A 57,671-nucleotide genomic window follows, 5' to 3' on the forward strand; every position below is an offset into this window, starting at 1 on the left:
GCCGCAGGCTGCGATGGGTTGCGCAGCGACCCCGCTTTTGAATAAAAGCGAAGGTCCTGCGGCCCTTATCGCAGCCTGCGGCAGCGGCTACAGAAGGTCTGTCACTTAGTTATCGTAGCCGAGGTTAGGCGCCAGCCAGCGTTCGGTCACGTTGAGGTCCTGACCTTTACGCGCGGTGTAGCTGTCGATCTGGTCCTTGTCGACCTTGCCGACGGCAAAATACTGCGCTTGCGGGTGCGCGAAGTACCAGCCGCTCACCGCTGCTGCCGGGAACATTGCATAGTGCTCGGTCAGGAACACGCCGCTCTGGCCTGCACGCATTTCTTGTGCTTCAGGGTCCAGCAAGGCAAACAACGTCGCTTTTTCAGTGTGGTCCGGGCACGCCGGGTAGCCAGGAGCAGGGCGGATGCCGCTGTACTGCTCTTTGATCAATGCCTCGTTGTCCAGGTGCTCATCCTTGGCATAACCCCAGTAGTTTGTCCGCACTTGTTGGTGCAGCCACTCGGCGCAAGCCTCGGCCAAACGGTCGGCGAGGGCCTTGACCATGATTGAGTTGTAGTCGTCGCCAGCATCCTGGTAGGCCTTGGCCACTTCTTCGGCGCCTATCCCCGCGGTGGTGATAAAGCCGCCCACGTAGTCGGTCACGCCGCTGTCTTTTGGCGCGACAAAGTCGGCCAGCGAGAAGTTTGGTTTGCCATCGGTCTTGATGATTTGTTGGCGCAGGTGATGCAGCTTGGCCAAAGGTTTGCCGTCGTCACCGTAGAGCTCCAGATCGTCATCGTTAACCTGGTTGGCAGGCCAGAAACCAAAGACCGCCCGCGCACTGATCAGCTTTTCATCAATCAGTTTTTTCAGCATCTCTTGCGCGTCGGCGTACAACGCTCTTGCCGCTTCGCCGACCACTTCGTCGTCAAGGATGCGCGGGAACTTGCCGGCCAGATCCCAAGAAATAAAGAACGGCGTCCAGTCGATGTACTCTGCCAGTACTTTGAGGTCGATATTGTCCAGCACCTTGGCGCCCGTGAACGTCGGTTTCACCGGCTGGTAGGTGGCCCAGTCGAACTGCGGCTTCTTGGCAATCGATGCGGCATAGCTCAAGCGTTCAGTGCGGGCGCTGCGGTTTGCCGTACGTTCGCGCACCTCAACGTATTCTTCGCGGGTTTTCTCGACAAAACCGGCCTTGAGTTCCTTGGACAGCAGTTGGGTAGCCACGCCCACGGCCCGTGAGGCGTCGGTGACGTAAACCACGGCATCATTTTGATACTTGGGTTCGATCTTGACCGCAGTGTGCGCCTTGGAGGTCGTGGCGCCGCCGATCATCAGCGGCAGATGGAAGTCCTGGCGCTGCATTTCACGGGCCACGTGCACCATTTCATCCAGCGATGGGGTAATCAAGCCGGACAAGCCGATGATGTCGCATTTCTGTTCTTTGGCCACTTGCAGGATTTTTTCCGCAGGCACCATAACGCCCAGGTCAACGATGTCGTAGCCGTTACAACCCAGCACCACACCCACGATGTTCTTGCCGATGTCATGCACATCGCCTTTCACCGTGGCCATGAGGATCTTGCCCTTGGCTTCTGGCTTGTCGCCTTTTTCCAGTTCGATAAACGGAATCAGGTGGGCCACCGCCTGTTTCATCACGCGGGCGGACTTCACCACCTGTGGGAGGAACATTTTGCCCGCGCCAAACAGGTCGCCGACGATGTTCATGCCCGACATCAGCGGGCCCTCAATCACTTCAATCGGGCGGCTGAACGACAAGCGCGACTCTTCGGTGTCTTCGACGATGTGGGTGGTGATGCCCTTGACCAGTGCGTGCTCCAGACGCTTGTTGACGTCCCAGCTGCGCCATTCCTCGGTCTCGGCCTCTTTGACGCTGCCATCGCCCTTGTACTTGTCGGCAATCGCCAACAGGTTGTCCGTGGCATCCGGGGTGCGGTTGAGCACCACGTCTTCAACGGCATCGCGCAGTTCAACCGGGATCTGGTCGTAGATTTCCAGCTGCCCGGCGTTAACGATACCCATGGTCAGGCCGCTGCGAATGGCGTACAGCAGGAACACCGAGTGAATCGCCTCACGCACCGGGTTGTTGCCGCGGAACGAGAACGACACGTTGGACACACCGCCCGAAGTCAGGGCATACGGCAGTTCATCGCGGATGTAGGCGCAGGCGTTGATGAAGTCCACCGCATAGTTGTTGTGCTCTTCAATACCGGTGGCCACGGCGAAGATGTTCGGGTCGAAGATGATGTCTTGCGGCGGGAAACCGACTTCATTGACCAGAATGTCGTAGGAGCGTTTGCAGATCTCTTTTTTGCGTGCTTCGGTGTCAGCCTGGCCCGCTTCGTCAAATGCCATCACCACCACGGCAGCGCCGTAGCGCTTGCACAGTTTGGCGTGGTGGATGAACTGCTCGACGCCTTCTTTCATGCTGATCGAGTTGACGATGCCTTTGCCCTGAATGCACTTGAGGCCCGCTTCAATCACGTCCCACTTGGAGGAGTCGATCATGATCGGCACGCGGGAGATATCCGGTTCGCCGGCAATCAGGTTGAGGAAGGTGATCATCGCCTTCTTCGAATCCAGCATGCCTTCGTCCATGTTGATGTCGATGATCTGCGCACCGGCTTCAACTTGTTGCAGGGCCACTTCGAGGGCTTCGGTGTAGTTGTCTTCACGGATCAGGCGGGCAAAGCGCGCAGAACCGGTGATGTTGGTACGTTCGCCGACGTTGACGAACAACGAACTGCGATCAATGGTGAACGGCTCAAGGCCTGACAGGCGGCAAGCCTTCGGGATGTCCGGGATCTGGCGCGGCGCGTAACCGGCCACAGCATTGGCGATGGCCTGGATGTGGCCCGGCGTGGTACCGCAGCAGCCGCCGACAATGTTCAAAAAGCCGCTTTGCGCGAACTCTTCAATCACCTTGGCGGTTTGTGCAGGCAGTTCATCGTACTCGCCGAACTCGTTTGGCAAACCCGCGTTGGGGTGAGCCGAGACGTGGGTGTCGGCCTTGTTCGACAACTCTTCGAGGTACGGGCGCAGTTCGCTGGCGCCCAGTGCGCAGTTCAAACCCACCGAAATCGGCTTGGCATGGCTCACAGAGTTCCAGAACGCTTCGGTGGTCTGGCCCGACAGCGTGCGACCGGAGGCGTCGGTGATGGTGCCGGAGATCATGATCGGCAACTCAAAGCCCAGCTCTTCGAACACGCCTTGCACGGCGAAGATCGCGGCCTTGGCATTCAAGGTATCGAAAATGGTTTCGATCAGGATCAGGTCGGCACCGCCTTCGATCAGGCCCTTGGTGGCCTCGGTGTAGTTTTCCACCAGTTCATCAAAGGTGACGTTGCGATAGCCGGGGTTGTTGACGTCTGGCGATAGCGAGCAGGTGCGGCTGGTCGGGCCGAGCACGCCCGCAACGAAACGCGGTTTGTCCGGGGTTTCGAGGGTCTTGGCGTCGGCCACCTTGCGCGCAAGCCGGGCACCTTCTACGTTTAGTTCGTAGGCGAGGGCCTGCATGCCGTAGTCGGCTTGGGAAACCTGAGTGGCGTTAAAGGTGTTGGTTTCGAGAATGTCGGCACCGGCATCCAGGTAGGCTTTTTCAATCGAGCCAATGACATCCGGGCGAGTGATGACCAAAAGGTCGTTGTTGCCTTTGACGTCGCTCGGCCAATCGGCAAAACGCGTGCCACGATAGTCGTGTTCCTCAAGGCGGTAGCTTTGGATCATAGTACCCATGCCGCCATCGAGAATCAGAATGCGCTCTTTGAGGGCTTGCTGAAGTGCTTGGATACGAGCGCTGCGGTCAGACATAGGACTACCTGTTAGAGCCATGCAAAAGATGGCAAATCATAACAAACCTGCGCCTAATTTGAGCGCCGGAAGATTTGCATGAATTCAGCTCATGTTGAAAGACGTGTAGCACGGGTAGAATCGCGACATTTCAATATCAGGACAATGGCACATGTTTTTTCGCCTACTCACCGGCGCCGTGACGCTGGTGGTGTGTAGTACAGCGCTGGGACAAGCCCCGCTGGCGAGTCCGGCTATATCCTACACACGGGACATACAGCCGATCCTTACCGAAAAATGCGTTGCCTGCCATGCGTGCAACGACGCAGCCTGCCAGCTCAACTTGGGCAGTGCCGAGGGCGCAACCCGTGGCGCCAGTAAAGTACCTGTCTATAAAGGTGACCGCACGACACCGGTTGCACCCACGCGGATTTTCTACGATGCCAGCGGCCCGGATGAGTGGCGCCGCAAAGGTTTTTACTCGGTGCTCGATGCGCAAGGCGCGCAAGCGGCCTTGATGGAGCGGATGCTTGAGCTGGGCCATAACACCCCGCTGACGCCCAATGCCAAGTTGCCAGAAGAAATCGTCCTTGGGCTGAACCGAGATAACTCATGCCCCGCGCCGGGCGAGTTCGATGCCTACGCCCAAAAACACCCTAAAGAAGGCATGCCCCTGGCCGTCACCGGCCTCACCGACAAGCAATACCAAACCGTGCAGACCTGGCTCAAGCAAGGCGCACCGGTTGACCAGCACGCTATCAAGCCAAGCGCAGGTGAAGCGGCGCAGATTGCCGAATGGGAAGCGCTGCTCAATCGTCCGGGCTCAACAGAGGCGTTGGTCGGGCGCTGGCTGTTCGAACACTTGTTCCTCGCCCATACGTATTTTGACAACGGCGTGCCAGGGCATTTCTTCCAGTGGGTGCGTTCGCGCACGCCGAGCGGCCAACCGATTGACCTGATCGCCACCCGCCGTCCAAATGATGATCCGGGCACCACGTTCTATTACCGGTTAATGCCGGTACAAGGCGTGATCGTGCACAAAACCCACATCACTTACCCGATGGGCAAGCAAAAACTTGAGCGGGTCAAGCAGCTGTTTTATAGCGGCGACTGGCATGCCACTTCGCTGCCGGGTTACGGGCCGCGCAGCCGCGCCAACCCGTTTGAAACCTTTGAAGCGATCCCGGCCGTGGCGCGTTATCAGTTCATGCTCGATAACGCCGAGTATTTTGTACGCACCTTTATTCGCGGGCCGGTGTGCCGCGGGCAAATTGCCACGGACGTGATCCGGGACAACTTCTGGGCGCTGTTCCAGGAACCTGCCCATGACCGCTATATCACGGATGCCGCTTATCGTGGCGAAGCAACGCCGTTGTTGGCGATGCCGGGGCAGAACGATGACGTCGGCAGTGTCCTCTCGCTGTGGCACAGCTTCCGTGACAAGCGCAATGAATACGTAAAGCTGCGTCAAGATGCATACGCCGACATGCCGCCTCCCAGCTGGGCAACCCTGTGGGCGGGCAATGACAATGCGTTGCTGACGATCTTCCGTCACTTTGACAGCGCCAGTGTCACCAAGGGCTTGATCGGTGAAGTGCCGCAGACACTGTGGTTGTTCGACTTCCCGTTGCTCGAGCGCACCTACTATCAATTGGCGGTCAATTTCGATGTGTTCGGCAACGTTTCGCACCAGGCGCAGACGCGTTTGTACTTTGACTTGATCCGTAACGGCGCTGAGGCCAACTTTTTGCGCCTGATGCCGGCAGACTCGCGCGCCAGCATCCTCAGTGACTGGTACCAGAACAGCGGCAAGATCAAGATGTGGCTGGATTACGAAAAAATCGACACCAGCACGCCTACCGGGATGGTCCTCGACCCGGTTGACCCCAAACGTGACTTTGCCCTCAAATTGATTGATCGCGCCGGCACGTTGAATGCCAACCCGGATCCGATCAACCGTTGCACCGGCGCTTATTGCTCGCGACCTGATATTGCACAGGAGTTCCAGTTCGCCGAGCAATCACTCAGCCGTCTGACTGCGCGTCCGGCAGCGGGGCTGGCGGTCATCAATCAATTGCCAGAAGCGACCATGCTGCGCATTGAAGGCAACAACGGTGACCGCGAGATGTACAGCATGTTGCGCAACCGTGCCCACAGCAACGTGGCCTTTATGCTCGGCGAGGCCTACCGCCTGCAACCCGGGCTGGACACGTTAACTATTTTTCCGGGCGTGCTCAGCAGTTACCCGAACTTCATGTTCAACATTCCGGCCGCTGATGTTGAGGCGTTTGTCGAAGCGATGGAGCAATCCAAAGATCAGAAAAGCTTCGAGGCTATCGTCGAGCGGTGGGGCGTTCGCCGCAGCAACCCTCAGTTTTGGCAGTACTTCCATGATATTGGTGAGTACATCAATGAGACCGATCCGGTTGAAGCGGGTGTTTTGGACATGAATCGCTACGAAAACCTGTAATGCGGCCGGTAATAATTTAACAAGAGAGGGCAGATTGCCTGACAAAAACACTAGGACTTTGTCAGGCGCGCCGATTGGCGTAAACTGCCCCCCATGTCTGCGAGGAGATTCCATGAGCGCCATAACGATTACCGACGCCGCCCACGATTACCTGGCTGATCTGCTGTCCAAGCAGAACACCCCGGGTATCGGCATCCGCGTCTTTATCACCCAGCCGGGCACCCAGTACGCCGAAACCTGCATAGCCTACTGCAAGCCCAATGAAGTGAAGCCTGAAGATACTGCCATTGGCCTTAAGAGTTTCACGGCCTGGATCGATTCGTTCAGCGAAGCGTTCCTCGAAGATGCGGTGGTGGATTACGCCACAGACCGCATGGGTGGCCAACTGACCATCAAGGCGCCGAACGCCAAAGTACCAATGGTTAGCGCTGATAGCCCGATCAACGAGCGTATCAACTACTACCTGCAAACCGAGATCAATCCCGGTTTGGCGAGCCACGGTGGTCAGGTCAGCCTGATCGAAGTGGTTGAAGACGGAATTGCCGTGCTCAAGTTCGGCGGTGGCTGCCAGGGCTGCGGCCAGGCAGACGTAACCCTGCGCGAAGGCATTGAGCGCACCTTGCTTGAGCGTGTGCCCGAACTCAAGGGTGTACGTGACGTGACCGACCACTCGCAGAAAGAAAACGCCTACTACTGAGTGATCAGTAACAGGGTGTTCGCTGCGACGTGAATAAAAAAAACGGTGCCCCGTGAGCACCGTTTTTTTATGCCTTGTATTTGTAGGAGCGAGCTTGCCTCGCGATCTTTCAAGATCAAAAGATCGCGAGTTCAAGCTCGCTCCTATAGAACAAAATTTATCTTGTTGATTTAAAAGATAAATTACTGGCGACTTATCGGTATGTTCTCTGCGCGACAGCGCGGCGTCGAAGACGGGGCGGCCCCTCTTATCAAACATAAAATAAGCGATTGATTTTAAAGGCTTTGAAGGAGCGAGCTTGCTCGCGATCTTTTGATCTTGATCTTAAAGGCCCCATTAAACCACGCTGGCCGAACGCAGGTTTTGCGCAGTGGGTAACCCGGCAGGACGCCGGGTTAGCCGCGACACGGCCAGGGATGGCCGATCGCGGCGGGCCCACGGAGCAAGGCCTGTGGTGAGGGCATGCCGAGCCAAAGCGAGGCACCGAGGGGTAGGGGCAAAAGCGTTTTGGTTACTTTGCCGCTTTTGCAAAGTGACGCGGCGTAAGGCCGGAACCCTAAGTGGCCGTTGCCGCAGTAACGGATATGTACTCAAGTCAAGAGCCCCCTCACCCTAGCCCTCTCCCGAAGGAGAGGGAACCGATTGGGGGATGCTGAAGATACTCGCTGTCCTGTTTGCTGCGCGACAGCGCGGCGTCGAAGACGGGGCGGCAGCTCCTACAGTTGTGTGGCGCTTACAAAACCCGTAGCAGTTGTCGAGCTTGGCGAGGCTACGTCCGGGGGGCGTAGTTAACCCTCAAGGTCGATACAAATGCGCATGCCCGGCCCGGTACAGCGAGGACTCGGCAAAACTGTCACTGGCCAGTACCCTGCCGACCAAAATCAACGCAGTGCGCCTGAATCCCTTGGCCTGTACTTTGGCCTGAATGTCTTCAAGGGTGCCTTGTACCCAATCCTGGTCCGGCCAACTGGCGCGGTGAATCACTGCTATCGGGCAGTCGCTGCCGTAATGCGGTTGCAGTTCGCGAACGATGCTTTCAAGGTTTTTAACCCCCAAGTGAATCGCCATGGTCGCGCCGTGCTGCGCCAGGCTGGCGAGTTCTTCTCCAGGCGGCATTACGGTTTTTTCCGCGTAACGGGTCAGAATCACGGTTTGCGAGATGTCTGGCAGCGTCAGCTCAGCGCCTAGAATGGCCGCGCACGCTGCGGTAGCAGTCACGCCCGGAATGATTTCAAAGGCGATGCCCAACTCACGCAGGCAGCGAATTTGTTCGCCAATGGCGCCATACAGGCTCGGATCACCCGAGTGCACACGGGCCACGTCCTGACCTTTGGCGTCGGCGCCTTTAATCAGCTCGATGATTTGCTCAAGGTGCAGTTCAGCGCTGTTGATAATCTGCTCGGCGCGATTACCGTCCAGTACGGCCGTGGGCACCAGTGAGCCGGCATAAATAATCACCGGGCAGGTACGGATCAAACGCTGGCCTTTGACGGTAATCAGCTCTGGGTCGCCGGGCCCGGCACCGATGAAGTAAACAGTCATGGCAGTCTCTGAAAAGGTCGAATTAGAGCCGCTCGTGAAGAACGCTCATAGTGAGGCGGGGGATTATCGCGTTATTTGCCCTGTGCAGGCCAATGCAAAGGTTGCCACTGAGGACGCCTGGCGTGTCACAAGCAGTGTTGCGCCTGCGCCACCCAGCTGTTCGGCCAGTGCCAACGCGGCACTTTCGGCTACACCCCAGCACCCGGTTTGTTCGAAAATAACCTTGGAGCGCTGGCTGAGCTGTGGGGCATAGGGGGCAAGCTGATCGGCGCTGAACACATTAAAAGGCAGGTTCAGCCGCCTGCAGAGTTCGATAAGACCCGGTTCTTCTCGCTTGAGGTCGATGCTGGCAATGCCCTGAACAGCGCTTAATGTGAGCCCGGTCTTGTCGAGAGATTGCTCAACCAATGCCAATAAATCCTCGCAAGTGCACCCCTGGCGGCATCCCAGGCCAATAATCGCGCAAGCGGTGTGTGTGGCAGGCGGCATCACTGTTCCAGAGCCAAAACGAGGTGCGCAGTGTTGTTGAGGTGCGTTTAGCCTGTCAACTTTGCGTCTGGACCAACATGCTCTTTACCTTGACGCGTAACTGATCAATAGAGAAGGGCTTGCCAATGACGGCCATACCCTCAGGCACAGTGAGGGTCTCGGCGTAGCCGCTGGCAAACAGAATCGGCAGTTGCTGGTACAGTTCACGGGCTTTGCAAGCCAGTGCATGGCCGTCCATGCCGGGTAGCCCGACATCGGTCATCATCAAGTCAATGCGCTGGCCTTTGTCTTCAAGAAACGCCATTGCGCACTCGCTGCCATCGGCTTCAAGCACGTTGAACTCCAACTCTTCAAGCACGTCAACGATCAGCATACGAACAATGGCGTCGTCTTCGACTACAAGAATGGTGGAGGGCGTTGCGGACATATTCATGATCTCGATAAAAATTTAAATCCAGGACCCTTCACACTGGCATCTGGCCGGTAAGAATAGCCTTGAGCACCAGCAAAGTACGGTTTTTTGTAAGAAAAATCCTACTAAGGTGCAAGAAAGCTGAACTATTTCGCGGTATTCCTTCAAACTCTCACTAATTTTTACGTCCACAGGCCAGACAAATGAACTCACCTGCATCCATTGACGAGCAAAGTTTTCGCAAACTGTTGAGTCGTAACGTTGGTTTGCCTTTGGCAGTCGGTGTGATGAGTGCAGTGCTGTTCGTGGTGATGATCAGCTATTTGCTGTCAGTCCTTAAATGGGTCGAGCACAGCGATCGTGTCATCAGCAACACTAATGAAGCGATCAGGCTGACAGTTGATCTGGAAACCGGCATGCGCGGGTTTCTGATTACCGGCGATGAGCATTTTCTTGACCCTTACGCGGTGGCCAAACCGCAAGTACTTGCGCAGATCCAGGGGTTGCAAGAACTGGTCAGTGATAACCCCCAGCAAGTTGATCGTCTCAAGCGCATCGCGGCGCTGCAGAACGAATGGGCCTCTTATGCCCAGTCCATGGTCGATTTGCGCCGTCAGAGTGGCGATTATCGTGCAGCGGTGCAGTCTGGCAGGGGCAAAAGCCTGACTGACCAGATCCGTCAGGAATATGACGATTTCATCCAGCTGGAGCAACAGTTGAGGGTGGCTCGCAATAACGAAGCCAGTACGACTACCTTCGTCTGCGTCGGGCTTTATTTGCTGTTCGTGTTGGGCCTGAGCGGCTTTTTGGCATATGTCGGCCGAAGAGATTTACTCAATCTTTCAGAGAGTTACCAAAACAACTTCGAGTTGCAGGTTAAGGCTGCTGAGCGTCTTGAACGACAAGCCTGGCTGCGTAACGGGCAGACCGAACTGGCCGAGCAGGTGCTTGGCCGCCTCACGCTGAACATGCTGGGCCGCAATATCCTGCAGTTCTGCGCGCAGTACCTGGGCACGGTCGTTGCCGCAGTGTATGTGCGTGAAGATCACGGCGGCTTGCGCCGCATCGCCAGCTATGGATTCTCTCGTGAGCAAGAAGCGCGCAACGAGGTGATTCACAATGACGAAGGGATTGTCGGGCAAGCCGCGTTCCAGGATCAGTTGATCCGTCTGGACGATGTGCCGTCGGACTACTGCTTCAAAGTCAGCTCCGGGCTGGGCGAGGGTGCGCCTCGCAGTGTGCTGGTGGTGCCGACCAGCGACGATGATCGGGTTAACGGGGTGATTGAGCTGGGCTTTCTTCGCCCGCTGGATGACCGTGACATTGAACTGTTCGATTTGATCGCAGACAACATCGGCACCTCGATTGAGGCCGCGCGTTACCGTCAGCGCCTGCAAGAAGTGCTGGCTGAGACCCAGCAGCTCAATGAAGAACTGCAGGTGCAGCAAGAAGAGCTCAAGACCGCCAACGAAGAGCTGGAAGAGCAGTCGCGCATTCTTAAAGAGTCGCAGACCAGCCTTGAGGCACAGCAAGCAGAGCTCGAACAGACCAACGAAGCCCTGGCAGAACAGCGTGATGCCATGGACCGCAAGAATACCGAGCTGAATCAGGCTCAGGAGCAACTCGAAGAGCGTGCCGATGAGTTGATGCGATCGAGCAAGTACAAGTCGGAATTCCTCGCCAACATGTCCCACGAGCTGCGCACACCGCTTAACAGCTCGTTGATTCTGGCCAAACTGTTGTCCGAAAACCCGCAGCAGAACCTCACGGGTGAGCAAGTCAAATTTGCCGAGTCGATCTACTCGGCAGGCAACGATTTGCTCAATCTGATCAACGATATTCTGGATATATCCAAGGTCGAAGCCGGCAAGCTCGAGGTGCGCCCCGAAAACACCAGCGTGGCGCGGATGCTCGATGGCATACGCGGCGTGTTCCAGCCGCTGGCCAGCGACAAGTCGCTGGAGTTAAGTGTCAACTTGCAGCCCGGCACCCCCGCGTTGATTTACACAGACAGCCAGCGTCTGGAGCAAATTCTCAAGAACCTGCTGTCCAACGCGGTCAAGTTCACTGAAAAAGGCCAGGTCAGCCTGACGGTGTCGCGTCATTCGGGCAATACCATTGCATTTGCTGTCGAAGACTCCGGCATCGGCATTGCGGCCGAGCAGCAAGAGAGCATTTTCGAAGCGTTCCGTCAGGCAGATGGCACCACTAACCGCCGATATGGTGGCACCGGCCTCGGCTTGTCGATCTCGCGTGATCTGGCAACCTTGCTTGGCGGCTCTATCAGTGTCAGCAGCGAGCCGGGGCAGGGCAGCGTCTTCACCTTGATCATGCCCGTACAGTTCGTCGAAGACGCCGAACTGCCCGTAGAGGCTCCCGTCAATGCCCCGCGCGTGCCACAGACATTGCCTGCCAAGGCGTTGTCGATACAGGCGCCGGATGTGCCGCTGAATATCCCGCGCTTCATGGACGATCGCGAACAAGCACCATTCAGTACGCGCTGCATTCTGGTGATTGAAGATGAGCCTAACTTTGCGCACATCCTCTACGATCTGGCCCACGAACTGGGCTATCGCTGCCTGGTCGCCCACGGTGCTGACGAAGGCTTCAGCCTGGCGGCGCAGTTTATTCCCGACGCCATTCTGCTCGACATGCGCTTGCCCGATCACTCCGGGCTGACCGTATTGCAGCGCTTGAAAGCCCTGGCCGCCACCCGGCACATCCCGGTGCACGTGATCTCTGTCGAAGACCGGGTCGAAGCCGCGATGCACATGGGCGCCGTTGGCTACGCGGTCAAACCGACCACCCGCGAGGAACTCAAGGATGTCTTCGCCCGCCTTGAAGCCAAGCTCACGCAGAAGGTCAAACGGATATTGCTGGTCGAAGACGATGACCTGCAACGCGACAGTATTTCCCGCCTGATCGGCGACGATGACATTGAAATCACCGCTGTTGGCTTTGCTCAAGAGGCGCTAGATTTGCTGCGCAGTAACATCTACGACTGCATGATCATCGACCTCAAGCTTCCGGACATGCTGGGCAACGACCTGCTCAAGCGCATGTCTACCGAAGACATTTGCTCGTTCCCGCCCGTCATTGTCTACACCGGGCGCAACCTGACCCGCGATGAAGAGGTCGAACTGCGCAAATACTCACGTTCGATCATCATCAAGGGCGCTCGTTCGCCAGAGCGTTTGCTGGACGAAGTGACATTATTTCTGCACAAAGTTGAATCTCAGTTGTCCCATGAGCGTCAAACGATGCTCAAAACGGCACGCAGCCGCGACAAAGTGTTCGAAGGGCGCAAGATCTTGCTGGTTGACGACGACGTGCGAAACATTTTCGCCCTCACCAGCGCGCTGGAGCACAAGGGCGCAATCGTCGTCATCGGCCGAAATGGCCGCGAGGCGATCGAGCGTTTGAATGAGGTCGAAGACATCGATCTGGTGCTGATGGACGTGATGATGCCGGAGATGGATGGCTATGAGGCCACCATTGAAATTCGCAAGAACCCGCGCTGGCGCAAGCTGCCGATCATTGCAGTCACGGCCAAGGCGATGAAGGACGATCAGGAACGCTGCCTGCAAGCGGGTTCCAACGATTACCTGGCTAAACCGATTGATCTGGATCGACTGTTTTCGTTGATCCGGGTCTGGCTACCGAAAATGGAACGACTCTAAGTGCTACGAAACACCGACATCGAGATACGGCTGCTGATTGAGGCGATCTACCTCAAGTACAGCTATGACTTTCGAGATTACTCCGGCGCATCGATCAAGCGCCGGGTGCTGCATGCAGTACGCCAGTTTGACTGCAAGACCATCTCGGCCTTGCAGGAGCGGGTGCTGCATGACCCGGCAGTGTTCATGCAGTTGCTGCAACTGCTGACGATTCCGGTGAGTGAGATGTTTCGTGACCCTGAGCACTTCCTGGCCATTCGCCAGGAAGTGGTGCCGATTCTCAAGACTTATCCGTCACTGAAAATCTGGATCGCGGGGTGCAGTACCGGCGAAGAGGTGTACTCGATGGCGATCTTGCTGCGCGAGGAAGGGCTGCTCGATCGCACCATCATCTATGCCACTGACATCAACCCGCGCTCGCTTGAAAAAGCCAAGCAAGGGATCTTTTCGCTGGAAAACGTTCGTGCCTACACCCACAACTACCAAAAGGCCGGGGGGCAGCGCTCATTTGCCGATTACTACACGGCGGCTTATGACTACGCGATTTTCGACAAGAGCCTGCGTGAAAACGTGACCTTTGCTGATCACAGTCTGGCGACAGACAGTGTATTCTCAGAAACTAATTTAATTTCGTGTCGTAACGTACTGATTTATTTCAATAAAAATCTCCAAAACAGAGCGTTTGGTTTGTTCGCGGAGTCGCTCTGTCATCGGGGCTTTTTGATGCTGGGTAGCAAAGAAACCCTGGATTTTTCTGATTACAGCAAACAATTTTCGCCTTTGCTCAAGCAAGAACGGATCTATCGAAAGCTATGACAGTCCAAGACATCGCAATCGCCGGACTGCGCCCTGTTCAGGCCATTGTTGTTGGGGCTTCTGCAGGGGGCGTTGAGGCGTTGCTGGCGATTTTTGCTGATTTGAAGCCCGGTTTCCGGCTACCGATCATCGTTGTCCTGCACATGCCCGACGAGCGACGCAGCCAGTTGGCCTCTGTGTTTGACCGACGTTTGGATATACCGGTCAAGGAAGTAGAGGATAAAGAGCCGATTACGCCGGGCACGTTGTATTTCGCGGCACCGGGTTATCACGTGTCGGTGGAGTACGATCACAGTTTTTCATTGAGTCGAGAAGAGCGGGTGCATTATTCACGCCCCTCGATTGATTACCTTTTTGAATCCGCAGCCGATGTGTACCAAGACACCCTGGCTGCGATATTACTCACGGGCGCCAATCAGGATGGTGCGCAGGGACTGTACACGGTCAAACAACTGGGCGGCCTGACGGTCATTCAGGACCCTGAAGAAGCCTGGGTACCCACCATGCCGCTTGCGGCGCTGGAGCGTTGCCAACCGGACCGCATCCTGAGTTTGAAGGGTATTGCCCGTTTGCTTGTTGAGCTGGAACGAATCGAATGCCACTAAGTGATATTCAAGCCAAGCTGCTGATCGTCGACGATTTGCCAGAGAATCTGTTGGCGCTGGAAGCCTTGATCAAACGCGATGACCGAATCGTCTATAAAGCCTTGTCTGCGGACGAGGCGCTTTCGTTGTTGCTGCAACATGAGTTTGCAATGGCGATTCTGGACGTGCAGATGCCGGGCATGAACGGCTTTGAATTGGCCGAGATGATGCGCGGCACCGACCGCACCAAAAATATTCCGATAGTCTTCGTCAGTGCCGCCGGCCGGGAGATGAACTACGCGTTCAAAGGGTATGAGAGCGGGGCGGTCGACTTCTTGCATAAGCCTTTGGACATTCACGCGGTTAAAAGCAAGGTCAACGTATTTGTCGACCTGTACCGGCAGAGTAAAGCCGTGCAACGACAGGTCGAAGCGCTGGAGCGAAGCCGCCGCGAGCAAGAAGTGCTGCTTGCGCAGTTACAACAGACACAGGTTGAACTGGAGCATGCGGTGCGCATGCGGGACGACTTTATGTCGATTGTCTCGCATGAGGTCCGCACGCCGCTGAACGGGCTGATCCTCGAAACCCAACTGCGCAAGATGCACCTGGCGCGGGACAACACGGCGGCGTTCACCAAAGACAAGCTGGAGGCCATGGTTGACCGCGACGAGCGACAGATCCAAAGCCTGATCCGGCTGATTGAAGACATGCTGGATGTGTCACGCATTCGCACCGGCAAGCTGTCAATCAGGCCGTCGGAATTCGATCTTTCGCAGCTGGTTGCCAATTTGCTTGAGGTATTTTCGCCCCAGATCAGTGCAGCGCAAGCAAGCATCAGCGTCAGTGCGGCGCAGCCGGTGGTGGGGCAGTGGGATGAATTCAGAATCGAGCAGGTGATTTCCAACTTGCTCACCAACGCCCTGCGTTATGGTGCACAGAAGCCAATTGATGTGGCGGTGTACAGCGAAGAGGGGTATGCCGTGGTGCAAGTACGTGATCAGGGTATTGGCATTAGCCAGGAGAATCAGCAGCGGATTTTCCAGCAGTTTGAACGGGTATCGGGCAGCCATGTTGTTTCGGGCCTGGGGTTGGGTTTATTTATTTCGGAACAGATTGTCGCGGCCCATAGTGGCAAAATAGAAGTACATAGCGAGTTAGGAGAGGGGGCTTTGTTCAAAGTCTGCCTGCCGCTGGTACAAAAGACATAAATTGGCCGCAACCTATGGCCATGGCTGCGGTCGTAATGGCAGCAACGTTCGGATTAAGGTTTCCCATGAGTGAAGATGCGCAAGATGTTGTTTTGATTGTCGAGGACGATCCATCGATCCTGATGATCCTCAGTGCTTACCTGTCAGGCGAAGGCTATCGGGTATTGCAGGCCGAAAACGGCGAGCAGGCCTTTGCGATTTTAGCCACCAAACCGCACCTGGACCTTATGGTGACGGACTTCCGTTTGCCGGGCGGGATATCAGGCGTGCAGATTGCCGAGCCTGCCGTGAAGCTGCGACCGGACCTGAAGGTGATTTTTATCAGCGGTTACCCGGCCGAAATCCGCGACACCGGCAGCCCGATCACCCTCACAGCCCCGATTTTGGCCAAGCCCTTCGACCTCGATACCTTACAAGCACAAATACAGAAACTGCTCGCCTGATCGCTTGCAGCTTGCGCGCCTACAACCCTTGTTGCAGCGCTGGATCATCAGGGTTTAGCTGCTCCAGTTGCGCCAGCAGCACCTGTACATTCTGTAGTTGACCGGCCTCTTTCCAGTAGCGAATCAACAACAGACGCGCCTTGCGATTGGCGGGCTGGCGTTGCAGTAACTCTTCCAACTGACGCTGCGCCGGTTCCAGTTGCTCCAGCTCATGCAAGGCAATAGCGAGCTTATAGCGGTACTCGCTGTTGTCTGGCTCCAGTTCAACGGCTTTGGCCAGACCCAGCAACGCGTATTCGGTTTGCCCGTGATTGAGTAACCAAATCCCCAGTGCGTGTTGCAGGTACGCCGAATCGGGGTGGGCTTTCAGCTGATTGGCCAACAGTTCACGGGCCTGATCGGTTTTGCCGCGTTTATCCAGCAGATCAATTTGCGCCACCACGGCCTTAAGATTCTCCGGGTCCAGCGCCAGGAATTTCTCCAGTGCTGCCTGCGCCTCGTCCAGTTGCCCTTCATGCAAATACAAACGTGCGAGCTGGCCTTGGGCTTGCGGGTCGTCGGGTTGTGTCTTGAGCGTGCGCTCGTACTCGTCGATGACTTGCTGCAGCGGGCCGAAATACAGTCCTTGCTCATCAGGAGACAAGCCCAGCAGGGCGCTGGCGGCGGCAAAGCGAACGCTTTGCTCGGGGTCATCCAGCAGCGGGCCGAGCAGCAGTGTGCGCTGAGCATTGGGCACCAACCCTGCAATACTTTGTATCGCCGCCTTACGCACTAGCGGTGACGAGTTTTGCAAGTCTGCATCGGCCAGCTTCAGGGCTTGCGGGCTCGGGTAGTTAGGCAGCTCGGCATGCAGGCTGGCGCGGCGAATATCGGAAAGATCAGTGCGTGCCAGTTGCTGATACAGCACCCTGGCGGCCCCCGGCTGCCCGTTATGGGCTTGTTCCAGAGCGGACGAATAGCTGTGATTGATCGTGTTTGACGGCGCGGTGCCCGGAGCAGGGCGCATCCAATACCAAAGGCCCACTGCGATCAGAGCAGACAGAAGGCTTACAACCAGGTAACGGCGAGGCTGAGACATGCAAAATCCAGTAACAGTCGTGCGTATGAAGTGCAAGATTGGGACAGTAGAGGGCTTGAGTCAAACCAGAAGAGCAATTGACTAGAAACCTGTAGCCGCTGCCGCAGGCTGCGATAAGGTCCGCAGGAGCTTCGCTTTAGATTTAAAAGCAGGGTCGCTGCGCAACCCATCGCAGCCTGCGGCAGCGGCTACACAGTGTTCAGTGCGCACATAGGGCAAAAAAAAGCCCCGCGACCGAAAGAGCGCGGGGCTAAAAATTGGTTGGTTGCGGCCAACCAAAGGAGCTCTTTACTTCACTGCACGCTAGCGACAGTCTCGGCTTGCCAGCCACCGCCCAAGGCTTTGTAGATCGCCACTACACCGCGAAACTGATCCACTTCTGCCTGGGCCTGGCTGTCTTCTGCCGCCAGGCGCTCACGCTGGGCGTCCAGCAAGACCAGAAAATCCACTGTGCCTTCGCGGTAGCGAATCGCTGCCAGGTCAGCGGCGGTGCGGCTGGCTTCGCTTTGGCGAATCAACGAAACCAAGCGCTGCTGGCGTTTGCTGTAGTCACTGAACGCGTTCTCAGACTCTTCCAGGGCCAGCAATACTTGCTGCTCGTAGTTGGCCAGCGCGCCATCGGCCTCTGCGTTGGCGCCACGCAAACGTGCCCGCACGCTGCCCAGGTTAAACGCCGGCCAGGTAATGCTCGGGCCTAAAGCCCAAGCATTGGCAGCCGCCGAACCAATCTGCGAGCCACGCCCGGCGGTAAAGCCCAGGAAGCCGCTGAGGCTGACGCGCGGGAACAAATCCGCCTTGGCCACGCCAATCCGGGCCGTAGCGGCTGCCAGCTTGCGTTCGGCGCTCATGATGTCCGGGCGACGTTGCAGCAAGTCGCCGGGGTTACCGATGTTCAAGGCCTTGGCGATGGCAGGCAGTTGCGCCGGGCTCAGATCAACGCTGAGGTTTTCAGGGCGCTCACCCAACAGCGTGGCGATACGGTTGCGCTCACGTACTTGCTCGGCTTGCAGTTGCGGCACGCTGGCCTCAACCGCCGCAAGCCGGGCATCGGCGCGCACCACGTCAAGTTCATCACCGACGCCGGCATCACGCAGGCTGACAGTGATGGCCTTGGAGTCCTGCTGGTTTTTCAGGTTCTCCAGGGCGATATGTTCACGCAATTGTGCGCCGCGCAGTTCGCCGTAAGCGTCCACCAGCTCGGCAATCATGGTCACTTGCAACTGATACAGGTCTGCCGCTGCGGCCTGTTCGTCGGCATCGCTGGCCTCCAGCTCACGCTGGATGCGGCCAAACAGGTCGACTTCCCAGGCCATGTCCAGGCCCAAATCGTAGCGCTCACTGTTGACGCGCTTTTCAGTAGTGCCCGGCACTTGCCCCTTGCCGACATCGCTGCTGGCACGGCTGGTGATGGTCGGCATGGTTTCTGTGCTGACGTCATCACGAATGGCGCGGGCTGCCCGCAGACGGGCAAAGGCTACGCGCAACTCACGGTTGCCTGCCAGCGACTGAGCGACCAGCTTGTTCAGGGTCGGGTCGTCAAACTGCTGCCACCAGATCCCTTGAAAATGCGCCCGGTCGAAGCCCTTGAGGTTATCGGCGCTGATCTGTGCAGGCTCGGTGGCCGGGGTTTTGTAGTCCGGTCCAACGGCGCAAGCACTCAGGGCTAGCACCAGAAGGCTGGGAAGGAAAACTTTGAGGCTCATTGTTGCGACTCCAACTTGAGGTGCCGCGCCGCTTTGCGCGCTTCACTGCGCTCAACATAGTTGCGGATCAACACATAGAACACAGGCGTCAACAGCAGGCCAAAGAAGGTCACACCGAGCATCCCGGAGAACACTGCAACACCCATCGCATGGCGCATTTCAGCACCTGCACCCGTGGACAGCACCAGCGGTACCACACCCATGATGAAGGCGATGGAGGTCATCAGGATCGGGCGCAGACGCAGGCGGCAGGCTTCCAGCACCGCAGCCAGCGGGCTTAGGCCTTCGGCTTGTTTGTCTTTGGCAAATTCGACGATCAGAATCGCGTTTTTACACGCCAGTCCCACCAGTACGATCAAACCGATCTGGGTAAAGATGTTGTTGTCACCCCCCGAGGCAATCACCCCGGTGATGGCCGACAGCAAGGTCATCGGTACGATCAGGATCACCGCCAGCGGCAGGCTCCAGCTTTCGTATTGAGCCGCCAGTACCAGGAAGGCCAGCAATACGCAGAGCGGGAAGACGAACAGCGCGGTGTTGCCAGAGAGGATCTGCTGGTAGGTCAAGTCGGTCCATTCGTACGTCATGCCGTTCGGAAGTTCCTCCTTAAGCAGTTTGTCGATGGCCGCTTCAGCCTGGCCCGAGCTGTAGCCCGGGGCCGCAGCACCGTTGATTTCGGCAGTGATAAAGCCGTTGTAGTGCATCACGCGGTCCGGCCCCGAGGTGTCGCTGACCTTGATGAAGGTCGCCAGCGGGATCATCTCGCCTTTGTTGTTACGCACTTTCAACTGACCGATCTGGTCGGGTTCGAGGCGGAACTGTTGTTCGGCCTGAACGTTGACCTGATAGGTACGACCGAAGCGGTTGAAGTCGTTGGCATACAACGAACCCAGGTACACCTGCAGGGTATCGAAGATGTCACTGACGGCCACACCGTGGGTCTTGGCTTTGTCGCGATCGATTGCGGCGTCTACTTGCGGCACGTTCACGGTGTAGCTGGTGAACAGGCCGGCCAGTTCTGGCACGTTGTGGCTTTTGGCGATGACGTTCTGTACTTCTTTATAAAGCGCTTCATAGCCCAGGCCACCACGGTCTTCGACTTGCAGACGGAAACCGCCAATGGTCCCCAAACCTTGCACAGGCGGCGGCGGGAAGATCGCAATGTAGGCTTCTTCAATGCCAGCGAACTTGGCGTTCAGGGTTGCTGCAATGGCCGCAGCCGTCTGGCTTGGGTCTTTGCGTTGGTCAAAGTCCTTGAGCGCCACGAACACGATGCCGCTGTTGGGGCTGTTGGTGAAACCGTTGATCGACAGACCCGGGAAGGCGATGGAGTTGGCAACGCCCGGTTCCTTGAGGGCAAAGTCGGACATGCGCTTGATCACATCTTCGGTACGGTCAAGGCTCGCCGCATCCGGCAGTTGAGCGAAGGCCACCAGGTACTGCTTGTCTTGCCCCGGCACGAAACCGGTTGGGGTGTGGGCGAAACCAAAGAAGGTCAGCACCATCAGGCCTGCGTACACCAGTAAGGCGATACCGCTGCTGCGGATAACCCGGGCGACAGTGCCGACATAGCCGTGGCTGGCACGCTCAAAGAATCGGTTGAACGGGCGGAACAACCAGCCACCGAATAGCTTGTCCAGAACCCGTGTGAAACGGTCTTTGGGCGCGTGATGGCCTTTAAGCAACACTGCTGCCAGTGCTGGCGACAGGGTCAGCGAGTTGAAGGCCGAGATGACCGTCGAGATGGCAATGGTCAGCGCGAACTGTTTATAGAACTGCCCGGTCAGCCCGGAGATAAACGCAGCCGGAATAAACACGGCGCACAGTACCAGCGCTGTGGCGATGATCGGACCGGTCACTTCGCGCATGGCGCGCTTGGTGGCTTCTACCGGTTCGAGCCCAAGTTCGATGTTTCGCTCGACGTTTTCCACCACAACAATGGCATCGTCGACCACGATACCGATGGCCAGTACCAAACCGAACAGCGACAGGGCATTCAGCGAGAAGCCGAACATGTGCATGACCGCAAAGGTACCGATCAACGACACCGGGACAGCCGCCAACGGAATGATCGAGGCGCGCCAGGTCTGCAGGAACAAGATCACCACCAGCACCACGAGAATCAGTGCTTCGAACAGGGTGTGAATCACCGCCTCGATAGAACCACGAACGAAGATCGTCGGGTCATACACGATGCTGTAGTCCATGCCCTGCGGGAAGCTCTTCTTCAGCTCGTCCATCTTTGCGCGAACTTCGTTCGAGATATCGATGGCGTTCGAGCCAGGACGCTGGAAAATCGGGATCGCGACTGCGGGTTGGTTATTGAGCAAGGAGCGCAAGGCGTACTGGCTTGAGCCCAATTCAACCCGGGCAATGTCCTTCAGGCGAGTGATTTCACCGTCATCGCCTGCGCGAATGATGATGTTTTCAAACTCTTCCTCGGTGACTAGACGGCCTTGGGTGTTCACCGACAGCTGGAAGCTGGTGGCGTTGGGTGCAGGGGGCGCACCCAGCGCACCGGCCGCTACCTGGCGGTTCTGTTCGCGAATGGCGTTGACCACGTCAGTGGCGGTCAGATTGCGCGAAGCGGTTTTGTTCGGATCAAGCCACACACGCAATGAGTAATCGCCCATGCCGAACAGCTGCACATCACCCACACCGCCCAGACGGGCCAGTTCATCCTTGATGTTGAGGATCGCGTAGTTGGACAGGTAGAGCATGTCGTAGCGCTGATCCGGTGAGGTCAAGTGCACCACCATGGTCAGGTCGGGCGATGCTTTGTCTACCGTAATACCGATGCGCGTCACTTCCTCGGGCAGCTTGGGTTCGGTGCGGGTGACACGGTTTTGCACCTGCACCTGCGCGTTGTCCAGGTCAGTGCCCAGGGCGAAGGTAATGGTCAGCGTGAGTTTGCCGTCAGCAGTGGATTGCGAAGACATGTACAACATGTGTTCGACACCGGTGATGGCCTGTTCCAATGGCGCCGCCACGGTTTCACCGATCACTTTAGGGTTGGCACCCGGGAAGTTGGCACGCACCACCACCGTTGGCGGTACGACCTCCGGGTATTCGCTGATCGGTAACTGGAACAGCGAAATGCCGCCCGCAATCAAAATCAACAGCGAAAGCACGGCAGCGAAAATCGGCCGTTGAATGAAGAACTGGGAAAAATTCATCGAAGTTGTCGTCCCTTAACCGCGAGGAGTCGCAACGCTGGCCAGCTTCGCCGCAGGGGTTGCGGGCGTTGCAGGTAACAGGTTGCTGGCTTCCAGGGCGTGTCGTTGTTGCGCCAGTGCGGCGAGGGTTTGTTCGTTGGCCATCGGGATGACTTCAGGGGTCACCGGCGAGCCAGGACGCACCCGTTGCAGGCCCTTGACGATGATGGTGTCGTCTTTGTTCAGGCCGCTGCGGACAATGCGCAGGCCTTCGATTTTTGGCCCCAGGTCAATGGCCCGGTAGGTGGTGTTGTTATTACCGTCCATCACCAATACGAACTTCTTGCCCAGGTCGGTGCCGACCGCTTCGTCATTGATCAGCACGGCTTCGTAGGTGCCGCTACCGACCAGTTTGAGGCGCGCATACAGGCCCGGGGTGAAGCTGCCATCAGTGTTGTCGAACACCGCGCGACCACGAATGGTGCCGGTTTTAGGATTGACCTGGTTGTCGACGAAGTTCATCTGACCCAAGTGCGGGTTGCCCTCTTCGTTGGACAGCCCAAGATAAACCGGCGTGGTCTGGCCACGCTTGCCATCGCGTGCCAACTGGTTGTACTTGAGGAATACACGCTCGTCGGCATCGAAGTAGGCATACACCTTGTCGGTCGACACCACGCTGGTCAGCGGCGTGACATCCGCCGTGACGATGTTGCCTGCGGTGATGTCGGCACGGCTGACACGGCCAGTGATCGGCGAGGTGACGCGGGTAAAGCTCAGGTTGAGTTTGGCCAGATCCAGTTGCGCCTGGATAGCAGCGACGGCAGCGCGCGCAGCTTGGGAGGCGGTGCTGCGCGAGTCAGCCAGTTCAGCGGAAATCGCGTTGCTCTGACGCAGACGCTCGCCGCGCTGGGCTTCGTTTTCACTGCGGGTGGCATTGGCGCGAGCTTGCTGGAGTTCGGCTTCAAGTTGACGGACAGCCGCCTGGAACGGGCGCGGGTCGATCTGGAACAACAGATCGCCTTTTTTGACCAGAGCACCTTCAGTAAAGGCTACCTGATCAATTTGGCCCGACACCCGCGGGCGGATTTCAACGGTTTCGGGTGCTTCCAGGCGACCGGTGAACTCGTCCCACTCGTTCACGGGTTGCTCTAGCACTTTGGCCACACTGACTTTTGCAGCAGGTGCAGGAGCAGTCGCTTGTGGAGTTTTACCGCATGCACTCATCACCACGATCGCCAGGGCCGCGAGTGGGAAGCGCAAATGTTTCAGTGACTGTTCCATGAGGGGGAGTCCGCCAATCTATTGAGATGGGCGGGATAATGCTGTCGCGCGCGCCGAGGCACGAATCGAACCCAGCGAAGGTTAATATCATTCAGAATGATACAAAGCTTGTCCAAGCCCTCTAGCCTGCGCGTTTTATGAGTGAGCTATCAATTAAATTCGTATTGAAACAGGGTGAAAGTCCGCTGCATTACCGGAATGAGGATTGCTCGCTGTAGGCCAGCAGGGCTTTAACACGGTGCATTTGGCCGTGGCTCAGTAGCCAATATGACCGTAATCATTTAGACACATAAAGCTGGCTGTACGACCACCTTGGCACATGACCTGATCACTACGCTTTTTGAATTATTGTGTAAAACAGGTCATTTCTTATGTCTTCGTTACATCAGCACACACCGTCATTGACAGCCTTTGACCCCAGAGGCCTGACCCTGCGCACGGTGGCTTATCATCGCACCCGAGCCCAGGATGAGCCCCAAGCGCGCGTGCATAGACAAACGTTTAGCGCCGGCGGCCAGTTGCAACAGCAGTGGGATGCACGTCTGCACCGCCTGCAAGAAACTGACCCTGCGGTGCAACCCAATCAGCGCCTTCGGCACAGTTTGAGCGGGCGCGTCTTGCGCAGCCACAGTATCGATGCCGGTTGGCGTATTGCATTGAGCGGTATTGCGGGTCAGTTGTTATCGGTCTGGGATGCACGTGGCTCACTGCAGCGTTATGAATTTGACTCTGTTCTCAGGCCGGTTGCCGTGTATGAACAGGCCGACGATGACACGCGTGAGCGTTGTACCGAGCGGCTGGAGTACGCCGCGATGAACACCCAACATTCAGCGCGCAACCAGTGTGGCCGACTGATTCGTCACGATGACCCAGCCGGGAGCGTGCTATTCGAGCAATACGCGTTATCGGGAGCCATTGCCCAGCAAGGCCGCCTGTTTTTACGGGCAGAGGAAGCGCTTGATTGGTCTGCGCAGCTCGATGTTCGCAAGGCGCAACTGGAGACTGAGTGTCATACCAGCGCGTGGCGCTACGATGCGTTGGGTGATCTTGTTGAGCAAACGGATGCCAAGGGTAATCGCCAGCAATCGTTATACGGGCCTGAGGGCGAGCTGACTAAAGCCTCATTGGTGTTCAAGAGCGGGACCCGCAAGGTGTTGTTCGACTTGCGCACCTACAACGCACAGGGCCAGGTTGAGTCAGAGCGTGCGGGCAACAATGTGCAGACGCTAGCCACGTACAGGCCGCACGATGGGCGTTTGTTAAAGCTGATAGCGCGCAAGCCGGGGACTACCCCGGTCATTTTGCAAGATCTGACCTACACCTATGACCGCGTTGGCAATGTGCTCAGTATCAGCGACGCGGCACAACCCACGACGTGGGCCAGCAATACGAAAATCGACGCGACCGCCAGCTTTGAATACGACACGTTATCCCAGTTGATCAAGGCGACCGGCCGCGAAAATGCGTTACATGCGATCGGCCCGGCATTACCGGCCCTGGCGCAGTTTGGCTCTACCGATAACAGCCTGATGCGTAACTACACCCGCCACTATCAGTACAACGAGAGCGGCAATCTTGTGCAGATGCGGCACGTGCCGTCCAGCGGACAGGGGTATACGCAGCGCCTCAACACGGCCGCGCACAGTAATCACAGCGTGCTCAACGGCCTTGAATCGGACGCCGACCCGCTCAAGGGTTTTGATCAAAATGGCAACCAGCAATTGCTCATGCGCGGCCAGGCCATGAGCTGGAATGCACGCAACCAACTGCAGCGGGTCACGCAAGTGGTTCGTGAGCAGGGCGGTAGTGACGACGAAACCTATGGCTATGATGGTGCAGGCCTGCGGGTATTCAAGAGGCGCTCAAGTTTGGCTAAAAACCGCCAGCACATTGAGCAAGTGCGCTATTTGCCAGGCCTTGAGTTGCACAGTAATGACGCCACAGGCGAGTCGTTGAATGTGCTGTCGATTGAGGCCGGGCTCACCCGCATCAGGGCCCTTGTATGGGAGCACAAGCGTCCTGCGGGTGTTGCAGACGAGCAACTGCGTTTCAGCCTTGTGGACGCTACGACCAGCAGTACCCTTGAACTTGACGAACAGGCGGCCTTGTTGAGCCAGGAAGGGTATTACCCGTTTGGCGGTACAGCCTGGTGGGCTGCGAAAAGTCAGGTCGAGGCCAGGTTTAAGACGGTGCGATACTCCGGCAAAGAACGTGACGCCACCGGGCTTTACTATTACGGCTACCGGTATTACGCGCCTTGGCTGATGCGCTGGATCAGCCCCGACCCCGCAGGCGATGTAGACAGCCTTAACCTGTATGCAATGGTCGGCAATAACCCCATCACCTTCACCGACGTGGCGGGGCTGGTGTCCAACCTGACCCTTGCTCGTGCTCTGGCAAGAATAGTAGTTACAGGCGCTCTGACCCTTGTCGGGTATGCATTGGGCTGGGCAGCAGGCTATCCACGAGAGGGCGCGATGACCGGCGCGGCGGCGGGTGTTGCGTTGAGTTTAAGGCGTTGGCGCGCGACTGTCGCAGCAGAACAATGGCAATCCATGGGGGCAGGGGAGGCGGGATACGCCCAGTTGGTCACTAATGTCATTCTGGAAACTTCAAAGCGCAGGGGGCTGAGCAGAGAAGAGACAAACAGGCTGGTAAATTTCATCTATACCCATCGTCAGGGATACCAAGGAGAAGGGCTTGCCATCGCTTTCAGCCCTGCGACCAACGAAAATATCTATGCCTACATTGGGCCTGCTCGGGCAGGTCTACAGCTAAACGTGATGGAAAGCACACGTGAGCCCACGCCAAGGGAAATCAGACAATTAGGTTTCAAGACTATTCAGCTTCGAGATTCGGAGCGTGCAAACACTTCAGCGCCACCAGCATCTCGCCCCTCATCCGCTCAGGGCAGTGTCAGCCAGTTTGAAACTCAAGCGGCTACTCCACTGGCCAGAAAAAAACTGGGTAATAGACAGCAGGCAGAGCCCTCCGGTGAAAGCACTTCGCAAGCGGGCGCAGCGTCTGAGCCCCGCTTCATTATTGACGAGTCGCAGATAACGCATTTAATGGAGGGCGCTGCAGGACGAAGCATTGGTATTACCCTGGGTCATTTGCAAGTGGGGCGTTTTGCAGCGGTTAACTGGCATCGTCATGCTGACAGACTCTGGTCTGCAGACTTACATGGTCATCCGGGATCAACCAGGCGAGGCGCTGTACGGTTGATGCTTGAGCACACAGGCGGCCGTACTTACCGGGCAGTCGGTCTTCGCGATCCACATCGGCGCTAATGACCCGAGCGGTATAGTTCGCTGTTACGCGGGCCGCATGCCACGTCGTACTGGGGTCACCCAGTACGACGGGAGCTCACCTAACTGTTTGAATTTGGCTCGTACGTATCGTTTTCGTCTTCGCTGATGGTGTACCAGGTGCAATAGGTCTGGCGACTGAAATCACCGTTGGCATGCAGTGTCTTGATCACGCGCCCCAGTGGGTCGTAGAACAGTTGGTCGCAGTAGCCGTTCGCACGCAGTGACGCGTCATTCAGATAACGGTATTGATCAGCAAAGTACGGTTGGTACTGACGGATTGCCTGACCTTTGTTGTTGTATTCGACCCGGCCGCTGACTCGCCAACGCTTGTCGCTGTGACTGCTTACTGGTTTGTCGCTGCTGTCCAGTGTCAGGGCACCGTTCTTGTCGATTTGATAAGCAGGCCCAGGCACGGTCAGTTGTTTGTTTTGCAGAACCCGGCCGAATCCGTCGCTGCACGCCAGGCTGATACGGATGATCAGCTCAGCACTGTCCGTACTGGTGGGGTAGCGGTCGGCTTGCAGCACCGCCACATGCACGGGTTCACGGTTTTTCATCCAACTGAAGGGCTGATAAAAAAAGGCGCTGGCCGCTTTCTGCACGGCTTTGCCAGGATCAGCAATGGCGGCTTTCGGGCTGTCATCTTTGGGGCGGACATAGTTATCCAAGGGGTCAAACCCCACGGGCTTGCTGTCTTCTTCGCCGTAGAAGCTGGTGACCAGCAACTGACCAAATGCGTTATAGCGGGCCTCTTGCACGTTGTTTTGCGGGTCGGTGATCTTTATTGGTAGCAGGCAGCGATAGTCATGTTTAGCCTGGGTTGTGCAGCCATCCGGGGTTTTAACCGAGGTGACCAGACAGTGGTAGCGGTCATGTTCAACCACAGTGACCCCATGGTCTTCTGTGGCGCGAAAACGATTGGCCCGGTAAAAATCGGCAAGACCGCTATAGATCGCAAAGCCTTGTTTGATTGCCCATAACACGGTTTTGGCGGGTTTTTCAGACAGGTCTGGCTCTGGATCTGGCAGAAACGGAGTCATCGGGGTGTAGTGGGCCTCGGTCAGCGCCTTTTCCAGGTCGAAAGGTTCGGCTCCGGGCATGCGTGGTACGTCGTCATACACGGCCAATGCCTGTTCATCCAGTTCCGTGTGTTCACTGTGATGCTCCAGCGCCTGAATAGAGGCCTGGCCTGCAGGCAGGGGGGTAGAACTTTGAGCAAGGCAGTAATAGTGCTCGGACATGCCCGCCAGCACGCGCTCGGCATTGACGCCTAAAGGGCTGTCAGCGGTGTCTGAAATGAAGTGCTCGTAGCTGATGCGTCCGTCGTCCAGGGTGTTCGCGCCTTTGCCTTTAGGTAACACTAATGCATTGCTGCGCTGACGATAGGGCAAGCCCAGACGCCAGCATTGAGGCTCGACCAAGTGAATGGCCTGGGCGCGGGCTTCTGTCAGGTAGTAGGCTTGTTGCGCTGAATCGTGGGTATCGCGCCACCATGTTTGCTGATGCGTGTCGGTGAACGGCGGCGTGTCGGTCGGGAGTTTACGCCGCGCGTAATTGATCGCCACACCGTGTTCCAGGCTACCGTACGCGTCTACACGCAGGTTAAGGGTATGGCTGCAGGCCGGATCAAGCGGTTCGCGCTCATAGCGTCGGGCAATCGACTCAATCGCCAGCAACATGCACCCTGAGGGCTCCAGCATGCGGACCATGTAGCGTTGCTGGTTGACGGAGTAGGGCACTGCCGATTCTGCTGGATCGTTGGCGGCGTAGATCTCCTCGCGCAGCGCCGAGCCGCTGAGGGCCTTTTTCATCTCCCGGACCATCGAGTCCGAGCGAGTGGTGATCAGTGCGTCTTGAAGGCTGTCGGTGTCCAGACGGCTGAGCAACGTTAAACCTGGGCTCTTGGCATTTTTGTCCTTGTCGTAGTAACCAGTGAGTGGCATGTCAATGTGTTTGCCGGTGTGAAACCACGATTTTCTCAGCAGTGCATCGCTGTGTTCGGTACCTGAAGGCTCACCGAGCAGGTTGGGCGTGTCAGTTTCGAGCAATAAACCGTACCCCTGGAACGAGCGTTCCCGACTGTCATAAAACCCTTCCCGGTACTGGAACTGCTGGATCATCCGGTTACCGCTGATCAAGTCTTGCTGCTGCTGCTGGCTGACCAGATGCAGCGGGAATGGCAAACCGCTGACCAGGGGTTTTTTGGCTAACTGACGTTCTTGTTTTTCATCCAGCCATTCCTGAGCGCTACTGCGATAGCTCAGGGTTGCCGTCGCCCCCATATTGTTGGTGGCGCCGGTCAGCAAGTATGGCTTGTGACTGACAAAGTCATAGCGCCAATGACGGGGTGTGGGATGCGTCGTCGTCAACACTAGACTGGAGCAACCAATGCCCTGTAAATCGGCAGTAGTGACTTGGCAGAAACGATCATGACGCACGCCTTCCGGCCACTTTAAAAAGGCGGGCGGCGATTGCAGGCCATTACCAAAGCGGTTCATAAAAATCTGCACGTGATCGGCTTCTACATACAACAGATCGACCGCTCCGGATCCATCCAGGTCAGCCAGTAGAACCCGCGATGGATCGAACGCCGCGTAACTGAAAGGCAGGTTGGCGAACACAAAACTTTTACCGAAGCGACCGCGTCCCAGGTTTGGCCAGCAGGTGATCTGGTCATGGCGAATACGGATCAGGTGCTGCTGCCCGCTACCCAGTACATCACTGAACGCGACCAACTCAGTGGCCGAGTTACCCGGTTGCGGCAGGGCGTCAGCGTCGGGTTCATGGTCTATCTGCTGGGCTGGCGTAAACCCTGCAGTGCCCTGATTGATATATAGCCGAACACTTTGGCTGCCGATCAGGGCAAGGTCCTGGATCCCGTTACCCATCAAGTCGGCCAGTTGGCCGGCAGGGTGGAAAAACTCTTGGGGCAGTGCTGCAAACGGGGTAAAACCTGACCAGCTTCTGTCGCCATTGAGGGTGAAAAAGCCGCTCATGCCGGGCTGTGCGAGCACCCAATCCAGCTGGCCATCACCGTTCAGATCGCTCAGTGCTTGCAGGGTGGGTTGGCTCGAGTCCGCAACAGGCACACGAGGTAAAACTTGCGCCGGGCCATAGCTCACCGCGTCCTTGCCCTCGGACGGCGATGCTCTGAGCGGTTCCCGGTAAGTCCAGTTATGGTCTGAGCGACTGAGCACCCCCGGCAGGCCATCGTTGTATAAATCCACTAGCTGATAGCCTGTCTGACTGAGGGGCACCTGCAAAGCGTCGAAAGGCCGGTAGTTTTCAGGCTCGGTTTTCAGCACAAAGGCGCTGTACCTCAACCTCAGTGGCGGCCATTTACCCGTGCTGTCGGATGCGTCATAGGCCTGGTTTTGCACGATATGCAATAAGTTGCCGCCCGTTTCAGTGAACTGGTATTGCAACACCTGGCGCCGGACCAGCACTGGAGCCGGCCCCATCTGCGGCTCGTCAGGAAAGTAATGGAACATCAAGATTTGCTGACACAACCTTTGCGTGCCGAGCTCAAAGCCGTAGGTGTAATTGAAGAACGGATCCTGACGCTGTAACCAGGGATTCTGTTCGGTGTAAGTGGGCTTTTCGGTCAGCCCTATTGCTCGTTCTCCATAGTCCAGTACCAGCTCAAAGTGCCACTGTATGTCTGCCGGAGCATGGCTATTCCAGAGCACGAGATTCTTCAGTGCCTTGAGATTGGCATAGCAAACACGTACCAGATAACGCTGCGCCCGATAGTCATGGGGTTGGCTGGCGTCTTGGGCGGCCGTCTCGCTTTTGTAGTCGTAGTAAATATGTTCGCCGTGGGGGCTCAAACTTTCTTCAAGCAGCCATTGCGCGACATGCTCGGGCGCATCGGGATCTGCACAGCGCGCCGCTTGGGTTTTGCCAAAAAAATGGATGTTTCCATCGCCACTCTGTACCAACCAGAAACCCGACGTGTCTGCGCTGGTCGACCAATGTTCGATACGATCAAAAGTGCTTTCGATACGCGGAAAATAACGCACCACAGTGTGTGGCGCGCTGAGTTCTACACCGTTGAACTCACTGACGGTGCTGGAGATGAGCGCTCCTTGTGCGTTGCGCTGGGCGTACATTTCCTCACCGCCAGCGCTGATAAAGCCATCCTGCTCGGTGTAGGACGGCACGCCCTTGAGCGTATTACGAACAATAGCCCCGACCGATAAACTCCAGCCCATGCCGAAAGGGCTATTGCCGAGCGTGCTGCGGTAACTGAGGCTCAGTGATGGTGCGAAAGCGCGACCGGGTGACAGCGGCAGTGGTATGTCAAACGATGCCTGCCCCGTCATGCCCACAGCACCCCAACCCGTGCCGATGCTCTGGATGGCACCCCCGCCCTTGGGCAGAGCAGGGGTGAGCACCTCATTATTGCCTGGTTGGCCGGTCATGCTCTGCCTCCCGAATTTTTTGCGGTGTAGCGCACGTGCACAATGATGTCGGTCAATGACCCCAGCAGGATGGCCTGATCTTCAGGGTTGGGAAATGCCAGTTGCCAGCGAGACACGGCGCCAGTGTATTCGAAGGGTAAGTAGCGCTCATCGTGATCGAAATTCAGAGTAAACAGGCCGTTGTCATTCAGGCCGGTAGAGAGGGCTATTTCTTCATGTACATGCAGGTTTTCCTTGATGCTGTCTGGCGCTTCGGAAAACTGGATTTTGTTGTAAGTCTGGGTCAGGGTGGCCTTGATGTTCTCATAAGGCCCCAACGTTGCAGGAAGCGACACACTGATGCTTTTGATTCGGCGCAGATAGTGCCCCGGATAGTCAGCATCAAACAGTGCTTGAGTGAGTTCAAAGTCTACGGTGCCGTTGACCAGCAGATCAGTCTTAAGTGCGCTCCACTCTGGAATCAGCGTCGCATCGCTGTTTTTGCGGTGCAGTTGGCGCAGTGAAATGGTCTTACTGATTTCCAGCGTCCGCTGGTTGTGCTGCAGGTAGGCAGTGCTCATTTGTAGCAGATTGAGCTTAAGCGACTCACCCGCCGCCAGGCCCCGATATTGATTGTTCCACAGGGTGTTCTGAATAAATGTCCGGGTATAGTCTGCCTGCTCAAATTGCCAGCATGCTTGAGCGACCAGGCACAGTGAATGAGCCATGTCATAGGCCTGGAAGTAAAACGTCGCCAGTTGGTTGTTGAGCCACTGATAAAGTTGAACGCTGCAGAAGCGTTTGCTGAGTGTCTCGTAAGTCGCTTTGGCCTGTATCAGCGCCGTTTCAGTGTGTCTAAGTTGTAAGTGCGAGACTCGGCTTTGCTCTGTATAGGTTTCAAGCTGGGCATCAATCTGACTGAGTTCAAGCTGGGCTTGCTCCAGTGCGTAACTCCACTCTTGGTTGCGGCGGTTGAATTGCTCGGTGCGTTCAAGGTGTAGAGCATTGGAGCGTTTTATGTGGGCTGCACCCTGGAGTGTTGCTTGTAGTGCGTGCGCAGCGCCTTCATATCGCACGCCACCATTTGAAGTGCCGAAAATATTTGGCACTAACATGGCAAAACCGGCAGCCGTCTGGGCGGTATAGGCGCCGATCTCCACCATTGCACTTTCCTGATACTCCTGAGTGGCCCGGGTTTCACCCGGGTTGACACCTTCCAGCAATTGTTTCTCGAAGTACTTGGTGCGGGCTTCGACGATCCTGCGACCGGCGCGCAAGGCCAACTGATTTTTTTCATCAACGAGCAGTGCTTGAGCCTGCTGTTCTACAGCCACTGCGCTCAGGTCCCATGCCTGTGCATATTGCTGCGCGATCTGTTCTGTCTGCTCTTTTCGCTCAAGTAGCGACAGCAAGGTGTTTCCAAATTGAATCAGGTTATCGACAGCCAGCATGGCCTGCGCATGCATCACCTGGAAGCGATAATGGCCAGCCTGGATCTGCTGTGTGTGCAAGGCAGTGATGTGACTGTTGCCTCCTTGAGCCGCTCTTGACAGTAGCGCATGCGGTGATAGCGGGGTGGCATACAAGGAGAGTTGCAACGGTTTACCCGCGAGGTCGAGATGGTGGCGCAAGTTATGCAACCGACTGTCTATTTTGTCCCATCGTGCAGTCAGGCTTGGGTTCAAAGGTCGGAGAAAATAAGGTGTGTCTGCCGTGAGTGAGGACTGATTGTCGTGAGCGGAGCTACGACTTGGAACCGCTAATGCCACGTCTCTCTGGCTGACATTCGCTTCCATTTTTCGCAGGTCATCGGACGCTGTCGCACTTAGTTTTTCAAGAGTGATTCTGGTCCATGGATCAATGGTTGTAAGGTCCGGGCGTGGCCCGAGCAAACGTTTGGCGCGTACATACCAAAGCTTGGCTTCTGCCATGCTGTCGGCGGTCATTTGTCGGTAAGCGGCATCGCCTCGATTGATCAGAATATCAAGGTACAACTGGTACAAGGCCTGGCGAAAATGAACAGGCGCACTTAAAGCAATTTGATTTGGATCGTAAGGGTTGTCTCGGGCATAACTGAGTTCGCTTATGGGTGTTGTGAGGACTTTAAGCCGCCAGACGCCGGAATTATTATCCTTAGGGTCAGTTTTTCTACCCGGATTGAAAAGATAATGCAGCCATTTTTGAGCCTCAGCATAGCGCTGTTCCATATTCAAGCGATAGGCAACCAGCCAAGGCAGATACAAAAAAAGCTCCCAGTAGTACTTGCCATGGGCGCCATGAAAGTCAAGCGCCTCAAGTAGGCCATTATCTTTTAACTGAGCTTCTAACCATGAGTCGGGAGGTAATGAGAAGAGCGTTTCAAGGCTGACATTAGCCGCTTTTGTCAGCGTTTCGGCAAAACCGGTGTTCATACGTATAGACGTACGCAGAATATTTTGTTGCGGGGCATCACTGTATTTAATGATTGAATCGCTGAAGTCGATATATTCGATTGTGCTCTTGGTGTTTGATTCAACTCGCTTGAGTTTTGGCGCTCGCGGAATAATGGATTTAGCCTTTGTGTCCAGTATTACTGTCACTTCCTTGAGTGCATAGCCCAATAGGTAAGGTTGCGAGTGCCTGATGTCCACCTCAAGAATAGCGACGCCATGCAGAAGGGTGATTTTTGACTGCTCTGAAACGGTCGGGTTTGCTGCATTAGTTACAGCATAGGTTTGTAGGGATTTAGCGTCGAGTTGCACTTGAGTTGTAATTGACTGTCCGGGCTTTAGTTCAAATGACGTACCTTTTAGATAGCGACGTGCTTCGTCATCCTCGCCAATGATGAGGGTGTTTTTGCGGAGTATTTTTTCCGAAACAGGCGGATTAACCTTGAGAGGAATGATGATGATTTGCTTGTAAGTGCGAGTAAAAACTGTGATTCTCAGGTCTTCGAACAATAAGTCGTTTAATGAGTCTTCTTGGTTGTCGGGTTTTAGCTTGACACTGATCGTGTAGGGGTCGGAACTAAGGTTGAGAAAATGGTTGAAAGTATCTGTGTTTATTGTCCAGTCTTTCAGGTTGATGGTTGTTTGGTTGTTTTCAAGCATTAGTTTGGTCAGGTGTTCGCTTGGAGGTGGCTTGATAAAATCTGAAAACGCTTCAAGGCTCCTGGTGTTGGTAATGACGATTTGTTGTAAATGCCTAGAGGCGAGAGTTTGTTGCGTAAATGTAATAGAGGAGGATGAGTCTAATCGCGTGCTGGGCTGGCCGTCTACGGTAAAGGTAATCACCAGTTCAAGCCTGATTCTGTTCGGGCCAGTGCTTGACTCAATAATGAGTTTTAAGTGTTTTGGAAAGTGTTTTTCTACGGTGGACTTAATTTCAAGTGAGTTGGTGGTAGTGTTGAATCGCATCTCGTGTTCATTTGAAAAGTTTTTTATGTTGTTTTGCGTCTCTTCATAGTTCCAGGCAGTTGTGTTTATGTCTATGGGTGTGTTGGTGTATTTAGCTTCTAGTAATTGGCTGGTAGGGGCGTGAAAATTGAAGTTGTATTCGTTGTGAATTGCAAAAATGGTTTTGTATTGTTCGGCCAGCTTCTTATGTTCTGGATAGGCTATAAAGTCTTGCAGCGTTCCAACAGAATACAGTGGCTTGATATCGAACTGCAGGTCGAGTCTGACGGCTTGGTAAAAACCTGGAGCCAGCTCTGTGATTGTTTGGTTGGTACCGATCTGGACGGCTTTAATGTGCAAGCCCAGAAATAGAGAAGGCGGGTAAGTTTTTGAATCCAGCGTGGCAATAGTAGTCGTGGCGGCATTAATGCCATCTGCACTTACCTTGAGTGTGTTGTACTCATCAATGCAGACTTGTGGCATGCTCCAGCTACCATCGTATTTCTGATATATGTAATTCAGGCTGATCTTTGAAAGGCGAGTTTTAAGAAACGATTCGGAGCGGACTTTGTACTGCTTTTCGTCTTCGTCATATTTAAAGTCGGAAAGCTGGGCGGGCTCACTGAATGAAGGGGTGGGTTTTACCACTTGGGCCCAAATGATGAACAGCCGATTGTTGAAATACACCGGGCGAACACTGCGATCCGGGATGTTTTCTGATGCGGGCAGGGGGATTTTTTGCCAGTCCGACCAGGCTGAGGCTTCAGGTTTGTCGTTTTTTGAGGCACTTGTGCTATTGGCATGCGGATCTATGGCACGTTTGGCCATGTCCAGTGACCGCCAATAATAGGTATTCTCTGCTCTTGATTTGCCAACGAAGTAATAGGTGCTGTTGGCCATGTTAGTGATGTCGCCATCAATGTAGCCGTTGAGGGTGGTCAGGTTGGCAATATCTTCGAATCGACCCAGATAACTTTGTACCGCAGAAAGGACGGAGCTTGATTGAATTCGACTTTGATTAATGTCGTTTTCAAGTTGCTGAAAATTATCGGTTTTGTTATTTCGCAACTCTGGATTTAAAAACGTAGCGGGGAAATACCGTAACTGCTGGTGGGCATGCCAGATTGAATAGGTATGCAGCGTGTCTTGCCAGGTTGTAAGTTGCGCTGGAGACATGCCCTCGGATTCATAGCCGGGCTCCAGTCCCAGTGAAATGCCATTGATATATTGCTGCAGGCTGGCAATGGCGCAAGCCACTCGACTGGTGGGCACGGCCTGACTGACAAGCACATCCAGCAACCAGTGGGTGTAAAGGTCTTCGGCTGTCTTGAATGTTTGTGTCAATCCCAGTGTTTTGAGTTCTGCGTCTTGGGGGAGTGCATGGGCTAAATAAAATGCAAGTTGTGCATCTCGCAATTTTTCATTGAGTTGCTGATCGAGAGTTTGAGGCATGGTCGTTCCTTGAGTTATTCAGAAAGAAAAACGTTATGGTTTTTGCGCCGCGATGACGGCTTTGCCCAGCAATTGCCATTCAGGATCGGAGATATGCGCGTTTAAATGGATGGCTGTCAGCAGCAATTTGCTGGAAAGTCCGGTAATTGTGGCGATGTCATGTCCACGCATCAGCCACTCCAGTTCCTGCACTGAACGCACTCGCTTGGCTGGCAAGCGATTGACTAGCCCTTCAATTTCTTTGGGGTCCCAATTGAGGATCGCTCCCAGTAATTTGTTGCAGCTTTGAGCCAGTTCGGCCGTATCACTTTTCACGGGTTCGGGATTCGAGACTGCGAAGTAACTCAACAGGATGTCCTGCGTCACTGCGTAGGTGTTGATGCAGTGGTTGAATTGCTGGAACAGATACAGGGTATTAAGGGTCAATTTGAGCATAGAATGAGGACCGTTATGGCTGTCCAGCCAATGCGGCTTCAGTAAAAACATGTGCAAGGCCTCTCGCGTCAGAGGCAACTGCAATGTGTTTTCTGCATCGGGGATTATTAACAGCAGGTTTTTGAGCTCGTAGTCTGATCGTGGCTTTGCGAGTGCGTTTACGAATTGGCGAGCGACATGCTTTAGCCGCAGCTTTAGCAAATCGCTCGAATCAGGCAGGTGTGAAGTGTCCTTGAACAACTCCATAATGTGCTCGACTACTGGCTGAATACGCTTGTAGGCTGACACCAGAAGGGGCTCAAGTGTTTTGAGCGTTATATCTTTTTGTTGTTGGGCGATGTGGGTGTCAGTGTTGAGCTCTACGTGATTAGAGATGACATTCTTGATGCCTTGCTTAAGAGATTTCAGGCTGGAGTGTTGAACTAACTGTTGGGCAATCAAACTGCGCCAGGTTTGCGATGCGGACGGTAACTTTGGGGTGGGGTTTGGCGTTGTCTTAGCCTTACTCTTAAGCGTGGGCAAAGATAGTGTATCAATCTCTTCTTGGTTGAATATATTTTTCTTGAAGTTATCAATTAATTGATTGAGCTGCTCTAACTGGTGGGTGACAGCCGAACTCTGCGGTTTATCATTCAGAAACAGTTGATGGCGCAATTGCTGCACATTGCTGCCGTTACTCTTCAGCCAATTGACTGCCCAGTCCATTTGCATAAGCACATCAAGAAAGTCCGCCGGCGTATTAGAGCCTGAGGAGCGCAAATCGGGTTTGATCCAGTGTTCAGAAAAGTTTGCAGCACCCAGCATCTCAGCGAGATAAGCGCAATCCATAACGGTAAGCCCGAACAGGCTGGCAATCCGCGTTTGTCGGTAAAAAGCAGAAAGCGTTGTTAAGTCATTTTTGAGATCGCCGCTGATCTGTTGGGTACGTTTAGCCACAAAACCCAGTGACTCATCCGTATTGCTAAGGCCAAGTGCTGCACAAATCTGATACAGGGTGGTTTGTGTGGCCATGTCTGTTGCGTTCAGGTTCAGAGGGCTGTCATCGAGTTTCAGGGATTGTTCGTTTAATGCCCCTCTGTTGAACACCCGATCGAACAACGAATCACTGTTCCCCACTGCATGGACAGGCAGGCGGTACAGCAATGCTGAAAACTCTTCAGCCTGCAGGCCGTATCGACGGTTAAAGTAGCGGTAGACGCCTAGTACACGCAGGGTGTTGTCATTAATAGCCAAAGTTTCTTTCGAGCTGTCTTCACAACGCGTGGCGCTGATAATCAGGGTATCCAGTTGTGTAAAAGATACTTCTAACCAGCGCTGCAAGCGGATCATGCGCTGCAGACGATCAAATTTTTCGGCAGTGGTGTTCAGCAGTTCAACCTCACCTTTGTCATTGGTTTGAAGATCTAACCGTTTGCTTGAGTCGTCTTTTGTTGTGCCATTGACGAAGTAAGCACCATAAAGACTGGCCATCGGTGCAGGCAGTATATTTTTAGAGGGCCGAGGCAGGTACTTGCCTCTCGCTAGCAGTTCATCCATCTGTGCCGATGTCAGCCCGGTTTGCTGCATAAAATGAGCAAGCTTTTTCAGAGCTTTTTCATCGCTGCCATAGTGGGTATCGAAAGCGGATTTACTTTCTGTCCAAAACTGCTCGGTTAACAGGAGTTGTTGTCCCGGACTTAACTCTGAAAGCAGTCGCTGGGCCACGTAGGCCTCTTGGAATACCTTGCCATAAGCGTTTGATGGCAATTGACCGAGCGGCAAACTCAGGCTCAATCGATAATTCAGCTCTCCCACCCCGGGCTTGTTACCGCTCAAGCCCAGCAAGCATTGTTGGTGCGCTAGGTCAAAAGGCAGATTAAAGGGATAGCGCGTAATCGCCAGCACCTCATTCACCGATTTGCTGTTCTTCACATCGGAATTCGCCTGCGCCTCATTCACCGATTCACTATTCTTCACATCGGAATTATTGGCCAAGTGTTTTGTCAAAAGCCCGGTCAAGGTTTCATTGACAATGGTCAACATCGGTAGCTGCCTGGAGACGCTTGAGTTGTCTATCACCATGTCTTTAAGGGTGGGACGTCGTATCGCGAGGGTATTGCGCTTGTCGATGTTTTTACCGGTTTTTTCGACCTGCTCAGCAAACAGGTACAAGGCCCGCAAGTAAGCTACAGGCGAGTCGAGTGCAGCGATTGATGATGCCTCGCAAAATGCACTCCAGTTTTCTTTAAACAAGGCTGCATAGGTCGGCCCGACTTGGGCTTCACTGTCAGCGCTACGTTTGTGCCGGGTCTGGTCATCACTGAGCGACGCTTGCTCCCGGTGCAGGAACTCCAACTGTGCGGCGTACCCGCAGGCGTTGTCATAGGCCTGGCCAGCATCGTCATCGCAGTGTTGGGCCACCTGCTCGATAAATTCGGTTCTGGATAAGCGAATGATGTCGAAGACCGAATGCAGGTTGAGCGCTGCCATGGTCTGTTTGAAGTCAAGCCTGCCTTCGGCGGTTGGCGCTGGAGGATCGATTAACGAATGCAGCAGAGGGAAGGAATCGGGCATAGCGAGGCTACTCCTTAGGGCCAAATGGACAATCCTTTGGTCCCTTCGAAGCTATCAAGGCACTGTGGTGTAGACAGCCAGACCGGGCCCTTTGCAGGCTAGGAGATATCGCTTCTTCTTACAGATAAAGGCGTTTTGCTTGCCTGACATAATGGCGCGAATGAAAAGTCGGGCTACGCATTAACCTAGTGTTAATCGCTCGGTGTGACGCTTCAGAGCCGTTGAGGAGGGCACTTTGCTTCTTTCAGCGTTGCATCTGGCCCCAGCCCCTTTAAGGAACTGCTATGTCATTTATCAAGCGCTCATCCGCCTGTCTGTTGGTCGCCTGCGCTTTACCGTTAATGGCCAATGCGGCGTCCGAACCCTCGACGCCAAGCTACGGTGAGGAGCTGCAAGGTTTTGAATACCCGTACCCGCTGCATCACTTTGCCTTCCACTCTCAGGGCCAAGCGCTACAGATGGGCTATATGGATGTAGCGCCGACCGGCACCGCCAATGGCCACACGGCGGTTTTGCTGCATGGCAAAAACTTCTGCGCGGCGACCTGGGGTGACAGTATCAAGGCCTTGAGCGATGCGGGTTATCGGGTGGTGGCGCCGGACCAGATTGGTTTTTGCAGCTCAACTAAACCGGCAGACTACCAGTACAGTTTTCAACAGTTGTCAGCCAACACCCATGCTTTACTGGCCAGCCTTGGCATCGACAAAGCCGATGTGATCGGCCACTCCACCGGCGGTATGCTCGCCACGCGTTACGCGCTGATGTACGCGCCGCAGACCGAGAAGCTGGTGCTGGTCAACCCCATCGGTCTGGAAGACTGGAAGGCCCTGGGCGTGCCATGGCGCAGCGTTGACCAATGGTACGAGCGCGAATTGAAGCTGGATGCCAAAGGGATTCGTACCTACGAACAGAACACCTACTATGCAGGGCAGTGGAAGCCTGAGTACGACCGCTGGGTCGATATGCTGGCCGGCTTGAACAAAGGGCCGGGGCACAAGCGGGTGGCGTGGAACTCGGCGTTGATCTACGACATGATCTTTACCCAGCCGGTGTTCTATGAATTGCCCAACCTGAAAGTGCCGACGTTGTTGCTGATCGGTGATGCCGACACCACAGCCATCGGCAGTGATATTGCACCGCCCGAGGTCAAGGCCAGAATCGGGCATTACAAGGTCTTGGGCAAGCAAGCGGCCAAGCTGATTCCGGGCGCGCAACTGGTCGAGTTCCCCGGTATGGGCCATGCGCCACAAATGGAAGATCCGGCAGGGTTTAATCGGGTGCTGATAGAGCGATTAAGCAGTTTGTAGTCGCTGCCGCAGGCTGCGATATTGCGGGTGAAAATCCAAAGATCGCAGCCTTCGTGCCTCGGCAGCTCCTACACGTTGTGCGTATTTTCCTGCAATCGAGCCTTGATTTAGAGCGCTTACCTGCGTTATAGCTAAAAAGGTATTCAATAGTTTTACAGGAAATGACAACCACTTATGGACGGAAGCACACGTATCCATCGCCAGTTCGGCTCACATTTCGCCACCCTGATTGCGCAATGTGGGCCTCATCTAAAAGGCTGTGTTCGCGCAACCACAGGGTGTCTCTCTCGCCTCCTGGCAAACCTCGCATTACCCCACCTAAAACCCTGTTTTTCAGGGAGCAGTGCCAACTGGCGTCACTGTTACATCCCTCCGCCTGATTTTTTCTGATCGTTCGCCCAACCGGCGCGTTTACCGCACGTTTTTAACGGCGTGTACGGCTGCCCGGCTTTTTATCTGAACCTTTCATTGTTGACCTGCTGCGTCTACTGGACAGTGGTTTCAGGTCTCCATCAGCGCTTTGCTGGCCATCCAGAAACAGGCGGCCAAGCGCTCGCAGTACAAGGAACGACACCCCCATGATCTATTTCCAGGGCAAGAGAATCTTGAGCGCCATCTTTGATATGGATGGCACCATGTTTGACACCGAACGCCTGCGTTTCAAAACCCTCAAGCAAGCTGCCGTTGAGCTTCACGGCACGCCGCTGAGCGAAGAAACGCTTATTGGGTCATTAGGCTTGAGCGCGAAAAAGGCCGAAGCGTTGGCCAAGGCCAATCATGGCGAAGACTTCCCCTATGCCCAAGTGCGCAAGCGCGCGGATGAGCTGGAACTGGCCTATGTGCGTGACCATGGCGTACCGATCAAGGATGGCTTGCTCGAAGTGCTGGAACGCCTGCGCAAGTACGGCCTGACCATGGCCGTTGCCACCTCCAGTCGGCGTGCGATTGCCGAGGAATACCTGATCAACGCCAATGTCTTGAAGTATTTCGATGTCACGGTGTGCGGTGACGAAGTGACCCAGGGCAAGCCGCATCCAGAGATTTTCCTGACCGCAGCCAGTGCGCTGAATTGTCTGGCGCCGCATTGCCTGATGCTCGAAGACTCCGAAAATGGCTTGCTCTCGGCGATCCGCGCCGAAGGCCAGCCGATTCTGATCGAAGACATCAAAGCCCCCGCGCCCGAGATCAAGGCCGGGGCTCTCAAGGCCTACCAGACCATGCATGAGTTCTTGGCTGACTTGAACGACTGCATGCCCGACCTGGGCACGCCGGAGCTGACCGAGAGCTTCCCGCAGGCGTTCAACCAGTTCAGCGTCGGGATTCATGGTTTTGGCGCCATGGGCGGCGGCTATCTGACGCAGATTTTCTCTCACTGGGATGGCTATACCCGGCCGTGTGAAATCATTGCCGCGACCCGCTCGCGGATGTTGCGCGACACCATCCAGGCATTTGGCCGCTACAGCGTGCGCTATGGCGCGACGTCATTCGACCAGACCATCGATAACCTGACCATGATCGACCTGGACGACGCCGAAGCAGTGATCCGCATGTACGACGTGGCGGAAATCATCGGGCTGAGCTTGCCCGAAACGGCCATTCGCAATCAGGCGCACGTGATTGCCAAGGGATTGATCCGCCGCTATGAGCGACGCGGGCGTGAACTGACGATTTTGACGGTGCTGAACAAGGTGGGCGGGGCCGATTTTGTAAGGCGTCACGTGAAAACCCAGCTGGCTCAGCTAGTGTCGCCGGAGATTGCGCAAAAAATTCTTGATAACACCCATTTTGCAGAAACAGTGGTCAGTCGTATCGTCTCGAAAATTTCCAACGATGCACTGGTGCGGCAGTTGCGCATCAAGTCGAAGATTTTCCAGAACAGTCTGGACGAGCAGCCAGAGCCCCGTAAAGCTTCACCCAAAGTGCCTGCGCCGGAGTATGAACGTCTGATCGCACGTTTTCGGCCCTTTGCCCAGTCGAGCAACGCCCTCAGCCAGTTGCATCTGATCTTGTTTAACAGCGAGTCGGACATGCCGCTGTACGCAGAGCGCAGCAGTAATTTGCTGGAGCGTTTGCGTCAGATCAAAACCGTGGACGACATCAGCCAGACCCAGGTCATGAAAAACCTGCTGTGGAACGGCCCGCACGCGATCATTGCCTGGTACGCCAGTGTGCTGGGTTACAACGTATTGGGGCAGGGCATGGGTGATGCGCGGGTCAGCGCCCTGGCTGAACGCTTGATTCACCAAGAGGTTGGCCCGGCGCTGGTGGCCGAATACCCGCAGATGGCCGAGGCGGTGGCAGATTTTTCGAAAACCTTTCTGGAACGCTGCAACACCTCGTTCAAAGACCCGTGTGCCCGCGTTGGACGTGATCCGTTACGCAAACTGCAACGTAACGAACGGATTTTTCGCAGCATTGATCTGGCCCGTAAGCACGGCATTGACAGCAGCGCCCTGGAGTTTGGCAGCGCCCTGGCGTTGCATTACGCACTGTATTGCGCCGACAGCAAAGACCTGGAAAGCCAGTTGATCCGCAGCGTGTATCACGCGTCGGGGAACATTGAAGACGTGCTGACGTACAGCGGCCCTTACAACGGCAAAGCTTACTCGGGGCTGGACCCGGTGGCAGATGCTGCGCTGGTGAAGTCCATTAGCAAGCAATTTGCTCGGTTACACGAACAACTGCCTGCCGTCTGTGGCTTGTAGTCGCTGAGGAGCGAAGCGAGGCTGCGATCGGTTGCGCAGCAGCCGTAAAATCCCATGACACGGTATGCCTGAGACACCGCATTGCCCGGATTTACGACGACTGCGTCCTCGATCGCAGCCTCGCTCCGCTCGTCAGCGACTACAGATCTTTAACGTCAATACGGCATCCAGCCCGCCTTCGGGGCGGTTACGCAGCACCAACGTGCCGCCATGGGCCGTTGCTACGGTCTGGGCAATGCTCAAACCCAGGCCGTAGCCGCCGGTGCTGCTGTTGCGTGAGGTGTCGAGGCGATAAAAGGGCTCCAGCACTTGTGTCAGTTGCTCAGGCGCAATGCCGGGGCCGCTGTCGCGCACGGTAATGACTAAATGCTCAGGTTGCTCATCGACGATCACCTGCACGTCACGGGCGTAGCGCACGGCATTTTCCAGCAGGTTTTGCACACACCGCTTGAGGCTGCGGGCATAACCCGACACCGGGTGTTTGGCGCGGCCTGTCAGGGTGATGTGCTCGCCAATGTCTTGCAGGTCAGCCTGCAAGCTCTGCAACAAGGCGTTGATGTCGATGTTCTGCCGGGCTTCGTTAATTTCACCACTGCTGACAAACTCCAGCGTGGTCGACACCAACCCCTCCATATCGGTCAGGTCTTTGCGAAAGCGCTGCTTTTGCTGCTCGTCATCAAGCATTTCGGTACGCAGGCGCAGGCGGGTAATTGGCGAGCGCAGGTCATGGGACACCGCCGCCAAAAAACGTGTGCGCTCGGCCAGGCTGTGCAGCAGGCGCTGTTGCATCAGGTTGAAGGCCTCGGCGGCGCGGCGGACTTCTACCGGCCCTTTGACTTCCAGTGGTTTGCGGCGAATATCGTTGCCCAGCGCCTGGGCGGCCTGAGCCAGTTGGTTTAATGGCCGAATGGCCAGGCGCACGGCAAACAGGGCGATGATCACCAGCACGATGATGCGCACCAGGTAGATTCGCCAAAAGTAGTCGAGCATCACATCGGCCCGGGACAGGCTGGTCCAGCCTTGGTCTTCTTTGGCCTGCACCTGCAGCCAGCGCCCGTTGGGCAGTTGTAGTTCAAGGGCGTATTGGCCAGCGACCGGGCTGGAGCCGAACAAGCTGTTGATCCCGGCTTTTTGGCCCTGTTGATCGAGCAGGGTCAAGTTGAGCAAGCGCAGAGGTGTGCGGGTGCCGGTTTTTTCATTGATCAGGTTTTTCAGCAGGTCTTCAGTCGCTTGATCCTGAGTCGACAGCCGCGCGCTGGCGGGGAGGGGCGCATCGTGCTCGGTCAACTGAAAGTCAGGCGTGTTCAAGTTGCTGAGCAACTGGGCGGTGTTCTCGGGGCTGGACGCTGACACCCGCACGATATCGGCCAGGCGGCTGGCAATCAATCGGGTCGGGATCTCCAGCACCTGGCTGTGACGCACGTCATACCAGATGCTGCTGGTAGCCACCTGGGCGCCGAGCATACCGGCCACCAGAATGATCACCAGCCGCCCATAAAGCGTGCGCGGTATCAGCTTCATGATTCGTGGGTCACCTTGCTTGAGGTCAGCATGTAGCCTTCGTTGCGCACGGTTTTGATCAGCTCGGGTGTCAGTTGCTGGCGCAGGCGGCTGACGCACACATCAATCGAGCGGTCGAAGGGCGTGCTGTCTTTCTCGAACACATGATTAAGCAAAAAATCCCGGCTCAGCGGGCGGTTAGGGTGCTGCAACAATAAGCGCAGCACACGGTAGTCGGAGTTGCCGAGGCTGATCACCAGCCCTTCGGGGGACAGTACCTGACGCGCGCGGGTGTCGAGGCGCCAGCCGTCGAAGTTCACATAGGGCGCTTCGTCGACCCGTGCCCGCTCCGGAAAGCTCTGCGCCCGGCGCAAGACCACCTTGATTCGCACCAGCAATTCTCGCGGATCGAACGGCTTGGGCAGGTAGTCATCTGCGCCAATTTCCAGGCCGACGATGCGGTCGATCAGGCTGCCGCGCGCGGTGAGCATGATCACCGGAATATTGGAGGTCACCCGTAACGTGCGGCACAGGCTGAGGCCGTCTTCGCCGGGCAGCATCAGGTCCAGAACGATCAGGTCAATGACGTTCATCTCCAGGCGGCGATGCATTTCCTTGCCGTCACAGGCCGTTGACGTCTGATAGCCGGCATCGCGCAGGTACTCGGCCAGCAGTTGGCGGATTTCGGGGTCGTCATCGACGATTAATACGTGATCTAGCTTGGACATGTGAACTCGTCTGGGCCTTGGAAAGATGTGCAATAGCGGATTTTGCGATGGCGAGGCCAGCGAAATGTAATGAAATGTTGTGGCGGCGATTTTCATGCGCCGCCAATACAAAGTCGAACAATTGCCGGCAATGACCCTCTTTAGAATGGCGAATCTAAATGCGAGTCATTGTAATTAAGGAAGGTCCGATGCCATCGTCACCCGATGCGGCTGTTGTTCGCAATACCCCTTATGCCTTGAACGGCACGCTGGCGCCCTTTATCGGAGTGATGGCGCTCGGAGTCTTCAGCGTGCCAACCCGTGCTGCCGAGCAAGCTGACGCCGCTCTGACCTTGCCTGCCTTGAGTGTTCAGGGTAGCTACGATTCACCGTTCAAGGTGGACGAAGTGTCCTCGCGCAAAGTCATGACACCGCTGCTGGACGCCCCGCAAAGTATCACCATCGTGCCCCAACAAGTGCTCAAGGAGCAGAATGCGCAGAGCCTGCAAGACATTCTGCGCAACGTGCCGGGCATCACCTTTATGTCAGGGGAGGGCAACCTGGGCTGGGGTGACCTGTTCTCTATACGCGGGTTTTCGTCCGAGCAAAGCCTGACAGTCGATGGCGTGCGCGATGCGGGCATGTCGAGTCGCAATGACACCTTTAACCTGCAACAAGCTGAAGTCTTCAAAGGCACCGGCGCGATTGAGTCGGGCATTTCAGCGGTGGGCGGCAGCGTCAACCTGGTGAGCAAGGAAGCCCATTTGGGCGATGCCAACCGCATCTCTGCCGGTGTCGGCACCGACGGTTACCGCCGGGTGACCGCCGACATCAACCAGGAACTGACCGACACCAGCGCCGTGCGCATCAACTTGATGAAGCATGAAAGCCAGGTGGCCGACCGTGATGACGTCGATTACGACCGCTGGGGCATCGCCACCTCACTGGCCTTGGGCTTGTCGACACCGACCCGTGCTTACCTCGATTTCTTCTATCAAAAGGACGACAACACCCCAGACGGCGGCTTGCCGATTTTGCGCGGCACCGATGGCAAACGCATGCCCGGTGTCAAACGCAACAATTGGTACGGCGACTCCAGTTTGTACACCCAGCAGACCGAGACCACCTCGCTGACCGGGAAGCTGGAACATGACTTTGACAACGGCGCCTTGCTGACCAACCAGGTGCGCTGGCAACAGACTGACAACTTTGCGGTCTTGTCCCCGGCACGGTTTTTCTCTGCCAACCCGGATGGTTCCAAGACCTGCACCGGCACCCGTTGCGCCACCCTGGGCTATGTCGGTGTTGGCCCGGTGTCGACGGTCAACGGGGTCAAGGTGTACACCGATTACACCAACAACGGCAGCACCGCCGATGGCGTATTGCGCGGCAGCGATTTCGGCCTGTCCAAGCGCTACACCATCCTCGACAACCAGACCGACCTCAGCTTTGCCTTCGACACCGGCTCCATCAGCCATAAGGCTGTCACCGGGCTGGATCTCTACCACGAAACCTACGGCGGCCTGCACCGCAACGCCAAGTTCCCGGCGGCGAACATGACGTTCGACATGGGCGACCCGCAACACAGCTTTGATACGGTCTACACCACCAAAGGCTTTAACGAACCGCGCTCCAGCATCGACAACGCCGGGCTGTACGCGGCCGACACCCTGACCCTCAATCAGTGGTGGCAAGTGATGGGCTCGCTGCGCTATGACCACTGGACTGCCGAAACCACCCAGAGCGGCCAGGCGAATATCAAAGACACCTCGGGCGCCTGGAGCGGCCGTGCCGGTGTGGTGTTCAAACCCCAGCCAAACGGCACTATTTACGCGTCGTACAGCCAATCGGCGCAGCCCTCGGCGGTGGGCGCTTCGACCAACAACCAGATCTATGGCGCGGCGAGCACCAGCAGCTACAAACCCGCCCAATCGAAAACCTATGAACTCGGCACCAAGTGGGACTTGCTGGATAAAGGCATCAGCGTGACGGCAGCGATTTTCCGTACCGAGCTGGAAAACTCCTGGGAATACACCGAAGGCGATGCTTCGCCGGTGCGCGCACTGCCAGCCAAACGGGTCGACGGCGTCGAATTGGGCCTGCAAGGCAACATCACCGAGCGCTGGACGGCCTACAGTGGTTTCTCAGCGCTTAAAAGCGATCAGACCAAGGGCGTCAACAAAGGCGAAGAGGCCAAGAACGTTCCCGACCTGACCGCCAATCTGTGGACCACCTATGCCTTCACCGACGACCTGAGCTTCAGCTACGGCGCCAACTATGTCGGCCGTCGCCGTTACACCGACAACAAATACGTGGGCGGCCTGAACAATAACAGCAGCAACGCCGACGGCCCGTCCGGGGTGCTGCCGATCTATACTCGCGACAAAGAAAAGGCGCCGGGCTACTGGGTGCACTACGTAGCGGCGCAGTACAAGGTCAACCGCCAGACCACGGTCAACCTCAACGTCGACAACCTGTTCAACACCTTTTATTTCAGCCGCATCGGCGCCTCCCTGGATGGTTTCCAGCTGTATGGCGTACCGGGTGCCGGGCGCACGCTGACCGCCAGCATCGACTATGACTTTTAAGCCTGCCGGGCGTGGGAGCCGCGCATGCTGATCGACATTGCCAACGTCTTCACCGCCGACGAAGTGGACGAGATGCGCACGCGGCTGCTGGCTGAACCATGGGTGGATGGCAAAGTCACGGCCGGGCAGCGCTCGGCCCGTGACAAGTTCAACCGCCAATTGAACGAGGAATCTGCGTTGGGTTTGTTGTTTGGCCAGCGCATCCTCGCGCGGCTGTCCGAGAACGCGCTGTTTATGTCAGCGGCGCTGCCCAAGCGGATCTATCCGCCCTTGTTCAATCGTTACAGCGGTGGCGAGGCGTTCGGCTTTCATATCGACAACGCCATTCGCGGCATCAAAGGTGTGCGCGAACGAGTACGCACCGACCTGTCCGCCACCTTGTTTTTGACTGATCCCGAGACCTACGACGGCGGCGAACTGGTGATCCGCGACACCTTTGGCGAGCGCAGCGTCAAGTTACCGGCCGGGCATCTGGTGCTGTACCCCGGCACCAGCGTGCACAAGGTCAATCCTGTCACCTGTGGCGAGCGGGTGGCGGCGTTTTTCTGGATCGAAAGCCTGGTCCGCGAAGACAGCCAGCGCAGCCTGTTACTCGACATGGATGTGGCCATTCAGCGCCTGAGCGCACAACAGGCCGATGACGAGTCGTTGCTGCAACTCAGCGGCGTGTACCACAACCTCTTGCGTCGCTGGAGCGACGTGTGAGCCCTTCATTTAGTGGGAGATTAATCGTGTCCAAATCGTTTTCACGCGTGTGGTCATTGCTGGCGGTGTTCATTGTGGGCGGGTTCGGCATGGTGTCGTCGGCCTGGGCCAAAGACGTCACCGACGTGCTGGGTCGGGTGGTCGACGTGCCGGAACATGTGCAGCGGGTGGTGCTGGGCGAGGGTCGATTGATTTCGACGCTGGCGATTCTTGACCGCGATCAGCCTTTTAAGCGTGTCGTGGGCTGGCAGAACGACCTGCGCAAACTTGACCCCAATACCTACGCCGCTTACGTGGCGAAGTTCCCCGAGGTCAAAGACATTCCGCTGATTGGCCAGGCCTCGGAGCAGAGCGTCAGCGCCGAGGAAATCCTCTCGCTGAAGCCGGACCTGGCGGTGTTCAGCATCTCCGGGCATGGCCCGACCGAGCATAGTCCGGTGGCCGATATTCTCGAAAAAGCCGGTATCCCGGTGCTGTTTGTGGATTTTCGGGTCAACCCGGTACAGGGCACCCATGACAGCATGACCGCACTGGGCAAGGCATTGGGGCGTGAAGCGCAAGCTCAAGCTTTCCTGGATTTCTACCAGCAGCATATTGACCACATCACCGAAACCTTGGGCGTAATCGACGACAGCAAACGCCCTAGCGTGTTTCTTGAACTGCTGGCCGGGGTTTGGGCCAACCCTGGGCATACCACGGGCAAAGGCGGCATGGGCGAACTGATCAACCTGGTGGGCGGCCGCAATATTGCCGCTGGAGTGGTGCCCGGTGCACTGGGCGATATCAGTGTTGAATACGCGCTCAAGGCTGATCCGGACATTTACATCCTTACCGGCAATCAAAAACCGGGCGTGATGATGGGCGCAGGCATTGACCAGGCCACGGCCCAGGCGTCGCTCAAGCAGGTGCTGAGCCGCCCTGAGTTCGCCCAACTGCGGGCGATTCGCGAAGGCAATGTACATGGCTTGTGGCATGACTTTTACAACTCGCCGTACAACATCCTGGCAATAGAGGCCATGGCCAAGTGGATACACCCCGAGAAGTTTGCCTCCCTTGACCCGGAGCACACGCTGGAGCAAATCAACCAGCAGTTCCTCGGCATGCCGCTGGCAGGCCAATACTGGATCAGTGAGCCGAAATGACCGCGCACCTGAACCCTGCCGTGGCCGCTGCCAGCCACGGCTACCGGCGTCTGCTGGCGCGACGGGTCGGCTTGTTGGTGGGCATCGGTATTGCCTTGGTCGCGGCGGTGTTGCTTGATCTGTCGACCGGCTCTTCGGGGATGACCCTTGGGGCTTTGGTCGACGGCCTGTTGCACCCGCAAAACCTGGCTGTGACCGACCGGGTGATCATCTGGAATGTGCGCTTGCCTTACGCGCTGATGGCGGTGCTGGTGGGCGCTGCGCTGTCACTGGCCGGTGCAGAAATGCAGGCCATCCTCAATAACCCCCTGGCCAGCCCCTTTACCCTGGGTGTGTCGTCGGCGGCGGCGCTGGGCGCTTCGCTGATCATTGTTTTTCCGGTCAGCAGCGCTTTATTGAGCCGCGATTCCATCGTCGCGTTGTCCGCCTTCGTGTTTGCCTGCGGCTCAATGTTTTTGCTGCATGGCATGTCGCGATTAAGAGGCGCCGGGGTCGAAGCCCTGGTGCTGTTCGGCATTGCCCTGGTGTTCAGTTGTAACGCTTTGGTGGCGCTGTTGCAGTTGTTGGCCACCGAAGATGTGCTGCAACAGTTGGTGTTCTGGAGCCTGGGCAGCGTCGCACGGGCCAATTGGGACAAACTGAGCATTCTCGCTGTGGTGCTGGCGCTGATCTTGCCGTTTTCGCTGCACGCGTCTTCGCGCATGACCTTGTTGCGCATGGGTGAGGACCGCGCGCAAAGCTTTGGCGTTGACGTGCGTCGGCTGCGGTTTTTCTCGCTGCTGCGCATCAGCTTGCTGTCGGCGACGGCGGTGGCCTTTGTTGGGACCATTGGCTTTATCGGCCTGGTAGGCCCGCACATTGCGCGCATTTTGATTGGTGAAGACCAGCGCTTTCTATTCCCGGCCAGCGCGCTGGTGGGGGCACTCTTGCTGTCACTGTCCTCGGTGGTCAGCAAAATCATCATGCCGGGGGTGATCGTGCCGGTCGGCATTGTCACCGCTTTGGTGGGCGTGCCGATTTTTGTGGCGCTGGTGTTCAAGCGGGGTCGGCAGCTATGAGTGCTCAAGGCTTAGTGATCAGCCATGCTCAGGTGACTTATGGCCGTCGCGTGGTGATTGCAGATGCGTCATTGCCCGAGCTGCAACCCGGCACTCTCACCGCGTTGATCGGGCCCAATGGTGCCGGCAAATCCACGTTGCTACGCGGCCTGGCAGGGCTTGAGCGCATGCAGGGTACGGTCAGCCTGCAAGCTCGGCAATTGGCGACGATGTCGGTGTCGGAGCGTGCGCGACTTATCACTTACATGCCGCAACACCTGCCGCCGGGGCTGGGGCTCAGTGTGATCGAAAGTGTCATGGCGGCCTTGCGCGTGGGTGGCAGCGGCGGTGATTACCTTGAACAGGCGTATGCCGCCTTGCAGCGCATTGGCATCGAACATCTGGCGGATCGCATGCTCAATGCGCTCTCGGGCGGGCAGCGGCAACTGGTCAGCTTGGGGCAACTGATTGCGCGTCGTCCGAGCGTCATGCTGCTGGACGAACCCACCAGCGCGCTGGACCTGAGCTACCAGTTGCGGGTGATGGAATGCGTGCGTGACATGGTTCGCCAGCACCAATTGATCGCGGTAATCGTAATGCATGACATCAGCCTGGCGGCGCGTTATGCCGATACTATCGCCGTGTTGCGAGACGGGCAAATCATGGGCTTTGGGGCAGCAGAGAATGTACTGACCCCGCAATTGTTTGCCGATGTGTACGGCGTCAAGGCACGGGTCGAGCGCTGCTCGCAACAGACCCTGCAAGTGCTGGTGGATTGCCCCGTCTAATAAATAACTTATGGATTTAAAGGTCCTGTAGGAGCGAGCTTGTCTCGCGATCTTTTAAAAAATCAAAAGATCGCGAGGCAAGCTCGCTCCTACCGTTATCAGGGTAGTTATGTGCTCTTCAACACCACCCAAAAGCTCGCCACCAACAGCACCAGCACCACCGGGGCGAAGGCGCTGACACCCAGTTGCTCCAGCAACACGCCGCCGAGAATCCCGCCGCCTGCAATGGCGGTATTCCAGGCGGTTACCAGCATGGATTGAGCGACGTCTGTCGCGCAGGCGGCGGCCTTGGCCATGGCGGTTTGAAACAGGGTGGCGGCGCCACCGAAGGCCAACCCCCAAGCACCCACCGCGAGGTAAACAATGCCCGGCACCTTGCCTGCAAGGCCCAATGCCAGGGCGGCAAGGGCAAAAACGGCAATGCTGGTTAGTGTCAGCATGCGCAGGTGACGGTCGATCAAGACGCCGATCAGCCAAATGCCCAGCAGGGACGTCAGGCCAAACACCAACAGCACCAGGCCCGTACGCTCGGCCATGCCTGCCGCGCCCAGGAACGGCGCGATATAGGTATAGAGAATGTTGTGCGCCAGGACAAAAGCCAGCACCACGAACAACACCGAACGTACGCCGGGTAACTGGAATACCTGACGCAACGGCAGTCGTTTTTCCTGAGCTTGCCCGGCGAAGTCCGGCACTTTCAGACGCACCCAGAGCATCAGCAGCACGGCCAGCCCGCTCATGATCGCAAAGCAGATGCGCCAACCCATCAACGCCCCCAGGAACGTGCCCGCCGGAACACCCAGCGACAGGGCCAGCGGGGTGCCGACCATTGCTACGGCAATCGCCCGACCTTGTTGATGGGGCGGCACCATGCGTGCGGCATAACCCGCCAGCAGTGCCCACAATAACCCAGCCGACATGCCTGCAAGAAAGCGCGCCAGCATCGTCAGCGCATAACTGGTAGACAGCGTCGTCACGGTGTTGGCCACCACAAAACCGGCAATCGCCATCAGCAGTAATGGGCGCCTGCGCATGCTTTGCGTGGCGGCAGTCAACGGAATGGCCGCCAGCAGCGAGCCGATGGCGTAGATCGTCACGGTCTGGCCCACCCACGCCTCGGAAACCGCCAGGCCTTCGGCCATTTGTGGCAGCAGCCCGGCGGGCAAGGCTTCGGTTAGGATGATGATAAAAGCGGTCATGGCCAGTGCCAACAGCGGGGCCAATGGCAGGCGTTCGGTCTTAGTCAGGACTGCGCTTGGGCTCATGGACGCACCGCCAGACCACCGTAGACCGCATCGCGCAGATCGCTGACGAAGCGCCCGGACATGCCAGCGCCTGCTAAAGGGAAAGCGCCCGCATCGAAGATGAGCTCAGGGCTGTAATCAATGCCTGCGGTGTCTTCAACCACTGGCACACATTCACCCTCGCCAAGTCGATGCGGTGGCAGGCCATTAACGTAGGCGGTGGCTACTCGCTGTGGATCATGTGCGGTAAAACTGGTATCGAGCATGGCCAATGGCCCTGTCACCAATTGCTGGATAGCGTCGCCCAACGGCACCCCTTTAATGCGCGCAACCAAGGCACCGAGGACATCGGTGGCCAGTGAATAGCGCCATTGAGTACCGGGCTCAAACAGCAATGGTACGCTGGCAATGCGGCGCAAGTTTTCTTCCAGGCTAATGCTCGAAGCGTCCATGCCGTAGGAGACGCCCGCCCGGGCATACAGCCGTTGGTTATCCAGCGCCTGCTGGACAACGGTCTGGATACGTTCAGATAGCTGCGCCGAGATAACGCCTTGGGGCAGGGGATAGGTGAAGGCGGTCATGGTCACTCCTGGTTAAATAAGTCGTGGCCTGACAATAGAAAGGTCGAGATTAAAGAAAAAGCTGGATACAGTTCCTTGATGTGCGGACTTGAATGTCCGCAATCAAACGACGAGGGATGCAATGGACAGCCTGAATGGCTTCGTGGTCTTTGTTCAGGTCGCTGAAACCCGCAGCTTCGTGGCGGCGGGGCGACTGTTGGGGGTGTCTGCCTCGGCGGTCGGTAAAAGCGTAGCGCGGCTCGAAGAAAAGCTCGGTGTGCGGCTTTTTCATCGCAGCACCCGCAGCGTTACATTGACCGCGGAAGGTGCGTTGTTTCTGGAGCGCAGCCGACGCATCCTCGCTGAGATCGAAGCAGCCCAGCAGGAACTGTCACAAGCCTCTTCGGCACCGCGCGGTCGCCTGCGGGTGAGCCTGCCGATGGTCAGCTCGCTGGTGTTGCCGGTGCTCGGCGAATTTATGCGCGCCTACCCCGAGATTGAGCTGGACCTGGATTTTACTGACCGCAGGGTTGACGTCATCGAAGAAGGTTTTGATGCCGTGGTGCGCATTGGCAACCCCGTCGATTCAAGATTGTCGGCCCGTCGTTTGGGTTCATTCGCCATGCAGGTGGTGGCTTCACCGGATTATTTGGCACTGCGGGGCACGCCGCAGGTCCCGGCTGATCTGTTGCAGCACACCTGCATGCACTATCGCTGGCCCAACAGCGGCAAGCTCGAAACATGGGCGTTGCGCCAAGCCCCTGGCGAGCCCGAACTGCAACTGCCCACCTCGATGATCTGCAACAACGTCGAAACCCGCGTGTGTTTTGCACTGCAAGGATTGGGCGTCACTTATCTGCCGGAGTTCGCCATCCGCGAGCCCTTGGCCGATGGCCACCTGCAACTGATTCTGGAAGATTATGTGGAGCACCGCGGGGTGTTTTATGTGCTCTGGCCCGCGAGCAAACACCCGTCGCCCAAAGTGCGGGCGCTGGTGGATTTTCTCTGTGCGCGGATAGCTTGATAAAGATCGCAGGCTGCAGCAGCTCCACGCGATCTCTTGACCTCAGATCGCGATCACAACTGTCGAGACCTTGGCTTGAATAGGCTCCAGCCGTTCTGCCGGGGCGTCATGTTCCACCACCAGCACACTCAACTCTTCGCAGGCGGCCACGTGGTAGTGGGCAATGCTGGACAGCTTTTCATTGGTCACGGCCACCACAATTTGCCCGCTTCGCGACACGACAGCCCGCTTGAACTCTGCTTCGTCCATGTTGAACGCAGTCACGCCCTTGCTGGCATCAATCGCGCAGGCGCCTAAAAAGCACAGATCGAAATTGAAATGGGCCAATTGTTGAATCGCGCTCAGGCCATGGATGTTGCCTGAGGTTTTGTCCAGGCGCCCACCCAGCAAGATGACTTCGGCCAACGGCAGTGTGTCCAGTTGCAGGGCAATGGCGGGCGAATTGGTGGTGACGCAAACTGCAATATTGTGATCGATTGCGCTCGTTATGCAGGCATTGGTGGTACCGCCATCGATAAACACGTGCTGGCCCGCTTTGATCAGCGTCGCTGCCGCCTGGCCCAGCGAGCTTTTGCGCTCGATGTGTTGGGTTTGTCTGTCCTTCACAGGTCGCTCAGGCGCCAATGAAATGGCCCCTCCGTACACCCGTTTACACAGCCCTGCTTGCGCCAGCGCCGCGAGATCTCGACGGATTGAGTGCTCGGAAACGTTAAATTCCTGAGCCAGCTCCCCAGCCACCACCCGGCCGTGAGTCGCCAGCCGTTGGGCGATCAGGGTTTGTCGCTCTCCGGGGAAACTCTCATGAGTGAGCATTGACATCCGTTGAATCCTGTTTAAATTGAGCATAAACGAGCATTGATGATTGGTTTTTTGCTCGAAGGTGATCGGTATCATGCGTGGCGGCTCGTCACGCGTCAAACAGCGGTTAAGGAGTCGTAATGTCAGGTGAACTGCTGCGGGCTGCGTATTCGGTATTGTTGCCCGCCATCGGCGATTTGAATCTGGATGAGCCTGTCCGTCGCCATTTAAGCCGTGGTGGCGTCTCGGTGTTGTTGGGTGAAACACGGGATGAGTACATCGGCAGGGCCATGACCCAGGCGCGTCGCGACGCCGAGACGCAAACCAAATTGGCCAGCCTGACTCAACACGTCTCGGCATTGGCCGGTGGGCCGGTGTTGATCGCGGTGGATCAAGAACTCGGTGGCATCGAGCGCCTGCACCAATTGGTTCCGGCCATTCCTTCAAGGGCGCAACTCAATGACCTGAGTGCCGAGGCGATTGAACAGCGCTGCTATGAAATGGCCTCAGTCGCGCGCTGCCTGGGTGTCAATCTGTTCCTCGCGCCGATTGTCGATGTGGTGACTGGCATCAATCCTTGGTTGCTTAACCGGCATTTGGGGGACGACCCGGCACAGGTCAGTCGAATTTCCTGTGCCTTTATCCGTGGGGTTCAGCGCGCCGGGGTCATTGCCACGGCTAAACATTTTCCGGGTCACTACGCCATTGAGCATGACCCGGCCATTGCCCTGGCCACCGTGCACGGCCCGCTGGAGTTGCTTGACGACAACCTCCAGGTGTTCCGGCAAGTGATTGGTGCTGGCGTGCAAGCGGTCATGCCCGGCCCGGCGGTGTTCCCGGCTATTGACCCGGACCAGTCGGCCTCGACATCGGCCAAGGTTATTGCCTTGTTGCGTGACACGCTGGGGTTCGACGGGCTGATCATTTCAGATGACCTGGACGCAGTGTCCATCCTGCGGGGCAATACCTTGACCGATACGGCCGTGGCATCGCTGGCGGCGGGTGCGCATTTGTTGCTGGTGTCCAGCGAGTCAGGGCTCGATGCCATTGCCGAGGCGATCGTCAGCGCAGTGGATGAAGGAACGCTGGAGCGTCAGGTGTTGCTGGCGGCCTCGTCCAAGGTGCGAGCAGTTGCCAAATCGCAGCAATCTGAGCCGTTGATCAAATAATTTGCAAGAAATTGCTCGCTCGTCACACATAGCAATGAGGCCGAAATATCCATCTGTATTCAGGTGGGATGTGACGTGTCTCGCAGTCTCAAAAGGCCTGAACTTAATATTCCTAAAAGTCATATAAAAATACATTTTAAGTATTATTAGCGAATAACGCCTTTTGATAGCATTGCCCCGCCGGTACACCGGACACACAGCGCATCTCACCCTGATTGGAGTCTCCATGTCCGGCGCCGACACTTCTCACAGTGAATACGTGGGCGGATTATTCCGCAGTCATTACCAATGGCTGTGCACACGCTTGCGCCGCCACCTCGACTCCAGCGCCCACGCTGAAGACATTGCCGCCGATACATTTGTCCAGTTGCTGACTTCGCCGGGCGTGGTGCCGATTCGCCAACCCCGTGCGTTGTTGACCACCATTGCCCAGCGCTTGATGTATCAGCTATGGCGCCGTCGCGATCTGGAACGGGCTTATCTCGATGCCCTGCAACTGGATGACGTGTACGAAGCCCCTTCGCCCGAAGACCTGGCGCAGATGATTGAGGCGTTGCAATGCATTGACCAGTTGCTGGATGGCTTGCCGGCCAAGGTCAAGGCCACCTTTTTGCTGTCTCAGGTCAATGGCCTGACTTACCCTGAAATTGCCGCTGAATTGGGCATTTCCCAACGCTCGGTCAGTGACTACATGACCAAGGCAGTCAATCGCTGCCTGCGGGCTTGCCTGGAATGACATGAACATCGAAAACCAACACGACGACGTGATCGACAACGCGACTCGCTGGATTGTATTGCTGCGTTCAGGCCATGCCAACGAGGCTGATTGGCAGGCCTACCGGCAGTGGCGCGCGCAAGACCCTCGGCATGAACAACTCTGTGCGCAACTGGAAACCCGTCTGGGAGTTTTTAAGGTGCCGATTGCCCAAGGGGTCAGCGGCAAGGTGCTGCAACAGGCCCTGAGTACCCCTGGCACCAGCCGTCGCAAACTATTGCAGGGCGCGCTGGCCTGTACCGGTGTGGCGTTGGGTGCCAGCTTGTTGGTCAGCCAGCGCACCACGCTGGGGGAACTGACGGCGGACGTTTCAACCGGCACCGCTGAACGGCGTACGGTGAGTTTGCCTGATGGCAGCGAGCTGTTTTTGAACGCCAAAAGCGCGGTCGATCTGGATTTCAGCGGCCCGCACCGGATCGTCCGATTGCTTGATGGGGAGCTGCGAGTCAAGGTCGCCACTAATCCGACAATGCCTTTTCAACTGGTGACGCCGCAGGCGTTGATCCACGTGCTGGGCAGTGACTTGACCGTACGTGAACGCGAAGGGCAGGGGCTGGTGGTGGCGCTCAAAGGCGCGCTGCAGATCGCTCGCCAGGGGCTGGAAACCCTGCAACTGCAAACCGGGCATGAGGTCTCTTATGACCGCTACGGGTTTAGCCCTGTGCGCGTGATGAGCCTGGGTGCCGCCGCGTGGGTCGATGGTTTGCTCGAAGTGCGGGATGTGCCGCTGGCACAGATTAT

The 57,671-nt window shown here is 56.5% G+C and carries 35 protein-coding genes (1 of these 35 running past the window's edge); 19 read left to right on the forward strand and 16 right to left on the reverse strand.

The genetic code is table 11. The features are described from left to right. Window positions 1-105: 105 nt before the first annotated feature. Window positions 106-3,816 carry a methionine synthase gene (gene metH / locus QMX84_RS03310; RefSeq protein WP_048373372.1) on the reverse strand — a complete coding sequence of 1,237 codons (3,711 nt, stop codon included), beginning with the start codon at window positions 3,814-3,816 and terminating at the stop codon, window positions 106-108. A gap of 151 nt (window positions 3,817-3,967) precedes the next feature. Between metH and QMX84_RS03315 the strand changes: the two genes are divergently transcribed. Further along, window positions 3,968-6,265, forward strand: a complete 2,298-nt coding sequence (locus tag QMX84_RS03315; protein ID WP_282363141.1) for a fatty acid cis/trans isomerase — start codon at window positions 3,968-3,970, stop codon at window positions 6,263-6,265. Window positions 6,266-6,377: 112 nt separating this feature from the next. Then, a complete protein-coding gene (gene nfuA, locus QMX84_RS03320) occupies window positions 6,378-6,962 on the forward strand; it encodes a Fe-S biogenesis protein NfuA (protein ID WP_282363142.1) in 585 nt (194 codons plus the stop codon). Window positions 6,963-7,757: 795 nt separating this feature from the next. Here nfuA and cobM read toward each other — a convergent pair. The 3 genes from cobM to QMX84_RS03335 form a co-directional block, all read right to left on the reverse strand. Then, a complete protein-coding gene (gene cobM, locus QMX84_RS03325) occupies window positions 7,758-8,504 on the reverse strand; it encodes a precorrin-4 C(11)-methyltransferase (protein WP_262124672.1) in 747 nt (248 codons plus the stop codon). Between the two features lie 63 nt (window positions 8,505-8,567). After that, window positions 8,568-8,993 carry a cobalamin biosynthesis protein gene (locus QMX84_RS03330; RefSeq protein WP_282363143.1) on the reverse strand — a complete coding sequence of 142 codons (426 nt, stop codon included), beginning with the start codon at window positions 8,991-8,993 and terminating at the stop codon, window positions 8,568-8,570. Window positions 8,994-9,048: 55 nt separating this feature from the next. Further along, complete coding sequence (locus QMX84_RS03335; RefSeq protein ID WP_048389857.1) at window positions 9,049-9,420, reverse strand: response regulator; 372 nt, start codon at window positions 9,418-9,420, stop codon at window positions 9,049-9,051. A gap of 188 nt (window positions 9,421-9,608) precedes the next feature. Between QMX84_RS03335 and QMX84_RS03340 the strand changes: the two genes are divergently transcribed. From QMX84_RS03340 to QMX84_RS03360, 5 genes are all read left to right on the forward strand, one after another. Then, a complete protein-coding gene (locus QMX84_RS03340) occupies window positions 9,609-13,085 on the forward strand; it encodes a response regulator (protein ID WP_282363144.1) in 3,477 nt (1,158 codons plus the stop codon). Continuing rightward, window positions 13,086-13,901, forward strand: coding sequence for a protein-glutamate O-methyltransferase CheR (locus QMX84_RS03345; protein ID WP_048389860.1), 816 nt, complete (start codon window positions 13,086-13,088; stop codon window positions 13,899-13,901). After that, window positions 13,898-14,506, forward strand: a complete 609-nt coding sequence (locus QMX84_RS03350; protein ID WP_282363145.1) for a chemotaxis protein CheB — start codon at window positions 13,898-13,900, stop codon at window positions 14,504-14,506. The genes QMX84_RS03345 and QMX84_RS03350 overlap by 4 nt, the downstream gene beginning before the upstream one ends. After that, entirely contained in the window at window positions 14,497-15,693 is a 1,197-nt protein-coding gene (locus tag QMX84_RS03355; RefSeq protein ID WP_123749307.1) for a hybrid sensor histidine kinase/response regulator, read from the forward strand. The genes QMX84_RS03350 and QMX84_RS03355 overlap by 10 nt, the downstream gene beginning before the upstream one ends. 65 nt (window positions 15,694-15,758) lie before the next feature. After that, window positions 15,759-16,136 (forward strand): response regulator, encoded by a 378-nt coding sequence (locus tag QMX84_RS03360; RefSeq protein WP_048373356.1) that lies wholly within the window; start codon window positions 15,759-15,761, stop codon window positions 16,134-16,136. 19 nt (window positions 16,137-16,155) lie between these two features. On the opposite strand, the gene QMX84_RS03365 is transcribed toward QMX84_RS03360, so the two are convergent. The 4 genes from QMX84_RS03365 to mexE all read right to left on the reverse strand — a co-directional run bounded on the left by QMX84_RS03365 (window position 16,156) and on the right by mexE (window position 23,353). Beyond that, on the reverse strand, window positions 16,156-17,214 hold the full coding sequence (locus QMX84_RS03365) for a tetratricopeptide repeat protein (RefSeq protein WP_282363146.1): 1,059 nt from the start codon (window positions 17,212-17,214) through the stop codon (window positions 16,156-16,158). 293 nt (window positions 17,215-17,507) lie between these two features. Continuing rightward, window positions 17,508-18,917: a TolC family protein gene (locus tag QMX84_RS03370; protein WP_282363147.1), complete on the reverse strand. Its 1,410-nt coding sequence runs from the start codon at window positions 18,915-18,917 to the stop codon at window positions 17,508-17,510. Continuing rightward, entirely contained in the window at window positions 18,914-22,093 is a 3,180-nt protein-coding gene (locus QMX84_RS03375; RefSeq protein WP_282363148.1) for an efflux RND transporter permease subunit, read from the reverse strand. The genes QMX84_RS03370 and QMX84_RS03375 overlap by 4 nt, the downstream gene beginning before the upstream one ends. Window positions 22,094-22,108: 15 nt before the next feature. After that, complete coding sequence (mexE, locus tag QMX84_RS03380; RefSeq protein WP_048373348.1) at window positions 22,109-23,353, reverse strand: multidrug efflux RND transporter periplasmic adaptor subunit MexE; 1,245 nt, start codon at window positions 23,351-23,353, stop codon at window positions 22,109-22,111. A 371-nt stretch (window positions 23,354-23,724) separates the two neighbouring features. On the opposite strand from mexE, the gene QMX84_RS03385 reads away from it, so the two are divergent. Next, window positions 23,725-26,643, forward strand: a complete 2,919-nt coding sequence (locus QMX84_RS03385) for an RHS repeat-associated core domain-containing protein (protein ID WP_282363149.1) — start codon at window positions 23,725-23,727, stop codon at window positions 26,641-26,643. An 80-nt stretch (window positions 26,644-26,723) separates the two neighbouring features. On the opposite strand, the gene QMX84_RS03390 is transcribed toward QMX84_RS03385, so the two are convergent. From QMX84_RS03390 to QMX84_RS03400, 3 genes are read right to left on the reverse strand one after another with little or no spacing between them, the layout of a single operon-like run. After that, window positions 26,724-31,088, reverse strand: coding sequence for a SpvB/TcaC N-terminal domain-containing protein (locus tag QMX84_RS03390; protein ID WP_282363150.1), 4,365 nt, complete (start codon window positions 31,086-31,088; stop codon window positions 26,724-26,726). After that, entirely contained in the window at window positions 31,085-35,893 is a 4,809-nt protein-coding gene (locus tag QMX84_RS03395) for a neuraminidase-like domain-containing protein (protein ID WP_262124684.1), read from the reverse strand. Before QMX84_RS03395 ends, QMX84_RS03390 begins: the two co-directional genes overlap by 4 nt. Before the next feature lie 33 nt (window positions 35,894-35,926). After that, window positions 35,927-38,881 carry a Tc toxin subunit A gene (locus QMX84_RS03400; protein WP_262124685.1) on the reverse strand — a complete coding sequence of 985 codons (2,955 nt, stop codon included), beginning with the start codon at window positions 38,879-38,881 and terminating at the stop codon, window positions 35,927-35,929. 341 nt (window positions 38,882-39,222) lie between these two features. Here QMX84_RS03400 and QMX84_RS03405 point away from each other — a divergent pair, with 341 nt between their 5' ends. Together QMX84_RS03405 and QMX84_RS03410 are read left to right on the forward strand one after the other, a co-directional pair. After that, on the forward strand, window positions 39,223-40,188 hold the full coding sequence (locus QMX84_RS03405; RefSeq protein WP_262124746.1) for an alpha/beta hydrolase: 966 nt from the start codon (window positions 39,223-39,225) through the stop codon (window positions 40,186-40,188). Window positions 40,189-40,766: 578 nt separating this feature from the next. Then, window positions 40,767-42,893, forward strand: a complete 2,127-nt coding sequence (locus tag QMX84_RS03410) for an HAD family hydrolase (RefSeq protein WP_262124686.1) — start codon at window positions 40,767-40,769, stop codon at window positions 42,891-42,893. Between the two features lie 132 nt (window positions 42,894-43,025). On the opposite strand, the gene QMX84_RS03415 is transcribed toward QMX84_RS03410, so the two are convergent. Next, window positions 43,026-44,414, reverse strand: a complete 1,389-nt coding sequence (locus tag QMX84_RS03415; protein WP_282363151.1) for an ATP-binding protein — start codon at window positions 44,412-44,414, stop codon at window positions 43,026-43,028. Next, the gene (locus QMX84_RS03420; protein ID WP_123749294.1) at window positions 44,411-45,121 is read right to left on the reverse strand and encodes a response regulator; all 711 of its coding nucleotides are present in this window, start codon (window positions 45,119-45,121) and stop codon (window positions 44,411-44,413) included. Before QMX84_RS03420 ends, QMX84_RS03415 begins: the two co-directional genes overlap by 4 nt. Before the next feature lie 188 nt (window positions 45,122-45,309). Between QMX84_RS03420 and QMX84_RS03425 the strand changes: the two genes are divergently transcribed. From QMX84_RS03425 to QMX84_RS03445, 5 genes are read left to right on the forward strand one after another with little or no spacing between them, the layout of a single operon-like run. Next, the gene (locus QMX84_RS03425; protein ID WP_282363152.1) at window positions 45,310-47,688 is read left to right on the forward strand and encodes a TonB-dependent siderophore receptor; all 2,379 of its coding nucleotides are present in this window, start codon (window positions 45,310-45,312) and stop codon (window positions 47,686-47,688) included. A gap of 24 nt (window positions 47,689-47,712) precedes the next feature. Next, window positions 47,713-48,393 (forward strand): Fe2+-dependent dioxygenase, encoded by a 681-nt coding sequence (locus QMX84_RS03430; protein WP_282363153.1) that lies wholly within the window; start codon window positions 47,713-47,715, stop codon window positions 48,391-48,393. A gap of 26 nt (window positions 48,394-48,419) precedes the next feature. After that, complete coding sequence (locus QMX84_RS03435) at window positions 48,420-49,535, forward strand: ABC transporter substrate-binding protein (protein ID WP_262124693.1); 1,116 nt, start codon at window positions 48,420-48,422, stop codon at window positions 49,533-49,535. Continuing rightward, a complete protein-coding gene (locus QMX84_RS03440; protein WP_262124695.1) occupies window positions 49,532-50,593 on the forward strand; it encodes an iron ABC transporter permease in 1,062 nt (353 codons plus the stop codon). The genes QMX84_RS03435 and QMX84_RS03440 overlap by 4 nt, the downstream gene beginning before the upstream one ends. Beyond that, on the forward strand, window positions 50,590-51,360 hold the full coding sequence (locus QMX84_RS03445; RefSeq protein ID WP_262124696.1) for an ABC transporter ATP-binding protein: 771 nt from the start codon (window positions 50,590-50,592) through the stop codon (window positions 51,358-51,360). The genes QMX84_RS03440 and QMX84_RS03445 overlap by 4 nt, the downstream gene beginning before the upstream one ends. A gap of 107 nt (window positions 51,361-51,467) precedes the next feature. Here the strand turns inward: QMX84_RS03445 and QMX84_RS03450 are convergent, their stop codons facing one another. After that, window positions 51,468-52,625 (reverse strand): MFS transporter, encoded by a 1,158-nt coding sequence (locus QMX84_RS03450; protein WP_282363154.1) that lies wholly within the window; start codon window positions 52,623-52,625, stop codon window positions 51,468-51,470. Continuing rightward, window positions 52,622-53,185 carry a serine hydrolase domain-containing protein gene (locus QMX84_RS03455; RefSeq protein ID WP_282363155.1) on the reverse strand — a complete coding sequence of 188 codons (564 nt, stop codon included), beginning with the start codon at window positions 53,183-53,185 and terminating at the stop codon, window positions 52,622-52,624. The genes QMX84_RS03450 and QMX84_RS03455 overlap by 4 nt, the downstream gene beginning before the upstream one ends. A gap of 121 nt (window positions 53,186-53,306) precedes the next feature. Here QMX84_RS03455 and QMX84_RS03460 point away from each other — a divergent pair, with 121 nt between their 5' ends. Then, window positions 53,307-54,188 carry a LysR family transcriptional regulator gene (locus QMX84_RS03460; RefSeq protein ID WP_282363156.1) on the forward strand — a complete coding sequence of 294 codons (882 nt, stop codon included), beginning with the start codon at window positions 53,307-53,309 and terminating at the stop codon, window positions 54,186-54,188. Between the two features lie 42 nt (window positions 54,189-54,230). Here QMX84_RS03460 and QMX84_RS03465 read toward each other — a convergent pair whose 3' ends face one another. After that, complete coding sequence (locus tag QMX84_RS03465) at window positions 54,231-55,007, reverse strand: DeoR/GlpR family DNA-binding transcription regulator (protein WP_282363157.1); 777 nt, start codon at window positions 55,005-55,007, stop codon at window positions 54,231-54,233. 119 nt (window positions 55,008-55,126) lie between these two features. Between QMX84_RS03465 and QMX84_RS03470 the strand changes: the two genes are divergently transcribed. The 3 genes from QMX84_RS03470 to QMX84_RS03480 all read left to right on the forward strand — a co-directional run. Beyond that, a complete protein-coding gene (locus QMX84_RS03470) occupies window positions 55,127-56,155 on the forward strand; it encodes a glycoside hydrolase family 3 N-terminal domain-containing protein (RefSeq protein ID WP_282363158.1) in 1,029 nt (342 codons plus the stop codon). 226 nt (window positions 56,156-56,381) lie between these two features. Beyond that, window positions 56,382-56,891 (forward strand): sigma-70 family RNA polymerase sigma factor, encoded by a 510-nt coding sequence (locus QMX84_RS03475; protein WP_123749284.1) that lies wholly within the window; start codon window positions 56,382-56,384, stop codon window positions 56,889-56,891. Between the two features lies 1 nt (window position 56,892). Then, window positions 56,893-57,671, forward strand: partial view of a FecR domain-containing protein gene (locus tag QMX84_RS03480; protein WP_282363159.1) — the 5' portion only. 181 nt of this gene lie beyond the right edge of the window; 779 of the gene's 960 nt are visible here — the first part of the coding sequence; its start codon is at window positions 56,893-56,895; its stop codon lies beyond the right edge, outside the window.

The organism is Pseudomonas sp. PS01297, from assembly GCF_029959305.1.
Classification (GTDB): domain Bacteria; phylum Pseudomonadota; class Gammaproteobacteria; order Pseudomonadales; family Pseudomonadaceae; genus Aquipseudomonas; species Aquipseudomonas helleri.

Coding starts and splice junctions, on each gene's coding strand:
- metH (WP_048373372.1), bottom strand. CDS start 3,816: ATGTCTGACCGCAGCGCTCGTATCCAAGCACTTCAGCAAGCCCTCAAA.
- QMX84_RS03315 (WP_282363141.1), top strand. CDS start 3,968: ATGTTTTTTCGCCTACTCACCGGCGCCGTGACGCTGGTGGTGTGTAGT.
- nfuA (WP_282363142.1), top strand. CDS start 6,378: ATGAGCGCCATAACGATTACCGACGCCGCCCACGATTACCTGGCTGAT.
- cobM (WP_262124672.1), bottom strand. CDS start 8,504: ATGACTGTTTACTTCATCGGTGCCGGGCCCGGCGACCCAGAGCTGATT.
- QMX84_RS03330 (WP_282363143.1), bottom strand. CDS start 8,993: ATGCCGCCTGCCACACACACCGCTTGCGCGATTATTGGCCTGGGATGC.
- QMX84_RS03335 (WP_048389857.1), bottom strand. CDS start 9,420: ATGTCCGCAACGCCCTCCACCATTCTTGTAGTCGAAGACGACGCCATT.
- QMX84_RS03340 (WP_282363144.1), top strand. CDS start 9,609: ATGAACTCACCTGCATCCATTGACGAGCAAAGTTTTCGCAAACTGTTG.
- QMX84_RS03350 (WP_282363145.1), top strand. CDS start 13,898: ATGACAGTCCAAGACATCGCAATCGCCGGACTGCGCCCTGTTCAGGCC.
- QMX84_RS03355 (WP_123749307.1), top strand. CDS start 14,497: ATGCCACTAAGTGATATTCAAGCCAAGCTGCTGATCGTCGACGATTTG.
- QMX84_RS03360 (WP_048373356.1), top strand. CDS start 15,759: ATGAGTGAAGATGCGCAAGATGTTGTTTTGATTGTCGAGGACGATCCA.
- QMX84_RS03365 (WP_282363146.1), bottom strand. CDS start 17,214: ATGTCTCAGCCTCGCCGTTACCTGGTTGTAAGCCTTCTGTCTGCTCTG.
- QMX84_RS03370 (WP_282363147.1), bottom strand. CDS start 18,917: ATGAGCCTCAAAGTTTTCCTTCCCAGCCTTCTGGTGCTAGCCCTGAGT.
- QMX84_RS03375 (WP_282363148.1), bottom strand. CDS start 22,093: ATGAATTTTTCCCAGTTCTTCATTCAACGGCCGATTTTCGCTGCCGTG.
- mexE (WP_048373348.1), bottom strand. CDS start 23,353: ATGGAACAGTCACTGAAACATTTGCGCTTCCCACTCGCGGCCCTGGCG.
- QMX84_RS03385 (WP_282363149.1), top strand. CDS start 23,725: ATGTCTTCGTTACATCAGCACACACCGTCATTGACAGCCTTTGACCCC.
- QMX84_RS03390 (WP_282363150.1), bottom strand. CDS start 31,088: ATGACCGGCCAACCAGGCAATAATGAGGTGCTCACCCCTGCTCTGCCC.
- QMX84_RS03395 (WP_262124684.1), bottom strand. CDS start 35,893: ATGCCTCAAACTCTCGATCAGCAACTCAATGAAAAATTGCGAGATGCA.
- QMX84_RS03400 (WP_262124685.1), bottom strand. CDS start 38,881: ATGCCCGATTCCTTCCCTCTGCTGCATTCGTTAATCGATCCTCCAGCG.
- QMX84_RS03405 (WP_262124746.1), top strand. CDS start 39,223: ATGGCCAATGCGGCGTCCGAACCCTCGACGCCAAGCTACGGTGAGGAG.
- QMX84_RS03410 (WP_262124686.1), top strand. CDS start 40,767: ATGATCTATTTCCAGGGCAAGAGAATCTTGAGCGCCATCTTTGATATG.
- QMX84_RS03415 (WP_282363151.1), bottom strand. CDS start 44,414: ATGAAGCTGATACCGCGCACGCTTTATGGGCGGCTGGTGATCATTCTG.
- QMX84_RS03420 (WP_123749294.1), bottom strand. CDS start 45,121: ATGTCCAAGCTAGATCACGTATTAATCGTCGATGACGACCCCGAAATC.
- QMX84_RS03425 (WP_282363152.1), top strand. CDS start 45,310: ATGCCATCGTCACCCGATGCGGCTGTTGTTCGCAATACCCCTTATGCC.
- QMX84_RS03430 (WP_282363153.1), top strand. CDS start 47,713: ATGCTGATCGACATTGCCAACGTCTTCACCGCCGACGAAGTGGACGAG.
- QMX84_RS03440 (WP_262124695.1), top strand. CDS start 49,532: ATGACCGCGCACCTGAACCCTGCCGTGGCCGCTGCCAGCCACGGCTAC.
- QMX84_RS03445 (WP_262124696.1), top strand. CDS start 50,590: ATGAGTGCTCAAGGCTTAGTGATCAGCCATGCTCAGGTGACTTATGGC.
- QMX84_RS03450 (WP_282363154.1), bottom strand. CDS start 52,625: ATGAGCCCAAGCGCAGTCCTGACTAAGACCGAACGCCTGCCATTGGCC.
- QMX84_RS03455 (WP_282363155.1), bottom strand. CDS start 53,185: ATGACCGCCTTCACCTATCCCCTGCCCCAAGGCGTTATCTCGGCGCAG.
- QMX84_RS03460 (WP_282363156.1), top strand. CDS start 53,307: ATGGACAGCCTGAATGGCTTCGTGGTCTTTGTTCAGGTCGCTGAAACC.
- QMX84_RS03465 (WP_282363157.1), bottom strand. CDS start 55,007: ATGTCAATGCTCACTCATGAGAGTTTCCCCGGAGAGCGACAAACCCTG.
- QMX84_RS03470 (WP_282363158.1), top strand. CDS start 55,127: ATGTCAGGTGAACTGCTGCGGGCTGCGTATTCGGTATTGTTGCCCGCC.
- QMX84_RS03475 (WP_123749284.1), top strand. CDS start 56,382: ATGTCCGGCGCCGACACTTCTCACAGTGAATACGTGGGCGGATTATTC.